Source organism: Delftia sp. S65 (genome assembly GCF_016516495.1).
Taxonomy (GTDB): Bacteria; Pseudomonadota; Gammaproteobacteria; order Burkholderiales; family Burkholderiaceae_C; genus Comamonas; species Comamonas acidovorans.
On sequence record NZ_JACVUR010000021.1, the window covers coordinates 1 to 57,150 of the forward strand.

Sequence of the window (57,150 nt, forward strand, 5' to 3'; positions counted from 1 at the left end):
GAGGGTGGGGTGGGTGTCGTCGTGCATGGCCCGCTCCTCAGCCGCCCGTGGGCGTGCCCTCGATCATGCGGTCCACCATGCGGCGCATGCGCCGGGGGGCCGCATCGATGGCGATCTTGATGGTCTTGCGCGTGGCAAAGCGCTTTTCGTTGCGCTCTATGGCTTCGAGGATGGCCTTGTCCTCGGCGAAGGCGACGCGGAAGTCGGCAGAGAGGGCCGCATTGGTGTCGGCATCGGCCGTGAAGTTCTTGACGTGCAGCCAGTGGTCGATGGAGGTGTTCCGGTCCACGGGCGTCATGAAGTGGCAGGCATAGATCTGCATGCAGTTGTCGCGCCGGCCCTCGGGGGCGCCCGTGCCCGTGGCGGCACTGCCGAAGTCGATGATGGCGATGCTGGGCGCGTGGTAGTGGTAGTAATGCCAGCGGTCCACGTTGCCGCTGAAATTGCCGTACTTGGCGAACAGCGGAATGGCCGGCGCATCGATGATCCAGCGCCAGGTGACGATGCGGCCGTCCAGCTCCTCGTGGTGCACGGGGATGTCCTCGCTGGCCGCGTTGCCCAGCGTGCTCAGGTGCACGAAGCTCACATGGGCCGGGTCGCAGAGGTTGTCGGCCAGGTTCAGGTAGTTGGCCTCTATGCGCAGCGCATCGCCTTCGACGGCGCTCCACGCCGGGTCGTGGTACTGGGGCAGGTCGAACACCGGCACGCTGTCGGCGCGCGAGGGATCGCCCATCCAGATCCAGACCAGGCCCATGTTCTCCTTGACCGGATAGGAGGTCACCACGGCGTTGCCCGGGATCATGTCCTGGCCCGGCACGCGCGTGCAGCGGCCGCTGCAGTCGAAGGTCAGGCCGTGGTAGCCGCATTCGATGGCATCGCCCTTGAGCTTGCCCATGGACAGCGGCAGCAGGCGGTGGGGGCAGGCGTCCTCCATGGCCACGACGGCGCCGGCCTCGGTGCGGTAGAGCACCACGTCGCGTTCGACGATGCGGTGCGCCGACAGCTGGCGGCCCACGTTGCGCGACCAGGTCAGCGGGTACCAGGTATCGAGTACATAGGTTTCCATGGGGACTCTCCTTGTTGAGTGTTCACTCAATTTTGTTTGAGTGAACACTCAATTTCAATATGGCGTTTTTCCCTAGAATGGCCGACGCAACGCCCCCTTCACCTGACGCCGTGCCCATGACCACTGATCCCGAGGAAGTTCCCGCCACCCCGAAGCGCAAGGCTGCGCCCGCCAGGAAAGCCGCTGCGAAGTCGGCCCCTTCCAAGGCCCCTGCCAAGGCGTCTGCGGGGCGCAAGCGGACTGCCAAGACCGGCAAGACGACCAAGGAGGCCATCTTGCTGGCGGCCGAGATCGAGTTCGCCAGAAGTGGCTACGACGGCGCCAGCGTGCAGCGCATCGGCAAGCAGGCCAAGTGCTACGAGAGCCTTCTCTACTACCACTACGGCAGCAAGGACAAGCTGTTCGCCGCCGTGCTGGAGAACGCCTACCGCAAGCTGGTGGAGGCCGAGGCGAAGCTGGTGGTGGACTTCGACGATCCGCGCGCTGCGCTGGAGGCCGTGGTGCGCTTCATGTGGCGCTACTACCAGGAGCACCCGGAGCTGATCTTCCTGCTCAACACCGAAAACCTGCTCAAGGGCAAGCACCTGAAGAAGGCCTCGGGCATACGCGACTTCTTTCCCAACGCCATCACGCTGCTGCGCAAGGCTGTGGAATCGGGAATGGCCCAGGGTCTGTTCCGTCCCGATGTGCACATCGACGATCTCTACATCACGGTCATGGGACTGGGCTACTTCTACCTGTCCAACCGCTACACGCTGAGCGCCTTCTTCGACAAGGAGCTGCTGCAGCAGGCCGAGCTGCAGCGCTGGGGCGACCACATGGTGGAGACGGTGTTGCGCGTGGTGCAGCAGCCACCGGCCCAGCCCCAGCCCAGGACTCAGAAATAGTGGCGCAGGCCCAGGCCCCAGGTCTGGCCGCTGCCGGCGCCCGTGCCCGTGATGCGGTCGTGCAGGCTGTTGAGGTAGATGTCCGTGCGCTTGGACAGTGGGTAGTCATAGCCCACGGCCCAGGTGTTGCGCCTGGCGTCTTCGGCGCCCGAGGTGCGCGCATGGCCATATGAGGCCAGCACGGCGCCCGGGCCTGCGGGAATGGACAGGCCGAACTGGCCGCTGTTCCTGCGGCGGTCCGCGCCGGCCACGGTGTCGGCCAGCCGCTGGTACTGGGCGAACAGCTTGACCATGCCCAGATCGTAGGAGCCGCCCAGCAGCCAGGCGCTCTGGCGGTCAAGGCCGGTGGCGGTAGCGGTGGTGGCGGCATTGGGATAGGCCACGCTCTGGTAGGCGAGGGCGGCGGCGAATGCGCCGCCCGCATAGCTGAGGCTGGCGCCGTACTTGTCCGCATCGCGGCGCTGGGATGCGGGCGTGCCGGCCGGCGGCTCGAACGAATACTGCAGCCGTGCCGTGAATCCGCCCCAGGACGGGCTGGTGTAGAGCAGGCTGTCGCTCCAGCCCGAGTCGCCCCGCAGCGGCGCGGCGGCCGTGCCGTTGGGCCCGAAGCTGTGCAGCACCGCGGGTGAGAACGAAAAGGACCCTGCATACGGGTTGAATGCGATGGTGGCCAGCCAGTAGGGGGTGGTGTTGCGCCCCAGTTGCAGCGTGCCCCAGCCGCCGCTCAGGCCCACATAGGCGCTGCGCGCAAAGAAGGCGTCATTGGCAAAACGCCCTTCGGCGCCGCTGTCCGCGCGGTAGAAGGCCTCCAGTGCAAACACGGCCTTCAATCCAGAACCCAGGTCCTCCGTTCCACGCAAGGCCCAGAAATTCGTCTGCATGCCGCCTGGCGTGAGCACGCCCGTGCCCTTGTCCGCGCCCAGCGGGCGCGAGAACCCCGCGAAGGCATCGATCTGACCGTGCAGCGTGACCTGCGCGCCCGCCGGCAGCGGGGTGATGGCATGGAGCAGGGCAAGTGCCGGGGCGGCCAGGGCAATGGCGTGTCCTGTACTTGATTGCAGTCTGGGCATGGGGTGTCTCCTTGGTTCTGATCACGGATGTCATTCCGCGGGTTCGGGCTTTTGAAGCGTATGCACTTGAATTGAGTCGGGTTCACTACAAAGGAGCACCAAGGCATTGCGTGAGTTGATACCCCTTGTTTCCTTTGTGTACAGGGATTTTTGTGCGCATTGATGGATGATGGCTATCGGGAAACTACTTGATTTGTTTTTGACTATCGTGCGTAGCATTGAGCGTAGGCACTTGAAATTTCCACTGCAGACAGATGTTTCCGCCGGATCCGGCTGCAGTGCGCCAACGCGGCGACGCAGGGCCATGAACGGTGGCAATGGTCAACACAGCAAGGAGCTGAAATGTCAGTTCACAGCAATGCAGGCATTGGCGGTATGCAGGGGCAGGGGGTCCATTTGCGGGAGCAGGAGAAGGAGCAGCGGCAGCTGTACGGGCGCGTGACGTGGCGGCTCGTGCCCTTCTTCTGCCTGTGCTACCTGGCCGCCTATCTGGACCGCATCAACGTGGGGCTGGCCAAGCTGCAGATGCAGCAGGACCTGGGCTTCAGCGAGACGGTCTACGGCCTGGGTGCGGGCCTGTTCTTCGTGGGCTACATCCTCTTCGAGGTGCCCAGCAACCTGGTGCTGGCGCGCATGGGCGCGCGGCTGTGGATCGCGCGGATCATGATCACCTGGGGCCTGATCTCGGGCGCGACCATGTTCGTGAGCACGCCCATGCAGTTCTATGTGCTGCGCTTTCTGCTGGGCGTGGCAGAGGCGGGGTTCTTTCCCGGCGTCATGCTGTACCTGACCTACTGGTATCCCACGCGCATGCGCAGCAAGATCATGGCGCTGTTCCTGATCGGCCTGCCGCTGGCCAGCCTGGTCGGGGCGCCGCTGTCGGGCTGGATCATGACGGCCTTTGCCGGCGTGCGTGGCTATGCGGGCTGGCAGTGGCTGTTCTTCCTGGAGGCGATTCCCTCGGTGGTGCTGGGCCTGCTGGTCTTCGTCTTCCTGCCCAACAGCATCGAGTCGGCCAAATGGCTGTCGCCGCGCGACAAGGGCGTGCTGCGCGCCAACCTCGACAGCGACAGGCTGGCCGAGTCCCACCATTCGCTGTGGGCGGCGCTGTCCAGCGGCCGGGTCTGGCTGCTGGGCATGATCGACCTGAGCCTGATGATGTCCACCTATGCCATCAGCTTCTGGCTGCCCACCATCATCCGCGAGGCCGGGGTCAGGAGCACGGCCGAGATCGGCCTGCTCACGGCCGTTCCCAATGCCTTTGCCATCGCTGCGCTGCTGCTCAACGGCATCAGCTCCGACCGGCGCCGCGAGCGGCGCTGGCACATCGTGCTGCCGGCACTGGCGGGCGCGGCCGCCATGGCGCTGAGCACGCTGTACACCGGCCATGTGTTCGCCACCGTGCTGCTGTTCTCTCTGGCGACGGCGGGCATCATGGCAGCCTTTCCCGTGTTCTGGTGCCTGCCCGCCACGTTCCTGACGGGGCCGGCGGCGGCCGCAGGCATTGCGCTGATCGCCTCCATTGCCAACCTGGGAGGCTTTGCGGCCACCTATTTGCTGGGCTGGCTCAAGGATCTCACGCACTCGTCGAGCGCAGGCCTGCTGCTGTTCGCCGCCTGCCTGGTGGCCGGCAGCCTCTTGACGCTGGCCCTGCCCAAGGCCGTGGTCAACCGCTGAGTGCAGGCTGTGCGCCTGTTCAGCGCATGGTCACGAACTCCTCGGCCGCCGTGGGGTGGATGGCCACGGTGTCGTCGAAGTCGCGCTTGGTGGCGCCCATCTTCAGGGCCACGGCAAAGCCCTGCAGCATCTCGTCCATCCCCAGGCCGATGCCGTGTATGCCCACGATGCGCTCCTCGGGGCCCACGCAGACCAGCTTCATGCGCGCGGGCTGGCGGTGGCGCGTGACCGCCGTGTACATGGCGGTGAAGGCCGATTGGTAGACCTTGACCTGATCGTCGCCAAAGCGCTCGCGTGCCTGCGGCTCGGTCAGGCCCACGGTGCCGATGGGCGGGTGGCTGAAGACCACGGTGGGTACGTTGTCGTAGTCCAGGTGCTCGCCGGTCTTGCCGTTGAACAGGCGCTCGGACAGGCGCCGGCCGGCGGCCACGGCCACGGGCGTGAGTTCGATGCGGCCCGTGATGTCGCCCACGGCGTGGATGCCGGGCACATTGGTGTCCTGGAACTTGTCCACCGCGATGTGGCCGCTGTCCTGCAGCGCCACGCCTGCGGCCTCCAGGTTCAGGCCCGAGGTGTCGGGCCTGCGGCCCACGGCCCAGACCACGCAGTCCACGGTGTGGCTGCTGCCGTCCTGCAGTTGCAGGTCCAGGCTGCCGTCTGCGTTGCGGACCACGGCCTTCGGGGTGGCCTGGCGGTGCACGGCGGGGCCTTCGGCCTCCATGATCTCCATCAGGGTCTGGCTCAGCAGCGGATCGAACCCGCGCAGTGCCGAGTTCTGGCGCAGGAACAGATGGGTCTGCGATCCCAGCGCGTGCAGCACGCCGGCAATCTCCACGGCGATATAGCCGGCACCGACCACGGCCGTGCGCGCAGGCAGGGCCTTGAGGGCGAAGAAGCCGTCCGAGTCGATGCCCAGCTCGGCGCCCGGAATGTCGGGCCGTGCCGGCCGCGTGCCCGTGGCGATGAGGATGTGGTCGGCACTGAGCCGCTGGCCGCCCACCTCCACGGTGCGCGCATCCACGAAGCGGCCAAAGCCCTGGATCAGCTCGACCTTGTTGCGCGCCAGGCCGCTTTCATACGAGGCATGGATGCGGTCGATGTAGGCGCTGCGGCTGTCCAGCAGGCGCTGCCAGTCCAGGCGGTTGACGGTGGCATCCCAGCCGTAGTCGGGGCCGTAGCGGTGCATGGCCTCGCCGATCTGGGCCGCATGCCACATGACCTTCTTGGGCACGCAGCCCACGTTGACGCAGGTGCCGCCGATCTCGCCGGCTTCGATCAGCGCGCAGTGGCGCCCGTGCATGGCGGCGCGGTTGGCCGATGCAATGCCGCCGCTGCCGCCGCCGATGACGATGTAGTCGTAGTGCTTCATGGAGATTCCGTGCTGTGTCTGAGCGGCCCGAATGCCGCAGCCGGCCATCTTGCCCTGTTCGCCGGCCAGGGGCCTGCGGCGGGGGCAATGCCGTGATCTCCAGGCGGCAGGCTCAGCTGCGCTGCGGCTGCAGCGTCTTCGTGTACAGCGCCTTGCCGTCCAGGTCCTTGAGCACCACGGTCAGCGCCTGGCTGCGGGGGTCTATGTCGAGCTGGCCGAAGAACTGGAAGCCTTCGCTGGGCGCCGAGTTGGCGTGGCCCGCGCTTTTCTGGAAAACGACTTCGCCGCCAAAGGTCTTGTCCATCTCGTTGGGGCCGAAGCCGCCCGCGTTCAGCGGGCCGGAGACGAATTCCCAGAACGGGTCGAAGTCCTGGAAGCTGGCGCGCTCGGGGCTGAAATGGTGGGCGGCCGTGTAGTGCACGTCGGCCGTGAGCCAGACCACGTTGTGGATGCCCGCATCCTTGATGCCCTTGAGCAGGCGCGCCATCTCCAGCTCGCGGCCCCGGGGTGCGCCATGCTCGCCATTGGCAACGGCCTCCCACTGGGCGCGGCCCTCGGCATCCTTGCCGTCGGGCACGAAGAGGCTGATGGGCATGTCGCTGGCGATCAGCTTCCAGGTGGCGCGGCTGTGCTTGAGGCCGTCCAGCAGCCACTGCACCTGCGGGCGCCCCAGCATGTCGGTGTCCGGGCCTTCGGCCGCCTGCAGGTTGTGGCTGTTGGGGCCGCGGTGGCTGCGCATGTCGATCACGAAGATGTCGGCCAGCGGGCCCTGGGGCAGGCGGCGGTACAGGCGCTGGTGCATGGCCGCGCCGAAGGGACGCATGGGCGCGTATTCCATGAAGGCGCGCTGGCCGCGCGCCGCCAGCAGCTGCACGTTCTTTTCGGTGTAGCGCGCGTCGTTGGCCACGCTCTTGCTGTCCGAGTAGTTGTTGGTGACCTCGTGGTCGTCCCACTGCCAGATCTGGGCGACCTCGCTGCCCAGGGCGCGCACGTTGGCGTCCATGAGGTTGTAGCGGTGGCGGCCCCGGAATTCGTCCAGCGTCTCGGCCACCTTGGCGACCTCGGGCGTGACCAGGTTCTTCCACAGCGTGCCGTCGCGCAGCTTCATCTGCGCGGCGATGGGGCCGTCGGCATAGATGGTGTCGCCGCTGTGCAGGAACACGTCGGGGTCGGTCCTGCGCATGGCCTCGTAGATGCGCATGCCGCCAAAAGCCTCGTTGATGCCGAAGCCCTGGCCTGCCGTGTCGCCGCTCCACACCAGGCGCAGCGGCCGCGTGGCGGGCATGCCCGCCGCCAGCGGCGTGCGAAAGTGCCCCTGCACGGCGGGCGAGCGCACATTGGCGCTGGCAAAGTCCTCCAGCACCACGCGGTAGAAGATGTCCTGGCCCGCAGGCAGACCCTGCAGGTCGATGCGGCCCGTGCCGTCGCTGCTGTCCATCAGCAGATCAGGCCCGCGCACGCGCGTGGGGTTGGCAAAGCCGGAGGTGGTGGACCATTCGATCCACATGCGCGCATCGCGGCTGGCGCGCGCCCAGACGATGGCGCGGTCAGCCAGCACATCGCCGCTTTGCAGGCCCGAGGGCAGCAGCGGCCGCGCCGCGTCGCGCGTGATGGCGGCGGGTGCGGACTGGGCCCGGAGGATGGAGGGCAGCAGCGAGCCGCCAGCGGCGGACAGCAGAAGATGGCGGCGGAGCATCATGGCGGGGGAGTGGGCGTGGCAAAGCGTTTGGCAGAGCGTTTGGCAGGGCGTTTGGCGACCCAGCCTAGCGCCCACCGATGACCGGGCCGTGACCGTGCGTTGGCCCGGGATGAATTGCAGGCACAGCCGTGCCGCACACGATGGATGGGATGGGCATGGATTCTCTGATCACGGCGGCGGCCCGTGCGCTCGCGGTTGGCGACCCCCTTGGCGCGCTGAACCGGGTGGCGCTGCGCGACGATGCGCCCGCGCTGGCACTGCGTGGCATCGCCATGGCGCAGTTGGGCGATCTGGTACGGGCCAGGGCCTTGCTGCGCAGCGCTGCGCGCGCCTTCGGCGCCCATGAGGCCGTGGCCCGCGCCCGCTGCGTAGTGGCCGAGGCCGAGATTGCACTGGCCCTGCGCGAGCTGGCATGGCCGGCCCGCAGGTTGGTTGCGGCGCGGGCGGTGCTGCAGGCGCATGGCGATCCCGTGAACGCCGCGCATGCAGGCTATCTGGAAATACGCCGTTGCCTGCTGCTGGGCCGCCTGGGCGAGGCCGAGGGTCTGCTGGGTGGACTGCGGCCCGCGCTGCTGCCTGCCGCCTTGCAGGCGTTCCATGCCCTGGCCCTGGCGGGTATCGCCATGCGCCGATTGGACATCCGTGCGGCGCACAGTGCGCTGGCCGATGCCGCGCAGGCGGCCGGCGCCGCCGGCATTGCAGCACTGGCCGCCGAGGTGGGGCAGGCCGCCCAGGCCCTGCACGCGCCTGCTGCGGTGCTGCTGGAGCGGGAGCCGGCCGGACCGCAGGCTCAGAAGCTGCTGTCGCTGGATGAGGCCGGGACCCTGCTGGCCTCGGGCGCGCTGGTGGTGGATGCCTGCCGCCATGCGGTGCGCGCCGGAGCGGTGGCGGTCTCGCTGGCGGGGCGCCCGGTGCTGTTTGCGCTGGCGCGCGCGCTGGGCGAGGCCTGGCCCGGCGATGTCTCACGCGAGGCGCTGGTGGCGCAGGTATTTCGCGCCCGGCAGGCCGATGATTCGTACCGTGCGCGTCTGCGTGTCGAGATTGGCCGCCTGCGCCGCCTGCTGCGGCCGCTGGCCGAAGTTCACGCCACGCCCCTGGGATTTGTGCTGGCGCCCCGGCAGGCCCGGGTGGCCGTGCTGGCACGGCCCTTGGAAGCAGTGCAAGGGACGCTGTGCGGGCCGGTGCTGGCGCTGCTCTCCGATGGCGAGGCCTGGGCCAGTTCGGCGCTGGCCCTGGCACTGGGCGCGAGCCAGCGCAGCGTCCAGAGGGCCCTGGAGGCGCTGGAGCGCGACGCGCTGGCGCAGCCCGTGGGCCGGGGACGCGCCCGCCGTTGGGTGGCCCGGCCTGCGCCGGGATTCACGACGACTTTGTTACTCCCCGCTGTGCTGCCGGCTGGCTAGCATGGGCCGACCAACGCAACCAGGAGTTCCGCATGAAGACAGAAGCTGCAGAAATCATCCGCGAGTACGGTCCCTTTCCCGGCATCGATTGCGTGCACGGGGTGTCCTACGACGGCAGCCAGGTCTGGTTCGCCACCGGCACCCAATTGCAGGCGCTGGACCCCGACAGCGGCCGGATCGTGCGCAGCATCCCTGTGCCGGGCGATGCCGGCACGGCCTTCGATGGCCGGCATCTGTTCCAGATCGCCAATGACCGTATCCAGAAGATCGACCTGTCCACCGGCCATGTGCTGGCCACCATTCCTGCACCCGGGGGCGGCGGCGATGCCGGCGATTCGGGAATGGCCTGGGCCGAGGGCTCGCTGTGGGTGGGTCAGTACCACGGCCGCAAGATCCATCAGATCGACCCCGACACCGGGGCGGTGCTGCGCACCCTGGAGTCCAACCGCTTCGTCACCGGCGTCACCTGGGTGGACGGCCAGTTGTGGCACGGCACCTGGGAAGAGGGCCAGAGCGATCTGCGGCGCCTGGACCCGGACAGCGGTGCCGTGCTGCAGCGGCTGGAGATGCCGGCCGGCACCGGCGTGTCGGGGCTGGAGTCCGACGGCGGCGACCGCTTCTTCTGCGGCGGCGGAGAAAGCGGCCGCATCAGGGCCGTGCGCCGGCCCCGGCAGGCGCAGCAGCCCTGAGGCCTACTTGCCCGCGATCTGTGCCGCGATGGCCTGGCCCACTTCGGTGGTGCTGGCCGTGCCGCCCAGGTCGGGCGTGCGGGGGCCGTTCTTGATGACTTCCTCGATGGCCGAGACGATGGCGTCGTGCGCCGCGCGGCCTGCGCCCTGGCCGTGGGTCAGGAAGTCCAGCATCAGCGCTGCCGACCAGACCATGGCGATGGGGTTGGCGATGTTCTTGCCATAGATGTCGGGCGCCGAGCCGTGCACGGGCTCGAACAGGCTGGGGAAGCTGCGGTCGGGGTTGAGGTTGGCCGAGGGGGCCAGGCCGATGGTGCCCGTGGTGGCCGGGCCCAGGTCGCTCAGGATGTCGCCGAACAGGTTGGTGGCGGCCACCACGTCGAAGCGGCCCGGCTGCAGCACGAAGCGCGCGGTCAGGATGTCGATGTGCTGCTTGTCCAGCGTGACGTCCGGGTAGGCCTTGGCCACGTCCTCTGCGCGCTGGTCCCACCAGGGCATGCTGATGGCGATGCCGTTGCTCTTGGTGGCCAGGGTGACGTGCTTGCGCTCGCGGCTTTGGGCCAGGTCGAAGGCGTACTTGAGCAGGCGCTCGGCACCCTTGCGCGAGTAGACCGATTCCTGGATCACGATTTCGCGGTCCGTGCCCTCGTACATGATGCCGCCCAGCGAGGTGTACTCGCCTTCGGTGTTCTCGCGCACCACGTAGTAGTCGATGTCGCCGGGCTTGCGGCCGGCCAGCGGGCAGGGCACGCCCTCGAACAGGCGCACGGGGCGCAGGTTGATGTACTGGTCGAACTCGCGGCGGAACTTGAGCAGCGAGCCCCACAGCGAGACATGGTCGGGCACGGTGGCGGGCCAGCCCACGGCGCCGAAGAAGATGGCGTCCATGCTGCAGAGCTGCGCCTTCCAGTCGTCGGGCATCATTTTTCCGTGGGCCAGGTAGTAGTCGCAGTGGGCCCAGTCGAAATGGTGGAATTCGAGCTTGATCGCGAAGCGGCTGGCGGCGGCCTCCAGCGTGCGCAGGCCTTCGGGCATGACTTCCTTGCCAATGCCGTCACCGGCGATGACGGCGATCTTGAATGTGTCTTGCATGGTGTCTGTCCTTGGATCGAATGGATGGATATGAAGCGGCGCCGCTGACAGCCTGGCCGCATGCATGGCATTGTTGGCTGCGCCAGGGCTAAATACAATCGGCCAACTGTGGTTCCATTGTTTACAGATCGTGAATAAACAACCGGCTCCCGAAGACCTGCGTGTCTTCACCGTGGTGGCCCGCAAATCCGGCTTTGCCGCTGCGGCCGAGGAATTGGGTGCATCGCCCGCCTATGTGAGCAAGCGCATCCGCCTGCTGGAGCAGGAGTTGGGCGTGAAGCTGCTGCACCGCACCACGCGCCGCGTGGCCGTGACCGAGGAGGGCGAGCGCGTATTCCACTGGGCGCAGCGCATCCTCGACGACATGGACCAGCTGATGCAGGAGGTGGCCATCACGCGCAGCGAGCCGCGCGGCCTGCTGCGCGTGAGCAGCAGCTTCGGCTTCGGGCGGCATGTGATCGCGCCGGCGCTGTCCCGGCTGGTGGAGCGCCATCCGGGGCTGCAGGTGCGGCTGGATGTGTTCGACCGGCTGGTGGATGTGGCGGGGGAGGGCTTCGATCTGGATGTGCGCGTGGGCGACGAGATCGCGCCCCACCTGATTGCACGGCGGCTGGCCGACAACCACCGCGTGCTGTGCGCGGCGCCTGCCTACCTGGCGCGCCGTGGCACGCCGCGCACGCCGGCCGAGCTGTCGGCCCACGACTGCCTGGCCATCAAGGAGCGCGACCAGGCCTTTGGCGTGTGGCGGCTGCGCGCGGGCGCCGCCGAGCAATCGGTGAAGGTCACGGGGCCGCTGTCGGCCAACAACGGCGAGATGGTGGTGCAGTGGGCCGTGGACGGGCGCGGCATTGCGCTGCGCTCGCTATGGGATGTGGGCGCCCATCTGCAGGCCGGGCGCCTGGTGCAGCTGCTGCCCGAATGGCGGCAGGAGGCCAATGTCTGGGCGGTCTATCCGACGCGGCTGCAGCTGTCGGCCAAGGTGCGGGTGTGTGTCGAATTCCTGCAGGAGCACTTTCAGCAGGAATGGGCGGCAGCAGCGTCCTGAAAAGGGCGCGGCTGCCGCAGCAGGCTCAACCTGCCAGGGCGGCCTTGACGGCAGCGGACACCTGGCCCATGTCGGCCTTGCCAGCCAGTTGCGCCTTGACCGCGCCCATGACCTTGCCCATGTCGCCGGGGCCGGAGGCACCCAGCTCGGCCACGATGGCCTTCACGGCGGTGGCCACTTCCTCGGCCGACATGCGTGCGGGCAGGTAGGCGGTCAGCACGGCCATTTCGGCCTTTTCCTTGTCGGCCAGGTCCTGGCGGCCCGCGCCCTCGAAGGCGGCAATGCTGTCCTTGCGCTGCTTGATCAGCTTGTCCACGATGGCGATGATGGCGGCGTCGTCGAGCTCGACGCGCTCATCGACTTCCTTTTGCTTCATCGCGGCCAGCAGCAGGCGGATGGTGCCCAGGCGTTCGCTGTCCTTGGCGCGCATGGCGGTCTTCATGTCTTCGGTGATCTGGGCCTTGAGGCTCATGGCATTTCTCCTGAGGTAGTGGCGTCGGAAAACAAAAACCAAAAAACAAAAACAAAAAACCCGCGCCTGGCGTCCCGAGCGCGGGTTTTGCGGCTGACGAGAGCCGGCTGGTCAAGGGCTGATCAGTACAGCTTCTTGGGCAGCTGCATGCTGCGAACGCGCTTGTAGTGACGCTTGACGGCGGCAGCCTTCTTGCGCTTGCGTTCGGATGTGGGCTTCTCGTAGAACTCGCGAGCGCGCAGGTCGGTCAGCAGGCCGAGCTTTTCGATGGTGCGCTTGAAGCGGCGCAGGGCAACTTCATAGGGCTCGTTTTCTTTTACGCGGATGGTGGTCATTAGCTAGATTTCCAGATATCTGTGCTGACAGCGGGTTCTCGGGAAGATCGGGCCTGAGAGCCATGTTCAGCGGTTGGTCCCCGTCAATAGTTAACTAGTATTGGCCGACGGGGCAATTGCCAGCAAAGCGGGCGATTATACGCGAGACGAAAGCGATCTGACAAATCACGCACAAGGCAAGGCCTGCGCGCAGGCATACCCGCTGGCCCAGGCCCATTGGAAGTTGTATCCGCCCAGCCAGCCGGTGATGTCCACCACTTCGCCGATGCAGTACAGGCCGGGCTGGGTCTTGCATTCCATGGTCTGTTGCGAAAGCGCACGCGTGTCCACGCCGCCCAGCGTCACTTCGGCCTTCTTGTAGCCTTCGGTGCCGGTGGGCACGATCTCCCAGCGCGACAGGCGCTCGGCCAGCTGGTTCAGGGCCTTGTCCGAGGCTTCGGCAATGGGGCGCTGCCAGGCCGCGTCCTGCTGCACCCAGGCATCGGCCAGGCGCGAGGGCAGCCACTGCGCCAGTTCGTTGGCGATGAGCTTGCGCGAGCGCGACTTGGCCTTGAGCAATTCGTCCTGCAGGTCCACCTCGGGGGCGAGGTTGATGCACAGGGGCGTGCCGGGCTTCCAGTAGCTCGAGATCTGCAGCACGGCGGGGCCGGACAGGCCGCGGTGCGTGAACAGCAGGTCTTCCATGAAGGCCATGCGCTCTTTCTTGCTGCCGGTGCTGATCTCGACCGGAAGGGCCAGGCCGGCGAGCTGGGCGTAGGGGGCCCAGGCGTCGCCGTCGAAGGTCAGCGGCACCAGGCCCGGCGTGCGTTCGACCAGGGGCAGGCCGAACTGCTGGGCCAGGCGGTAGCCGAAGTCGGTGGCGCCGATCTTGGGAATGGACAGCCCGCCCGTGGCGATGACCAGGCTGGGCGCCTGCACGGCGCCACGGCTGGTCTGCAGGCGGTACTGGCCATCCGCATGCGCGACGGAATCGACCTTGCAGGGCTGCCAGCGCTGCACGCCGCCGGCCTGGCATTCGGCCAGCAGCATGGCGATGATGTCCTCGGCCGAGCGGTCGGCGAACAGCTGGCCCTTGTGCTTTTCATGGTGGGCAATGCCGTGCCTGTCCATGAGCGCGATGAAGTCGGCCGGCGTGTAGCGCGACAGGGCCGAGCGGCAGAACTGCGGGTTGCCGCCCACGAAGTGCTTGTGCGGCGCACGCACGTCCAGGTCGCGGTTGGTGAAGTTGCAACGGCCGCCGCCCGAGATGCGGATCTTCTCGGCCACCTTCTCCGCGTGGTCCAGGAGCAGCACCGACAGGCCCCGCTGTCCGGCCTGGGCCGCACAGAACAGACCGGCCGCGCCGGCGCCGATGACGATGGCGTCGAAAGAGAGGGAAGAGGTCACAAAAACGTCACTCGGGGGGCAAAAGGGCGCCCATTCTCGCGCACTTGTGCCAGCCCTTCGCGTGCCCTGTGAAACTGGCGTGTCCTGAAGCCAGGGACACCGAGGAAGGGCCGCCCCGCACCGAGGGTGTCGTCCCCCTCTGGGGGAAGGCGCGCAGCGACTCAGGGGGGACCTAAAATCCAGCGATGAATTTCCCATCGCACCAGCTGAGCATGACCGTGCTCATGTCGCCCGACATGGCGAACTTTTCGGGCAACGTCCATGGCGGCGCCGTTCTCAAGCAGCTCGACCAGGTGGCCTATGCCTGCGCCAGCCGCTACGCGGGCCGCTATGTGGTCACGCTGAGCGTGGACCAGGTGATGTTCCTGCAGCCCATCCATGTGGGCGAGCTGGTGACCTTCCTGGCCAGCGTCAACCACACGGGCAAGTCGTCGATGGAAATCGGCATCAAGGTGGTGGCCGAGGACATCCGCACCCAGGTGGTGCGCCATGTCAACAGCTGCTTTTTCACCATGGTGGCGGTGGACGAGAACAAGCAGCCTGCGCCCGTGCCCACGCTGGTGCCGGCCACCGACGAGGAAAAGCGCCGCTGGCAGGCCGCGCTGATCCGCAAGGACCTGCGCCGCGAGCTGGCCCAGCGCTTCGAGCAAAGCCGCGTGACGGCCAGCAGCTCGGTCAAGCCGGGCTGAGCGTGGAGGGTGCGGCCGGTGGCCGATGCCAGGTGCCGGGCGCGCGGCCCTGCAACTCGTCCCGCACCTGCTCGATGACGCGCCTGAGGTCTTCCATGGAGGCCGGCTTGGACAGCACCTCGTCGGCACCGGCCTGCAGGTAGAGCAGGGCCTCGGAGGCCTCGGGACTGGCGGTCAGCGCAATCACGCGGCAGCGGCGCAGCTGGTTTTCGGCTTCCCGCCGACGCAGGCGCCGGATGAACTCGAAGCCGTCCATGATCGGCATGCGGCCGTCGGTGATGATGAGGTCAAAGGACTCGACCAGGCAACGCGCCCAGGCCTCCTGTCCATCGCCGGCCAGCGAGATGCCCTGGCCCAGCGCGGTGAGCTGGCTCTTGAGCAGCTCGCGATTGAACATATAGTCTTCCACGGCCAGGATTCTGAGTTCGGGCTCGGTTGGGACTTCGGGCTTGGGCTCGGTGCCTGTATCGGCCTTTGCACGCAGCTCCAGGGGCGCGGGCATGAGCCGGGGCAATACCTCTTCGGCCGACAGCCTGTCGTCCGGCTCCACCAGGGGCAGGCTCAGCCTGACCGTGAAGCGTGAGCCCCGGCCCGGCACGCTCTCCAGGGTGATGGTCCCACCCATGTGCTCCAGCAGGCGGCGCGTGATGCTCAGGCCCAGGCCGCTGCCGAAGGCCTGGTCCTGATGGGCTCCCGGCACCTGCGAAAAGGGCTTGAACAGCCGGGCCTGGTCCTGCGGCGCAATGCCGATGCCGGTGTCCTCCACCTCCATCTGCAGCAGCAGGCGGTCATGGCGGCGGGTGCCTTGCGCGCGCAGGGTGACGCTGCCGCGTTCGGTGAATTTGATGGCATTGCTCAGCAGGTTGAACAGCACCTGCTTGAGGTGCAGCGGGTCGGCCGTCACGCTGAGGTCCACGCCCTTGCCAACCTGGGTGCGCAGCGACAGCCGCTTGCCGTGCGCCAGGCCCTGCAGCAGCGGGGCCATGTCTTCGATCAGCGGCCGCAGCGCCACGGGCTGGGGCGTGGAGTCGATGTGGCCCGACTCGATGCGGTGCAGGTCCAGCACATTGCCCAGCAGCAGCAGCATGCCCTGTGAGGCCTTGTGGGCCGCGGCCAGCGTATCGCGGTGGGGCAGGCCGAGTTTTTCGCGGTCCTGCGCCAGCTCCAGCAGGCCGATGATGGCGCTCAGCGGCGTGCGTATCTCGTGGCTGGTGGTGGACAGGAACAGGCTTTTGGCCCGGTTGGCGGCCTCGGCGCGCCGCTCGGCACGGCGCGTCCTGCGCATCTGGCGGCTCAGGTAAAAGCCCCAGACCAGGGAGGTGGCCGTGGCCAGCGCCAGCGCTGCCAGCAGCAGCAGCAGGCGCTGGCGGTGCTCGCGCCAAAAGCGCGTGCCGCTGCCGCTATCGCGCGGCGCCCACAGGCGCACGATTTCGGCCATTTCTTCGGGTGAGATGGACAGCTGGGCCTTCTCCAGAATGCTCAGAAGCTCGGGCTCGGCGGCATGCACGGCCAGGCTCACGGGGCGGGTGTAGTCCTCCAGGATGCCGGTGAGCTGCAACTGGTTGCCCAATTGCTGGGCGTTGGCATAGCGCGCTGCGTAGTCGTTGCCGACGAAGGCATCGCTGTCATCGGCCGCCACGCTGGCCAGAGCCTGGGCCAGGTCGGGATACAGCTGCAGCCGTATGCGCGGATGCTCGCGGCGCACCGTGTCTTCCAGGAAGAAGCCAGCCACCATGGCCACGCGCTTGCCCTCCAGTCCCTGCAGGTGGTGTATGCCCTTGTCACGCTGTGTGCCCGCGTTCGCCTCGGGCCGGGCCAGCACCACCACCGCGCTGCGCAGGTAGGGCGGCAGCAGCTTGATATCGGGCGATGCAATCGGCGGCGAGGTGTAGACGGGGGTGAGCAGGGCCTTGCCCGAGCCCAGAATGGCCTCGAGTTCGGTGTAGTTGCGTGCGGTCACGTAGTCGAACTGCAGGCCGGAGCGGTGGCTGATCAGGTCCAGGTAGTCGGGTCCTATGCCCTCGGCCTGGCGGTCGGCATTCAGCTTTCCCAGCGATCCCAGCGAGCTGTTGAGCACCACGGGAATGCGGGGATGGGCATCCAGCCACTGCTTTTCCGAGGGTGTCAGGGCCACGCGGTCGCTTCCCAGCAGCGGACGGCGGCTGCCGCTCCAGCTGTGCAGAATGTCGTCGCCATGCTGCAAGGTGATGGCGGGCAGGGCCTGGTCCAGATAGGCCTTCAACTGCGTATCGTCATGCCGCACCAGCATGCCGAAGCCCCGGCTCTCTATGGGGGCAAAGCCCTGCACGCGCAGGTTGAGCAGGTAGTTGGCCTGGATCAGGTAGTGCACCGTGACCGTGTCGCCGACGAAGCCATCGATCTCGCCCAGGCTCAGCGCCTCCAGCGCGCGGCGGGGTGTTTCATAGGTCAGCAGCTCGCTGAGAGGATAGGCGGCCGCAACCTGGGAGCGCAGCAGCTGGTCGGGCGTCATGGCCAGCCGCGCGCCCCGGCGCTCCGCGTCGAAGGGCGCATGCGAGAGCGACACCAGCACGGGCTGGCTGGGCAGGTAGGGCACGCTCAGGGCCAGGTCGGCGCGTTCGGCCTCCAGCTCGGTGCCCTCGCAGGCCAGATCGATCTCGCCGCGCCGCAGCGCATCGAGCACGGCCACGCGCGATCCATAGGTCTTGAAGCGCACCGGCGCGGGAAACAGCAGGCCCAGGTGGTCGGCCGTGATGCCCTGGAAGCGCTCGCCATCGATCATTTCCAGGGGAGGATGGTCGGGCAGGGAAATGCCCACGGTCAGCGGCCCGCGCGCCTGCAGCCACTGGCGGTGCGCGGGCGTGAGCCAGGGTTTTGCACCGGCCGTGACGCGCGTGGCCAGCACCATTTCGGCGCCTGCAGCCAGGCCGGGCATGAGCAGGGCCATGCCCAGCGCGCAGCCGGCCAGCAGCGGCGACCACGTGCGCCGCCATGCGGACAGCCGTATCTGCGCAGCTGTGGAAGTGAAAGTAAGGCCTGGTGTTTTCATGGAATCCCCCGATGGCGCTACCGCCGCCTGGCGGAGCTGACGGTCTGCCAAAACGGTCTAAACGCCGTTTCGGCAGCCAACAGGGGATTTTTAATGAAAACTAATGACTTTTATGAATCGATAGATTTTTGATTGCAGCAATCTCGCACTCAGGCGGCTGCAACCGCAGCGGTGAGCTGCGTCTGAGGTTCGGCCATTGCCCGTACGCCATGGACCACATCGCCAACGACGATGACGCTGGGGCTGCCCAGGCCCGTGTCGGCAATGCACTCCACCAGCGCGCCCAGCGTGGTCAGCGCGTGGCGCTGTTGTGGCAGGCTGGCGTGCTGGATCACGGCCACGGGCGTGGCTGCGGGCAGGCCATTGAGCAGCTCGGCGCGGATGTGCTCCACGCTGCTCACGCCCATGTAGATCACCAGGGTGAGCCGCGCATCGCGCGCGGTGGTGGCCAGCTGGCGCCAGTCTGTGCCGCTGTCGCCGGGCTTGGCGTGGCCCGTGATGAAGACCACGCCGTGCGCGCGGTCGCGGTGCGTGAGCGGGGCGCCCAGGCTGGTGAGCCCGGCCAGGCCAGCGGTGATGCCGTTGATGACCTGGACCTCGACGCCCGCTTCGCGCAGGTGCTCCACCTCTTCGCCGCCGCGCCCGAAGATGAAGGGGTCGCCGCCCTTCAGGCGCACCACGGTCTCGCCCTCCTGCACGGCGCTCAGCATGAGCTTTTCGATGAAGGCCTGGGGCGTGCTCTTGCAGCCGCCGCGCTTGCCCACGTAGACGATGCGCGCCGTGGGCGCGGCATGGGCCACGATGGCGTCGCTGACCAGGTCATCGACCAGCAGCACGGTGGCAGCCTGTATGGCCTTGAGGGCCTTGATGGTCAGCAGCTCCGGGTCGCCGGGGCCGGCGCCGACCAGGGTGCAGGTGCCGCGCCGGGCGGTGTTCGCGGGGGTGTGGGACGGGGTCGTCATGGCGGGGCTCCGTTTTTTCTGGGGTATTCAGCGAATCTGATCGGCAAGGTGGACGATGTGTTCCACCTGGCGTATGAGCGCGGGCGGCACGGGCAGCCGGCCCGCGAGCACGTCTTCGGTGTAGCGCGCCGTGGTGTCCACGTCGATCTCGGCGGGCAGGCCCGGCACGTCGGAGGCGGTGCCGCTTTGCTGCTCGGCCAGCAACTGGTGGGCGCCTGCCACAAAGCCGTCGTAGCGCGGCAGCCGGCGCGGGTCGGCCGCGACCTCGCCTTCCAGCCCGCGCGAGAGCAGGACATTCATGCCCAATGTCCCGAAGGTGCCGTGCAGCATGGGCAGGTACTCGGGATGGGTGTAGGCCGTCACCAGCAGGCAGGGGCCGTCGCAGGGCGCCAGCAGCTTGACCACGCTGTGGCCCGGGTTGCGCAGGCCGATGACCTCGCGCACGGACAGCAGGCGCGCCAGGGCCGGGTGCAGATGTTCGGTATGGATATGGGCCACCTGGCCGCCGGCCAGGGCCTGGGGAGATGGCAGCGGCGCAATGCCCAGGGCCTGCAGCACATCGCTGGCCAGGATGCGGCGCGCCTCGGTGCGCATGCCGTGCAGCAGCACGGGCAGGCCTTCGCGTGCCAGCAGCAGGGCCAGCAGGGGCGTGAGCACGGGCAGGCGGCGCGCGCCGTTGTAGCTGGGCAGCACGATCACGGGGCGGCCATTGGCCGAGGCGGGAAAACGGGCGACGCGCGCATGCACGGCGTCCAGGAAGCCGCTCATCTCCTCGACGGTCTCGCCCTTGATGCGCATGGCGATGCAAAAGGCCCCGATCTCCAGGTCGCTGACGCCGCCGTCCAGCACCTGGCCGAACAGGTCGGCCGCCTGCGGGCGCTCCAGCGCCTTGGCTCCGCGTGCGCCGCGGCCTATTTCCTTGATGTATTGGCTGATGCCCATGGCGTTGCAATCGTGGGTGGAATCCTGTGGGGGCATATTTTCCCGCAGGTTTCATTACTTTTCGCTATATATGCAAACCCGTTGTTCCATCGCCTCTTTCATGCGGTCTCCTGGCTCTTCGCCAGGGGTATGTGGCGCACCAGGCGCTTGAGCTCCGGCAGGCAGGAGCCGCAATTGGTGCCGCAGCGCAACTGGCCCTGCAGCGCGGCCAGGCGCGCGTCGTCGCTGCCCTCGCAGCGCGCAAGCGCGCCTGCGATGGTGGTCTCGTCCACATCGAAGCAGGTACAGACCTGGCGTGCACGCGGCTGGATGGCCAGCGGCGCCGAGCCCGAGGGCATGAGCAGCAGGCGGCCATAGTCCTGTGCCGGCATCTGGTCCTGCAGCAGGGTGGACAGCCAGCTGCCCGCGCGCGTGTCGCCGGCCAGCAGCAGGGCCTCGACCGTGGTGGACAGGCTGTGGCGGTCCAGCCGCAGCGCGCGGCTGTGCTGGCGGCGGCGGTCGGTGTAGCGCAGGGTGTCGGCGGCATCCAGGCCCAGCAGGGATTCGATCCGTGCGAGGACGGCCTCGCCCGGCGCCTCATGCGCGGCGGCGCGCAGCAGCACGCCGTGCCGGGTCCGGGCGGCGTCCTGCAGCGGGACGGCATTGCCGAAGGGCACGCAGCTGGCAAAGCCGAAGTGCGGCATGAGGGCGGACAACTGCTCGCGCGCGGCCAGCACCCGGTCCTCGGGCAGCCAGGCCATGGCCAGCAGGGTCCAGGGCAGTTCGGCCTTTTGCAGCTTCACGGCCGTGTGCTTGAGTTCGGGCTGCTTGGAGCCGGGGCACAAGGCCGGTGTGGTCAGGGCATTGACGCCGCCCATTGAAGTGCCGCCCAGGTACTCGCCGCCCCAGTGCATGGCCATGAAGAGCTGGGAGGGCGTCAGCGTGTCATCGGGCTGCACCGGCACCAGCAGGGCGCCGCGCCGGCTGCTCATCTGCACCAGGTCGCCCGCGCGCAGGCCGCGCTCGGCCATGTCCCGCGGGTGCATTTGCAGGCAGGGCTCGGCCGCATGGCCGAACAAACGGCCCAGCTGGCCCGTGCGGCTCATGCCGTGCCACTGGTCGCGCAGCCGGCCCGTGGTCAGGCTGAAGGGATAGTGCGAATCGGGCGGTTCGGCCAGCGGCTGCCAGGGCAGCAGGGCAAAGCGTGCGCGGCCATCGGGCGTGGGAAAGCGGCCGTCTTCGTAGAGCCGTGCGCGGCCCTGGGCTGCGCCTTCGGGCAGCGGCCATTGCTGGGGGCCTTGCGCGTCCAGCAGATCCCAGGACAGGCCGGTGATGTCCAGGTCACGCCCGCGCGTGCTCTCGCGGTGCTCGTTCCAGATGGCCTGGGCGCCGGCAGCGGCGTCTTCGGTGTCGTAGGGAAAGAGGCTGGGCCGGCCCGGGCGCAGCCGTGCCTCCATGCGCCGCGCGCAGTCCACGGCAATGCGCCAGTCATGGCGCGCGGCGCCGGGTGCGGCCACGGCGGGGCGCACGCGCGAGATGCGCCTTTCGCTGTTGGTCACCGTGCCGATCTTCTCGCCCCAGGTGGTGGCGGGCAGCAGCAGGTCGGCGTAGGCGCAGGTGGCGGTGGTGGCAAAGGCCTCCTGCACGATGACGAATTCGGCCCGCTGCAGCGCTCGCCGCACCAGGGCCTGGTCGGGCATGCTTTGCGCAGGGTTGGTGCAGGCTATCCACAGCGCGCGGATCTCGCCCTCGGCGGCGGCCTCGAACATCTCCACGGCGGTCTTGCCGGGGCGGGGCGGCACGGCGTCCACGCCCCACAGTGCGGCCACTTCGGCGCGGTGGGCCGGGTTGGCCAGGTCGCGGTGGGCCGACAGCAGATTGGCCAGCCCGCCCACCTCGCGCCCGCCCATGGCATTGGGCTGGCCCGTGAGCGAGAACGGCCCCGCGCCCGCGCGCCCGATCTGGCCCGTGGCCAGGTGCAGGCCGATCAGCGCGGCGTTCTTGGCCGTGCCGTTGCTGCTCTGGTTCAGGCCCTGGCAGTACAGGCTCAGCGTGGCGCCACGGGCGGCGCCGTCGCGTGAATCCCCGCCCAGCGCAAACCATTGCGCGGCCTGGAACAGATCGTGCCGGGGCAGGCCGCAGAGCTCGCCCACGCGCTCGGGCGTGGCCTCCCGCACCAGGGCCTGAAGGTCGGCAAAGCCGCTGGTGTGGCGTGCGATGTAGGCCTGGTCCAGCCAGCCTTCCAGTTCCATGATGTGCAGCATGCCGTGGAACAGCAGGGTGTCGCTGCCCGGGCGCAGCGGCAGGAAGAGGTCGGCCATGCCGGCCGTGTCGGTGCGGCGCGGGTCGGCCACGATGATCTTCATCTGCGGCCGCGCGGCACGCGCCTGCTCGATGCGCCGCGTGAGCACGGGATGCGCCCAGGCCGCGTTGCTGCCCGCGATGAAAAGGCAGTCCGCATGGTCCACATCCTCGTAGCAGGCCGGTGGCGCGTCGGCGCCCAGCGTGAGCTTGTAGCCGGCCACGGCGCTGCTCATGCAAAGGCGCGAATTGGTGTCGATGTTGTTGGTGCCGATCAGGCCCTTGGCCAGCTTGTTGAAGACGTAGTAGTCCTCGGTCAGCAACTGGCCGCTCACATACAGGCCCACGGCGTCGGGGCCGTGCTCCTGCACGATGGAGGCCAGCCTGCCGGCGGCCAGGTCCAGTGCGGCATCCCAGCCCACATCCTGGGGCGCCGCGCCGCGCGTGGCACGCAGCGCGGGCTGCAGCAGCCGCGTCTGCTGTGCCAGGGCGGGCGAGGCCGTCAGGTGCAGGGTGCTGCCCTTGGTGCACAGGCGGCCGTGGTTGGCGGGGTGCGCCGGATCGCCGCGCACGCCCGTGATGCGCGCACCATCGCTTTCGATGAGGACGCCGCAGCCTACGCCGCAATAGGGGCAGGTGGATCGGGTTTCTTGCATGGTGGGCCTGGGGTGGATGAGGGAAGGGCAGGGCACGGGGGCGGGCGCCGTCACGGGCCGCTGGCCGGGTCGGCCTGGCTGGCCTGGCTGGCTTGACTTTCGCCGAACATGAGGCGGTCGCGCAGTTCCTGCACTGCCACGCCATCGCGCAACAGGCGGAAGTACCAGCCACCGTCCTCGGTGTCGCCATACAGGCAGGCGCCGACCAGCCTGTCACCGCGCAGCACAAGCTTGCGGTACACGCCCGCGCCGGGGTCGCTGAGCACGATTTCCTCCGTGCCCTCGTCGCCGCGGAAGTCGCCCGCGCTGAACAGATGGATGCCCGTGACCTTGAGCTTGGCCGAGGTCTGCGAGCCCGGATAGCGGCCGATGCCCATCTCCGCCAGGTGGTTGGCCAGCACCTTGCCCTGCTCGAACAGCGGCGCCACCAGCCCGTAGGCCACGCCCCGGTGCGCCGCGCACTCGCCCACGGCGTAGATGCGCGGGTCGGTCACGGTCTGCAGCGTGTCGCTGACCACGATGCCGCGCTGCACGTGCAGGTGCATCTGCTCGGCCAGCGTGGTCTCGGGCCGGATGCCCACGGCCATGACCACCAGCGAGGCCGGTGCCTCGCGCCCGTCCTGCAGGTGCACGCAGGCCACGCGGCCCTGGCCGTCGCCCGTCAGCGCCCGGGTCTGGGCCTGCATCAGAAAGCGCATGCCGCGCTCGGCCAGCGAGGCCTGCAGCAAGGCGGCGGCGGTCTCGTCCAGCTGGCGGTCCAGCAGGCGCTCGCCCGAATGCACCACGGTAACGTCCATGCCGCGCTTCATGAGTCCGTTGGCGGCCTCCAGGCCCAGCAGGCCGCCGCCGATGACCACGGCATGGCGGTGGCTGGCGGCCGCCGCGATCATGGCCTGGGTGTCGGCAATGTCGCGGTAGCCCAGCACGCCTTCCAGCTCGCGCCCGGGCACGGGCAGCATGAAGGGGCGCGAGCCCGTGGCCAGGATCAGCCGGTCGTACTCGGCGCTCACCGGCTGTCCGGCCGCGTCCACGGCGTGCACCACGCGGCGCGCGCGGTCGACTGCGTGCACGCGGCAGCCCGCATGCAGGGTGATGCCGTGCTGCGCATACCAGGACCAGTCGTTGAGGATGATCTCGTCCAGCTGCTGCTCGCCCGCCAGCACGGGCGACAGCATGATGCGGTTGTAGTTGGGGTGGGGCTCGGCCCCGAATACCGTGATCTCGTAGAGGTCGGGCGCGATCTTGAGCAGCTCCTCCAGCGTGCGCACGCCGGCCATGCCGTTGCCCACCATCACCAGCCTGGATTTTTTCATCGTGCCCCCGTTGCGGTTCGGAAAACAAAAAAGGCGTCCCCACGCTGCGCGGCCGATGGCTGCGCGCGGGGTGACGCCTTTGTCCCGGGCCGTGGCACGTCGTTGCGCCTGGCCCTGCGGCCCTGCATGGCCACGCCCTGGATTTAGCAAGCTGCGTGCCAGGCCTGCTGCCCTGTGGCGACTGATCGCCCGGGGACGCGAGTCCGCGCGGCCGTGCCAGGCTGGTGCGCCGCATGCATCAAAGCGGTGCGCGTGCTATCGATACGGTCCTATCAGATGTCTGAATCCAATGGAGGTTTTGTTTTTATTTGTTTCAAATGTGGCGATTCGGGGTAAAAACTGTGAACTCCGGCCAGCGGTTCGCTGGGCCGGATGGGGCACGCAGGATTTTTCTTCTTCAAGGGAGGATGCCTATGAGAGTGAATCTGCCGGTCAGTACGCGCGAGTACTCGTTTCCCAAGGGCCAGACCCTGGTCTCCACCACGGACCTGAAGGGCCGCATCCTCTACTGCAACCCGATGTTCATCGAGGTCAGCGGCTACGAGCGCGAAGACCTGCTGGGCCAGCCCCACAACATGATCCGCCACCCCGACATGCCGGAGGAAGCCTTCCGCGACATGTGGGAGACCATCTCGGCGGGCCTGCCCTGGTCCGCCCCCGTGAAGAACCGGCGCAAGAACGGCGACTTCTACTGGGTCATGGCCAATGTCACCCCGCTGATGGATGGCGACCGGCCCTCGGGCTACATGTCCGTGCGCACCGAGGCCACGCGCGAGCAGACCGATGCGGCCGAACGCCTCTACGCCACCATGCGCGCCGAGAAGGACGCCGGGCGCCGGGTCCACGTGCTGCGTGCCGGCCACCTGTTGCGCAACAATCTGCGCGGCCGCCTGGCCAACGCATTGAGCCTGGGCCTGGCCGGCAAGCTGGTGCTGATCTTCTTCATGGTGGTGGCGGCGGCCTTTGGCGCGGCGCTGGCCGGTGGGCATACGCTGGACGCATGGTCTGCGCTGGCCTGGCTGGCGGTCTGCATCTTCACGGGCCTGGCCGGGGCCTGGGCCTACCGGCTGACCGTGGCGCCGCTGGCGCAGATGGTGCTGCTGGCCAACCGCCTGGCGGCCGGCGACCTGACGCAGACCATACGCATCACGCGCAAGGACGTGGTGGGCGATCTGCAGAAGGCGCTGAGCCAGCTCAACGTGAACCTGCTGTCCATCGTGCGCGATGCGCGCGAGGAAAGCGACAAGATGCAGATCTCCAGCCGGGAAATCGCGCAGGGCAACCATGACCTGTCCGCGCGCACCGAAACCCAGGCGGGCAACCTGCAGCAGACGGCGGCCTCCATGGAGGAGATCACGGGCACCGTCAAACACACGGCCGACTCGGCCCGCCAGGCCACGGACCTGGCCGCCCAGGCCAGCGAGGTGGCCGAACGCAGCAGCGGCGCCGTCGATGGCGTGGCCGCCACCATGAAGCAGATCCAGGCCGCGTCGGGGCGCATCGGAGAGATCACGCAGCTCATCGACTCCATCGCCTTCCAGACCAATATCCTGGCGCTGAACGCTGCCGTGGAGGCCGCGCGCGCAGGCGACCAGGGCCGGGGCTTTGCGGTCGTGGCGGCCGAGGTGCGCAGCCTCTCGCAGCGCACGCTGGCGGCGGCCAAGGAGATCCGCGAGCTCATCGACGACTCCGCCGCCAAGGTGCTGGACGGCAACCAGAGGACCGAGGTGGCGCAGAAGACCATGATCGAATCGCTGGATCTGGTGCGGCGCGTGAGCCTGCTGATCGGCGAGATCCACAGCGCCTCCAGCGAGCAGCTCAGCGGCATCTCGCAGGTCAACGCGGCCGTGGCGCATCTGGACAGCATCACGCAGCAGAATGCGGCCCTGGTCGAGCAGAACGCGGCATCCGCCATGGCCTTGCAGGCCCAGGCGCAGACCGTGTCGGAAACCGTGCAGGTGTTCCGGCTGGACGCCACGGGCCGCTCGCCTGCCGCAGCGGGCGATGCCGTGGCCCTGCGCCGGTCCATGAAGGCCCAGGCACAGAGCCAGTCACGCAGCCAGGTGCAGAGCCCGCCACAGATGCGGCAGGCGCGCGCGCAGCCGCAGAGGGTGCTGACCACGACCTGATCCCTGCGGGTTCCTGCGGCCGCTGGAAAACATCGTTGACACTTGGACGTGGCACCGTCATGTGCGCTGCGCAGGCTTGCGCATACCATGTGGTTTTGTGTTGACCGGGCGACCGGATGAAGGAACGACCATGAACTCCAGCTCTTCCCTGGCCGCCGAACTGATGGCCCAACTGCAGGGCGCGCCCATGCAGCAGATGGCGGACCAGATCGGCGCCAGCCCCGCCCAGACCGAAAGCGCCGTGGGCGCGGCCCTACCCGTGCTGCTGGCCTCGCTGGGCCGCAATGCGGCCGATCCGCAGGGCGCGGCCAATCTCTTCGGCGCGCTGCAGCGCGACCATGGCGCGGCCAGCGGCGGCGGCGCCGGTGGCCTGGACCTCGGCGGCCTGCTGGGCTCGCTGCTGGGCGGCGGCGCAGGCGCGGGCGGCAATGCAGGTGGCGGGCTCGATGGCGCGGCCATCCTCGGCCACATCCTGGGTGGCAACCAGCAGCGCGCGCAGGACGGACTGGGCCAGGCCACGGGCCTGGGCAGCGGCGGCGCGGCCCAGCTGCTGCAGCTGCTGGCCCCCATCGTCATGTCCTTTCTTGCACAGCGCGTGAGCGCAGGCGGCATGGATGCCGGCGGCCTGGGCCAGGTGCTGGGCCGCGAGCATGCGCAGGCGCAGCAGCAGGGCGGCCTGGGTGATGGTTTGCTGGGCAGCCTGCTCGATCAGGATGGCGACGGCCAGGTAGGTCTCAGCGATCTGATGAAGATTGGTGGCAGCCTGCTGGGCGGCCGCCGCTGAAATGATGCAACACCCCCTGAGCCGCTTCGCGGCTTCCCCCTCTCTCGCTTCGCGGGAGGGGAACGACGCCGTCGGCTAGGCGCCCCCGCCGCGAGGCGGCTCTTGCTCGGCGTCCCTCGCTTAGTTAGCGCCAGTCGTATGCGCTGCAGGCGGCTCTATTGCAGGACCAACGGATAGGTTGGGATCAGGGGAACGGGCAGGGCCGGTGCGTGTGCATACACGCGCTGGCCCTGTTGCTTTTTGGGCGCAGTTCGGATGACACTAGAACCGAATTGGCGAACGACTGAAAGGCACCCATGACAGCAGTTGCAGACATTCTCAAGTCCAAGGCCAGCGGCGCGGTGTACAGCATCGCGCCTACCGATTCCGTGCTCGATGCGCTGCGGCTCATGGCCGACAAGGGCATTGGCGCCCTGCTCGTGATGGAGGGCAGCGAGATCGCCGGCATCGTCACCGAGCGCGACTACGCGCGCAAGATCGCGCTGCTGGGGCGCACCTCGGGCGCCACCCTGGTGCGCGACGTGATGACGCGCGACGTGCTCTTCGTCGGCCCCACCCAGACCACGCAGGAATGCATGGCGGTGATGACCGAGAACCGGCTGCGCCACCTGCCCGTGGTGGACGAGGGCGGCAAGCTGCTGGGCCTGATCTCCATCGGAGACCTGGTCAAGGACATCATCTCCGAGCAGAAGTTCATCATCGAGCAGCTGGAGCACTACATCTCGGGCCGGCACTGAACCGGGGCTCGGCCGGCCCGCTCTGTGCAGGCCCTGGAAGGCGGCAGGACCGGCGAAGGTTCAGGCCGCCTTTTCCACATGCCCCTGGCGTGTGTACAGGAAGTCGATCACCGCCTTGCGGCACTCGCGGTAGCGGTCGTCCTCGGCAAGTGCCACGCGGTTGCGCGGCCGGGCGATGCCGACTTCCAGCACCTCGCCGATGGTGGCTGCCGGGCCGTTGGTCATCATCACGATCTTGTCGGACAGCAGCACGGCCTCGTCCACATCGTGGGTGACCATGACCACGGTGCTTTGTGTGCGCGCCACGATCTCCAGCAGCTCGTCCTGCAGCTTGGCGCGCGTGAGCGCATCGAGCGCGCCGAAGGGCTCGTCCATCAGCAGCACCTGCGGCTCCATCGACAGCGCGCGCGCAATGCCCACGCGCTGCTTCATGCCGCCCGATATTTCGCCGGGCCGCTTGTGCGCGGCATGGGCCAGGCCCACCAGCTCCAGCGCGGCCAGGGTGCGTGCCTTGAGCTGGGCGCGGCTTTCCGTGCGGCCATAGACGCGCTCCACGGCCAGGTGGATGTTGCCCTCGCAGGTCAGCCAGGGCAGCAGAGAGTGGTTCTGGAAGACCACGGCGCGCTCGGGCCCGGGGCCCTTGATCTCCTTGTTGGCGCACAGCAGCACGCCCGTGGTGGGCGTGGTCAGGCCCGCGATCAGGTTCAGCAGGGTGGACTTGCCGCAGCCCGAGTGGCCGATCAGCGAGACGAACTCGCCCCGCGCAATGGTCAGGTCGATATTGCGCAGCGCCGGAAACAGGCCCTTGGCGGTCTTGAAGCTCTGCTCCACGCCCTGGACCTCGATGAACTTGGACGATGCATTCATGCCTTCACCTCTTCGAACGTAAATGCCGTTGCCAGCTTGACCAGGGCCATCTCCAGCAGCAGGCCCACGATGCCGATCACGAAGATCGCGATGATGATGTTCTTGACGTTGAGGTTGTTCCACTCGTCCCAGACCCAGAAACCGATGCCCACGCCGCCGGTGAGCATCTCGGCCGCGACGATGACCAGCCAGGCCGTGCCCACGGCCAGGCGCACGCCGGTCAGCATGTAGGGCAGCACGGCGGGGAACAGGATGGTGGTGGCGATCTTCCATTCGCTGAGGTTGAGCACGCGCGCCACGTTCATGTAGTCCTGGGGCACGCGCTGCACGCCCACGGCGGTGTTGATGAGCATGGGCCAGATCGAGCAGATGAAGATGGTCCAGATGGCCGCCGGGTTGGCGCCCTTGAAGACCAGCAGGCCGATGGGCAGCCAGGCCAGCGGCGACACCGGGCGCAGCAGGCTGATCAGCGGGTTGAACATGCGCGACAGAAAGTTGAAGCGCCCGATCACGAAGCCGGCCGGAATGCCGACCAGCGCCGCCAGGCCAAAGCCCACGGCCACGCGCTGCAGCGAGGCCAGCACGTTCCAGCCCACGCCCTGGTCATTGGGGCCGTTGCGGTAGAACGGGTCGCTGAAAATCTCCACCGCCTGCTGCCAGGTCGCCAGGGGCCCCGGAATGCTCTGGCCCGAGCCTGCAGCCACCAGGGACCACACGCCCACCAGCAAACCCAAGCCGCACAGCGGCGGCAGCACGGCCAGCCAGAAGGCACGCGAGAGCGCTGCCCAGTCGCGCGGGGCGGCGGGTGCCCGGGCCTGGGTGGCCGGCGCGGCTGGAGCGGCGGGCCCTGAGACCTGCGCGGAGATCGGTGTGGAAGCGGCTGCCGGCGCGGCAGCGGATTCGGCCGGGAAGTGGAAGACGGCGCTGACCATGGTGTGTTCCTCTGTGGGGTGGGGCTTCAAAGGGGATCTCTCAGGCCTTGATGGCAAAGCTGTCCGCGTACTTGCGCGGGTCCTTGCCGTCCCAGACCGTGCCATCCATGAGCTTGCTGCTGCGCATCTCCGCCTTGGGCAGCGGGGCCTTGGCGGCGGTGGCGGCCTGCTGGTAGATGTCCAGGCGGTTGATGGAGCGGGCCACGCCCAGGTAGTCGGGGTGGTCCTTGAGCAGGCCCCAGCGCTTGTGCTGGGTCAGGAACCACATGCCGTCGGACAGGTAGGGGTAGCCCACGCTGCCGTCGCCGTAGAACTTCATGTGGTTGGGATCGTCCCAGGTCTTGCCCATGCCGTCCTGGTAGCGGCCCAGGATGCGCTGGTTGATGGCGTCCACGCCCGTGTTCACATAGGCCTTGCCGGCGATGGTCTCGGCCATGCGGGTCTTGTTGGCCAGGCTCTCGTCGATCCAGCGGCTGGCCTCGATGATGGCCGCCGTCACGGCGCGTGCCGTGTTGGGGTTCTGGCGTGCGAACTCGGCCGTGGTGCCCAGCACCTTTTCGGGGTGGTCCTGCCAGATGGACTGGGTGGTGGCGGCCGTGACGCCGATGCCGTCCATGATGGCGCGGTGGTTCCAGGGCTCGCCCACGCAAAAGCCGTCCATGTTGCCCACGCGCATATTGGCCACCATCTGCGGCGGCGGCACGGTGATGACCTTGGCATCCTTGAGCGGGTGGATGCCGTTGGCCGCCAGCCAGTAGTACAGCCACATGGCATGCGTGCCCGTGGGAAAGGTCTGGGCAAAGGTGTATTCGCGCTTTTCGCTGGCCATCAGCTTGGCCAGGCCCGCGCCATTGACGGCACCCTTGTCGGCCAGTTTCTTCGACAGAGATATGGCCTGGCCGTTGTGGTTGAGCGTCATCAGCACGGCCATGTCCTTCTTGGCGCCGCCCACGCCCAGGTGCACGCCGTAGACCAGGCCGTAGAGCACGTGGGCAAAGTCCAGCTCGCCGTTGACCAGCTTGTCGCGCACGCTGGCCCAGCTCGCTTCCTTGGAGGGAATGATCTTGACGCCGTACTTCTGATCGATCCCCAGCACCGAGGCCATGACCACGCTGGCGCAGTCGGTCAGCGGGATGAAGCCGATGCGCACCTCTTTCTTCTCTGGCGCATCCGAGCCGGCCGCCCAGGCGCCATGGTGGCCCAGCTGGGTGTAGAGCGCCGCACCGCCTGCCAGCGTGCCGGCCTGGCGCAGAAAGTCGCGCCGGGGCAGGGCCGGGCCGGCGGTGAGAGGGCCTGTGGTGGGCTTGGGGCTTGACGCCATGGCGGAACTCCTTCGATCGTCGGGAATGGAACACTTGCAAACGGGCCCTGCTCCAAGCAAAACGGCGTCCTCTCCAGCCGCGCTGCGCGGGGAGAGTGACGCCGTTGTCCTGGGGCCTTGAATCAAGACCGGGGTCCCGGCCGCCTTTGGCCGGGAGTTGCCAGAGTCAATGCAGAAAGCGTGCCAGGCCGTGTTCACAGGGGGCCATGCCGTCCATCGGCCTTGCAATCCTCGCCGGGCCACCTTCTGGTGCGTTCCATGGCACCAAGTCGGTGCTGCACTGCAGCATGGCTCGCACCGGCCCGGCGTTCAAGGCGCAGGTGGCAGGAGATCGGCCATGGAAAGCACGGCCTGCGCCACATCGGCCAGGCGGCGGTTCTGGTTCATGGCGGTCTGGCGCAGCAGCTTGTGGGCCTCGCCTTCGCTGAGCTGGCGCCGCGCCATCAGCAGGCCCTTGGCGCGTTCCAGCAGCTTGCGCTCCGTGAGCGTGGCGCGCACGGTCTCCAGCTCGGCCTGCATGGCCTGCAGGCGCTGCGACTGGTCCTGCACCAGGTCCATCACGGAACGGTCCAATTGCGGCCCCAGCCGTGCGGCCGGCGGCTGCAGCTCGCCCGGCGCCAGCGTGGCCGAGACCGGCGTGGTCGCCAAGGCCTGCGGCGCCTGCAGCAGCGTCTGCAGGGCGGTGCGGGCATCGGCAATGCGGTGCTGGCATTGCTGCTGCAGCTCGGCCGTCAGGCGGGCCTCGACGGTCTGCAGCGCGTCCATGCGCTGCGAGCAGCTGTCGAACCAGGGCTCGGCCATCTCCACGGACAAAGGCGCGCCCGCCGTGGCCGTGCAGCCCACGCGGCGCAGCCGCTCGATCACGGCCAGCGTGGCGTCGGCCGCGCTGCTTTCTTGCCACAGGGCCAGGGAATGGGGCGGCGCGAACTCCGCAAAGACCTGAAAGCAGCGCTCCTGCGAGGCGATCAGGTGCAGCCAGTGCTGCTGGCGCGGCGCATCGCTCACGCCCGCGCCGAACGCAGCCACGCCCGTGGCGCGCTCCTGGCCCGCGAACTCCTTGCCCTGCATGAAGTTGAACAAGGCCACCAGCAGGCGCGAGATGCCGGGCTCGGGTGCGCTGTCCGCCGCCTCGAAGACCACGGCCAGCAGTCCGGCCACCAGATCGATATAGAGGGCCGTGGCCGCCTCCGGCGACAGCGTGCGGCTGGCGACGCGCTCGCGCAGCGCGGGCAAGGCGTCCAGGCACTGCAGCACATGGGCGATGCGGCTGAACAGCCGCGCGCCGTGGCCGGGGTGGCCGGTGAGTCCCGCACCACCGGGCTGCATGTCCACCCGCTCGAAGCCGTCGCGCGCCGCAGCGGCCATGCGGTCGCACTCGGCCATCTGCGCCAGCCTGGCCGGGCCGCCGCGCGCGCCTGCGCTGGCCAGAAACACGTTGGACAGGCCGCGCTCCTTTTGCAGCGCATGGATGAGGCGGCTGAGCAGATCCACCAGGGCGCTGGTGCGCTGCAGTTGCTCCAGCTCGCCGATTTCGCACTGCCGCGCGGCCACAAGAAAGTTGAGAGCGGTTTTCATGGGGGGCTTGGTCCTGTCTGCCTGCCTTGATGCAGTTTGCCTTCGTGCAAGGGGCCTGGATGCAATTCCCATGCCGGGGGCGTCGCGCGGTGCTTGCATGGGCACGGGATCGATGATTTGATAGAATTTTTTTAATGATTTGAAATTTTCGATACACAAACTGACGTGTAAGCGTGTCGAATGTTTGCAAAGCGAATGGGGCGGTTTTCCAAGAAAAGCCCCGTTCATCCGGCGCACATGGCAACGCAGACCACGGCATTGGGCTGCGCAATGCGGCAGTGAGGCTGAATCGGCATGAGTTTGAAATATCACGAGAAGATCGGTTTTTCCCCATGCATTCGCTGTTCATGACCGATGGGGTGTCCCGGCGGATACCTGCGCGCTGGCGCGGCCCGGCATTTGCGTGCTGGCTGGCTTCGCTGCTGCCCTGCATGGCGCAGGGTCAGGTGCTTGCGGCTGCCCCGGATGGCGTCGCGTCGGCGCAATTGGCCGATGAGGGCGTCTGGTTCGCTGGATGGCATGCCCTCGGCCCGTGGGGTGCCGGTGTGTTCGTGGCCTTCCTGCTGGTGTGCTCGGTGCTCTACATCCGCATGCGCTGCAAGGCGCAGCGCCTGACGCAGTCGCTCAAGCAGAGCAATGAGAAATTGCTGCGCGCCAATGTGAAGCTCAAGCGCATCGCCTTCCGGGACCCGTTGACCGGTACGGCCAACCGGGCGCTGTTCGAATACCGGCTGGGCCGCACGATTGCGCGCGCCGACAGCTCGGTGGAGCAGCCGGGGCCCTGCGGCCCGGTGCGCGTGGGCCTGCTGTACATCGACCTGGATGGATTCAAGCCCATCAACGATGTGGAAGGCCATGCCGCCGGTGATGCGCTGCTGTGCCAGGTGGCCGTGCGCCTGGGCCATATGACGCGCAAATCGGACACGCTGGCGCGCGTGGGTGGCGACGAGTTCGTGCTGCTGCTGGGCTGCCTGGCTTCGGTGGACGACGCCGTGGCCATGGCAGGCCGCGTGCAGAAGGCCTTGAGCCAGCCGTTCGACCTGCCAGGAAAGGCGGTCTCCATCAGTAGCTCCATCGGCGTGGCCATCTATCCCGACCATGGCAAGAAGGAAAAGCTCATGGCGGCGGCCGATGCCGCCATGTACACGGCCAAGCGTGCCGGCGGGAACACCTACGCCATCTTCAAGGAAAGCATGCGCCAGGGCGTGGCCGCGCAGTTCGACCTGCAGCAGGCCCTGCGCCGCGCCGTGGCCAGCCAGCAGCTGGTGCTGTTCTATCAGCCCAAGATCGATACCCGCACGGGCCGCATCCGCAGCGTGGAGGCGCTGGCGCGCTGGAACCACCCGCAGTTCGGCCTGATCAGTCCCCGCGTGTTCATCCCGCTGGCCGAGCGCTTCGGCCTGATCAGCGAGATCGGCGACTGGGTCATCGACGAGGCCTGCCGCCAGACCGCGCAATGGGCGCGCGAGCGGCGCTTCATGCGGGTGTCCATCAATATCTCGGGCTACCAGCTCTTTCAGACGCGGCTGGCGCAGTTCATCGCCGAGGCGATCGCAAGGCACCACATCCGGCCCGAGCAACTGGTCTTCGAGATCACCGAGTCCGTGGCCATGGAGGACGACAAGACCACCATGGCCGTGATTGCCGAACTCACGGGCATGGGCGTGCAGATCTCCATCGACGACTTCGGCACCGGTTACTCCAGCCTGGCCCTGCTGCGCCAGCTGTGCGCCGACGAGGTGAAGATCGACCGCAGCTTTGTGCGCGACGTGGCCCTCAAGAGCGATGCGCGGGCGGTGGTCGATGCCATCGTGCGCCTGGCCCATGCGCTGGAGCTGCGCGTGGTGGCCGAAGGCGTGACCAACCAGCAGCAGCGCGAAGTGCTGCAGGCGCTGGGCTGCGACGAGCTGCAGGGCTTTTACTTTGCCCGCCCCATGGATGCCCAGGCACTGATCGCCAGCGAAATCTGGACCTCCGACGGCTTCGAGCCCGTGCGGTTCTCGCGCTCTTCCTACATAGACAACCTGTAGCGGAGCGCCGGCCGTGCAACTGCCCGCCTGCCAGGGGCCATTGATGCCTGTGGCCGTGCGCCGCGCCCGCAGGTTCTACACTTCAGCCCCATGAGTTTGCTGATTCTGGGGATCGAATCCTCCTGCGATGAAACCGGCGTGGCCCTGGTCGAGGCCCCCGATGGCACGGGCGTGCCCACGCTGCTGTCCCATGCGCTGCACAGCCAGATCGACATGCACCGCGCCTACGGCGGCGTGGTGCCCGAGCTGGCCAGCCGCGACCACATCCGCCGCGTGCTGCCGCTGACCGAAAACGTGCTGGGCGAGTCCGGCCGCTCGCTGGACCAGGTCGATGTGATCGCCTTCACGCGCGGCCCCGGCCTGGCCGGCGCGCTGCTGGTGGGCGCGGGCGTGGCCTGCGCCATGGCTGCGGCATTGAACAAGCCCGTGCTGGGCGTGCACCACCTGGAAGGCCATCTGCTGTCGCCCTTCCTGAGCGCCGATCCCCCCGAATTCCCCTTCGTGGCCCTGCTGGTCTCGGGCGGCCACACGCAGCTGATGCGCGTGGACGGCGTGGGCAGCTACGCCATCCTGGGCGAGACCATCGATGACGCGGCCGGCGAGGCCTTCGACAAATCGGCCAAGCTCATGGGCCTGCCCTATCCGGGCGGTCCCGTGCTCTCGCGCCTGGCCGAAGGCGGCGATGCCCAGGCCTTCAAGCTGCCCCGGCCGCTGCTGCATTCGGGCGACCTGGACTTCTCCTTCGCCGGCCTGAAGACGGCCGTGCTGACCCAGGCGAAGAAGCTGGGCGATGACCTGGAGGCGCGCAAGGCCGACCTGGCCGCCAGCACGCAGGCCGCCATCGTCGAGGTGCTGGTCAAGAAGACCCTGGCCGCGCTGCAGCAGACCGGCATGAAGCGCGTGGTCGTGGCCGGCGGCGTGGGTGCCAACCGGCTGCTGCGCTCGCAGCTGGATGCGGCCTGCGCCCAGCGCAAGCTGCGCGTGCACTACCCCGAGCTGCACCTGTGCACCGACAACGGCGCCATGATCGCCATGGCCGCCGCCATGCGCCTGCAGGCGGGCCGGGAAGTGGCCAACAGGCACTACGCCTTCGACGTCAAGCCGCGCTGGCCGCTCGATTCGCTGGCCTGATTCTTCGGCCGCCTCTGCCTTCCCCATCGCCGCGCTGTGCGGCGGGGCACCTGTGATGCGCAGCCTGCGCACAAAAAAAGCCCGGCATGTGCCGGGCTTTGAAAACGGGCTGTCACCTTGCTAAGAGGAGGGAAGAAAGGATTGGTTGACAGCCCGGGTGCACAAACTCGATGACCGGATTTACTGGATGCTCAGCGTGGTGGCCTTGCTCTGCGGCTCCAGGCGGGCCAGGGACAGCGTGAGCACGCCGTTTTCCAGCTTTGCGCTGCTGGCGGCAGTGTCGATCTCATGGTCCAGCTCCCAGGCGCGCTGCACCTGGCGGGGCGCACCCTCGACGCTGGACAGACGGACCACGGCGCCTTCGATGCTCAGCTGCAGCTGCTCGCGGGACAGGCCGGGCACATCCAGCTGCAGCGTCGTGGCCTTTTCATCGCGCTGCACCTGCACCGACGAGGGGGAGGGGGCGGCGTTGCCCAGGGTGCCTTGCAGGAAGCGCTGCAGGGCCAGATCGGCGGCTTGGGGGTTGAAGGCGTTGCGGCGGAGAACAGGCGAGAAGATCATGGTGAAGTGGCTCCTATAAACTGCGCGGCTTCATCGAAGTTGTCGCCGCATGGAGCGTAGTTGAGCGGCGTTGAACGCATTTCAAGAGGGAAAAAGCCATGAATAAATTGCGCCGCAAGGTCTTGAAAAGCGGTGCCATGGCGCTATTTGCTGCGCCCGCGCTGGCGGCCCTGGCCGCAAACGAACGCGGACAGCCCGTGCCCCCGCCGCTTGGCGAGCCCATACGGCTGGCACTGATCGAAAGCCTGTCCGGCCCCTTTGCCAACACGGGCGAGGCCGTGTTCCGCAACCTGCTGTGGGCCACCGAGCGCGTGAATGCGCGCGGCGGTGTGCCACTGCCGGCCGCGCAGGGCGGCGCCCGGCCCCTGGCCATCGAACGCCATGACAGCAAGGGCCAGAACGAGGAGGCGCTGTCCGCGCTGCGCGCAGCCATCGACGGCGGTGCGCGCGTGGTCATGCAGGGCAATTCTTCGGCCGTGGCCGCCGTGCTGGTCGATGCCATTGCCAAGCACAACGAGCGTGATCCTGCTCGGCGCGTGCTGTACCTGAACTACTCGGCCGTCGATCCCGCGCTCACCAACGAGCGCTGCAGCTTCTGGCACTTTCGCTTCGACGCCCATGCCGACATGCGCATGGCCGCGCTGATGCAGGTGCTGCGCGAGGACGCGGCCGTGCGCAGCGCCTACCTGATCGGGCAGGACTACAGCTTTGGCCAGGCCGTGCTGCGCGAGGCACGGCGCCAGCTGGCCGCGCAGCGGCCCGATGTGGCCATCGTGGGCGACGAGCTGCACCCCGTGGGCCGCGTCAAGGACTTTGCGCCCTATGCCGCCAAGATCAAGGCCAGCGGCGCCCAGGCCGTGATCACGGGCAACTGGGGCAACGATCTGATGCTGCTGGTCAAGGCCGCGCGGGAGGCGGGTTTTGACGGCCGCTTCTACACCTTCTACGGCAATGCGCTGGGCGCGCCAGCCGCTTTAGGCGAGGCCGGCGTGGGCAAGGTGCTGGCCGTGGCCGACTGGCTGCCCAACGTGCCGGGCCCCGACAGCCAGGCCTTCTACAAGTCATTCCGCGAGCGCTTTCCCAGGCCTGCCGATGACTATGTGCACATGCGCATGCAGCTGATGATCGAGGCCCTGGCCCAGTCCATGGCGCGTGCGGGCAGCACCGACACGGTGGCCGTGGCGCAGGCGCTGGAAGGCGCCGAGGTGGTGCTGGCCGGGCGCAAGGGCCGCATGCGCGCGGCCGACCACCAGTTCCAGCAGGCGCTGGTGGTCGGCGTCATGGACAGGCAGGGCGCGCCCGGCGTGCCCTTCGATGTGGAGGGCTCGGGCTACGGCTTCCGCGTGGTGCGAGAGATCGAGGCGGCGCGTGCCGAGCAGCCTGCGATGTGCCGCATGCGCCGTCCCTGACCGCCTCGACGGTTTGGATGGCCCGGATCAGCGGCCCATGGCCGCAGCGACTTCCTGGCCCAGTTCGATCACGGACAGCGCGTAGTAGCTGGACCAGTTGTAGCGCGTGATGGCATAGAAGTTCTCCGTGCCCGCGATGTACAGCGGCTGGCCCTGCGCGCCGTTTTCCAGCTTGACCAGGGCCAGCGGCCCTTGATGCGCCGCGCCGCTGCCCGGCAGTTGCACGCCGCGCGCAGCCATCTCGTCGGCCGTGAACTGGGGCAGGATGTCGGGCGCCAGCAGGGCGGCCAGGTCGGCGCCCTGGGCCTGCATGATCACAGGGTAGTGGGTGGGCATGCCGCTTTTCCAGCCATGCGCGACAAAGTAGTTGGCCACCGAGCCGATGGCGTCGGCCGCGCTGCCGAACAGGTCGATGCGGTCGTCGCCGTCGAAGTCCACCGCCCACTTCACCCAGCTGCTGGGCATGAACTGGCCCATGCCCATGGCGCCCGCGTAGCTGCCGCGCAGCGAGAACGGGTCCGTTGCGGCGCGGTGCGTGAAGCGCAGGAACTGCTCCAGCTCGCCGCGGAAGTACTCGGTGCGTGCCTGCGCGCGGGGGTGGGCTGCGGGGAAGTCGAAGCTCAGCGTGGCCAGGGCGTCGATCACGCGGAAGTTGCCCATCTGCTGGCCGTAGATGGTCTCCACGCCGATGATGCCGACGATGATTTCGGCCGGCACGCCGTACTGCTTTTCGGCACGCGCCAGCGCGGCGGCATTGGCCTGCCAAAAGCGGGTTCCGGCGCGTATGCGCACGGGCTCGACAAAGCGGCTGCGGTAGACGCCCCAGTTCTTGGCCGTGCCCTGGGCAGCCGGCGTCATCAGGCGGGGAACCTGGGGCAGAAAGCGCGCCTGGGCGATGGTGTCGCGCACCCAGTCCACCGGCAGGTCGTGGCGCATCGCAATGTCGGCAGCCATCTGCATGGCATCAGGCCGTTCGCCGTAGGGCGTGCTGCCTTGCACGGTCCTGGCCACGGCGGCAGCAGCGGCCGTGCGCTTTTTCGTGGAAGGTTTGGCCGTGGACTTGGCGGCAGTCTTGGCTGCGCCGGTCTGGGCGGGCGCCGGCTTGCTGGCCAGCGCGCCGCAGGGCAGGGCGGCGGCCGCAAGCAGCAGCAGGGCGGAGGGGATCAGTCGTTGCTTGGTCATGGTGTGCTTGTCGTGGGGCCGGCAGCGGCGGCTTGTGGCCGTGGCTGCGGAGTGCGTGGCCAGTCCAGCGCCCGCCATTGGCGTCGCAGGGCGGGCAGGCCGGGGGTATCGGGTGCGGAATTGGGTGCGGACTGGGGTGCGGATCGGGGGACGGATTGGGGGGCGCGTGCGTAGCGCTGGCGCTCCATGTCCAAAAGCCAGTCGTGCAGGGCCTTGGCGGCCGTGGCGTCGTCCTGGCCCCAGCGGTCCATGACCTGGGCTGCCAGCGCGCGCGGGGGCAGGCTGGCATCGGCATCCAGGCCGATGCGGCGCAGCCGGGCGCGGGTCTTGTCCATCAGGCGCAGCCATTCATCGCGGCTGTTGCGCTGGGCGCGGGCCATCCAGGCCAGCCAGGCCAGAGCGGCCACGCCGGCCAGCGCGCCCAGCAGGCGCAGCATGTCCACCCACGATGGCGACTGCACGCCCAGGTTCTTGAGCAGGTCCAGTTGGCGGCTTTGCGTGTAGTTCAGCACCCACTGGTTCCAGCCGTTGTTGACGGCCTCCCACACGGCGCGCATCTGCTGCAGCATGCCCACGCCCACGAAGTTGCCCACGGCGCCCGCAATGGCACCCTGGGGCGCGCGCAGGCGCTGGAACTCGCCCACGCGCGACGGGGCCACGGCGCCGGTGGGGTCGATGCGCACCCAGCCCTCGTCCTCCAGCCAGACCTCGGTCCAGGCGTGGGCGTCGGCGTTGCGCACGGTCCAGTAGCCATCGACAGGGTTGCGCTCGCCGCCCTGGTAGCCGGTGACGATGCGGGCAGGCACGCCCATGCCGCGCATCAGCACGGCGAAGGCCGAGGCGATGTGCTCGCAGAATCCCTCTTTGCTGTCGAACCAGAAATCATCGGCCGTGTGCACGCTGTCCACCACGCCGGGCTCCAGCGTGTAGGTGTAGCCGCCCGTGCGCAGGCGCGCCAGCGCGGCCTGTACCCAGGCGCGGGGCGGGGCGTCGGCCAGTTGCGGGTCGGCGCGCATCTGGCGGGCCAGCTCCAGCGTGCGCGGGTTGCTGCCTTCGGGCAGCTGGGTGTAGCGGCGCAGGGCGCGCGTGGGCTGCCGCGGCCCGTAGCTGAACTGCACATGGCTTTGGGCGCTGATGCGCACCACGTCGGTGATGGGGCGCCAGGTCAGCCATTGCAGCTGGGGCGTCATGCGGGCGCTGCCCATGCCCGGGGGCAACTCGGGAGCCCTGGCCGCGGCGTCCAGCAGGGGCAGCCAGGGGCGGCGGCTGGGCTCGATGGTCATCTGGTAGCTCACGCCCTCGCCGGAGACGCGCAACTGCGCGTCCTCCAGAACGGCCTCCGTGTCCATCTGCCATTCCTGCCCGTCAAAGCGCGACAGAACGGGCCCCCGGAAATACAGGGTGTTGGCAGGCGGAGGAGCACCATCGGGCGTATCGAAACGCAGGCGCAGGGCCACGTTTTCGTCCAGCACCAGCGAGGCCATGGAGCCCACGCGCATGTTTTCCGACAGGCCGCTGCGGCCGGCCAGGTCGTTGCTAGGCACACCCCACAGCGGCGCCATGCGCGGGAAGAACAGGAACAGCGCCACCATGACCGGCGTACCCCACAGCGCCAGCAGGGCTGCCGTGCGCAGCGCCTGCGTCAGCGGCGGGCGGCCGGCGGTCATGTGGGCATTGACCAGGGCCGTGAGCAGGCCCAGCAGGCCCAGCACCATGGCCAGGGCCAGCAGCAGGGATTGCGAGTAGAAGAAGTTGGCCAGCAGCGCGAAGAAGCCCAGGAAGAACACCACCATGGCATCGCGCCGGGCGCGCAGCTCCAGCGTCTTGAGCGCCAGCAGCAGCACGATCAGGGTCACGCCCGCATCGCGCCCGATAAAGGTGCCGTGCGAGACCCAGGTGGCGCCCACGGCCAGCAGCAGCAGTCCACCCAGCACCCAGCGGCCGGGCAGGGGCTGGCCGCGCCAGGCCAGCAGGCCGCGCCACAGCAGCAGGCCGGCCACGAAGACCATGGTCCACCAGGGCGTGTGGGCGGCCTGGGGCATCAGCACCCAGGCGACCACGGCCAGCAGGAACAGGGTGTCGCGCGCATCGCGCGGCAGGGCGGCCAGGCGCTGGCGCCAGGGGGCCGCGGGCTGCGCAATGGCTTGGAAGGAGGAGGGCATGGACGTGCGATTCATGGGCAGGCCGCCAGGGCTTCCAGGCAGAGCGTGGCGTGGGCCGCGCCCTGGTCGGGTGCGATCTCGCGGCCGTCGGGCAGGCGCAGGCCCCAGGTCAGGTCCTGCTGGCGCGCGACCAGCACCCAGGCGGTCAGGCGGCTGAGGCGGGCCTCGGGGTCGGCCAGGCCGGTGGCCTTGGCGTCCAGCCACAGGCGGTGCTGCTGGGACAGCGGGCGGTCGCGGCTCACCAGCTGGTCACTGCCCGTGGCAAAGGCCTGGGCAGCCTTTTTCCAGACCACCAGCTTGAGCGCATCACCGCGCCGGTAGGCACGCACACCATCGAACTCGTCGCCGTGGCGCGTGGAGGCCGCGCTGCGTCCGCCGGCATCGGCACTGGCCGCAGGCAGGGGCGGGGGATTGTGTTCGGGCGCCGGGTAGATCCAGGCCTGGGTCTGCGCGCGCCACAGCGCCCAGACGCGGAAGGTGCCCAGCGGGTAGCGTGTGGCCGCCGTGATCGTGGGCAGCGATTGCAGGCCCCGGCGCAGTGGCGTGAAAGCCAGTTGCGCCGTGGTGCTGCCCTGTGCCGGGACATCGATCCAGGTCCAGTCGGTGGCCGCTGCATCGCCCTGCACGGCCAGGCCTATGCCCCAACGCGTGCTGCGGCGCGTGTTGTGCAGCACCACGTCGAAGCGGCAGGGCCGGCCGGCAAAGCTGCCGGCCGGCGGCTGCAGGTGCAGCGCCAGGCCGCGCAGATTGCCGTGGCCGACCACCATGCCCGCTGCCGCGCTGCCGGCCAGCAGGAACGTCAGCAGATAACCCAGGTTGAGCTGGTAGTTGATGGCGGCCACCAGCAGCACGCACAGCGTCAGCGCCAGGGCCCAGCCTGCACGCGACGGCATGATGTAGACATTGCGCTGTGTCAGCTTCAGGCTGTCCGTGCGTGGCAGGCGGGCATGCCACCACTGGCGCACGCGCCGCGCGGGAGACCAGCGCTGGCGCAGCGATGCCCCCGGCTGGGGGGCGCCGGGCGAAGACGCGGGGGCGGCCGGCATCAGCGCAGCGCCACGGCGTCCAGCATGGCGCGCACCTGCTCCACGGCGCCCCGGCCGGAGGAGCCTATGGGCACCAGGCGGTGGGCCGCCGTCTGCGGCAGGATGGCCTGCACATCGTCGGGCGCCACGTAGTCGCGCCCTTCCATCAGAGCCACGGCCCGGGCCGCGCGCAGCAGCGCAATGCCCGCGCGAGGCGACAGGCCCTGCACGAACCACTGGCCCGAGCGCGTGGCTTCCAGCAGGTCCTGCACATAGTCGAGCAGGGCATCGCTGGCATGCACCTGGAGCACGGCAGCCTGCAGGTCCTGCAGCTCCTGCGTGGTCAGCAGCGGTGCCAGCGCGTCGGCCTGGGCGCGCCGGCCATTGCCGGACAGCAGGGATCGCTCGGCCGCGCGGTCGGGATAGCCCAGGCTGATGCGCATCAGAAAGCGGTCCAGCTGGCTTTCGGGCAGCGGGAAGGTGCCCAGCTGTTCCTGCGGGTTCTGGGTAGCGATCACGAAGAAGGGCTCGGGCAGGCGGTGCGTGCGGCCCTCGGCCGAGACCTGTCGTTCCTCCATGGCTTCGAGCAGTGCGCTCTGCGTCTTGGGGCTGGCGCGGTTGATCTCGTCGGCCAGCAGCACCTGGGCGAAAACGGGGCCCGGGTGGAAGACAAAGGTCTCGCTGGCGCGCTCGTAGATGGACACGCCGGTGAGGTCGCTGGGCATGAGGTCGGCCGTGAACTGCACGCGCGAGAACTGCAGCCCGAAGCTGTGTGCCAGCGCATGCGCCAGCGTGGTCTTGCCCACGCCGGGAACGTCTTCCAGCAGCAGGTGTCCCCCGGCCAGCAGGCAGGCCACACTGTCGCGGACCTGAGCCGGTTTCCCTACAACCACCGTGTTAAGCTGATCCAGAAGCGCCTTGATCTTGTGTGTTGCTTGCATGGCGCGACGTTATCCTAAAAAAAACATCGCGGAGACATCACTGTGGGCAAGACGGGTTATTTCACCCATAGGGAGTGCTGGCGGCATGAGATGGGGCCGGGGCACCCGGAATGCCCGGCCCGGCTCGACGCCATCGAGGACCGGCTGCTGGTGACCGGCGTGGCCGATGCGCTGGAGCGGCACGAGGCCCCCCAGGCCTCGCTGGCCGACATCGAACTGGCCCATGACCGCATGCATGTGGCCGCGCTGCAGGGCCTGACACAGCGCCTGGTCGAGGAGCAGCAGGCCGGCGGCCCCGCGTACTCCCAGATCGACACCGACACCTCCATCAACAGCCATACCTTCTCGGCCGCCCTGCATGCGGCCGGCGCCGCGCTGGCGGCCACCGATGCGGTGATGGCCGGCGAGCTGGAGAACGCCTTCTGCGCCGTGCGCCCTCCGGGCCACCACGCCACGCGCCACCAGGCCATGGGCTTTTGCTTCTTCAACAACGTGGCCGTGGGCGTGAAGTACGCGCTCAGCCGCCACCACCTCAAGCGCGTGGCCGTGATCGATTTCGACGTGCACCACGGTAACGGCACGGAGGACATCCTCTCCGGCGACGACCGCGTGCTCATGTGCGGCATCTTCCAGCATCCGTTCTACCCCTTCAGCGGCGACCAGCATCCAGCCGCCAACATGGTCAACGTGCCGGTGGCCGCCTATACCAAGGGCATGGACATCCGCGAGATCGTCGAGATGATGTGGATTCCGCGCCTGGAGGCCTTCAAGCCCGAGCTGATCTTCATCAGCGCCGGCTTCGACGCCCACCGCGAGGACGACATGGGCCAGCTGGGCATGACTGAGCAGGACTTCACCTGGATCACCTCGCGCATCAAGGACATCGCGCGGCGCTTTTCCAAGGGGCGCATCGTCTCCTGCCTGGAAGGCGGCTATGTGATGGGGCCGCTTGCGCGCAGCGTGGAAGCGCACGTGCGCGTGCTGGCCGACCTCTGAACCGGATCTGGAGCACCATGAACGCGAGCACCCCTCCTTCTGAAGCCAGCCCCCTGCTCGACGTGCAGCGCGACGCGCGCGGCGTCGTGCGCCTCACGCTCAACGACCCGCAGCGCTTCAATGCCCTGGGCGAGCAGATGCTCACGCAGCTGCAGCAGGCGCTGGACGACGTGGCGCGCGACGAGTCCGTGCGCGTGGTCGTGCTGGCTGCGGCCGGCAAGGCCTTTTGCGCGGGGCACAACCTCAAGGACATGGCGGCCCATCCGCAGCTGGACTACTACCAGAAGCTGTTCGCCCAGTGCAGCCGCATGATGCTGTCCATCCACCGGCTGCCCGTTCCCGTGATCGCGCGCGTGCACGGCATTGCCACGGCGGCAGGCTGCCAGCTCGTGGCCCAGTGCGATCTGGCCGTTGCTGCGCAGGCGGCACGCTTTGCCACCAGCGGCATCCACTATGGCCTGTTCTGCGCCACCCCCAGCGTGCCGCTGGTGCGCAACGTGCCGGCCAAGCAGGCCATGGAGATGCTGCTCACGGGCGACTTCATCGACGCCCAGCAGGCGCTGGAGCAGGGCCTGGTCAACCGCGTGGTGGCCGAGGAGGCGCTGGACGATGCCGTCGAGCACTTCGTGCAGTCCATCGTCAGCAAGCCCCGTGCGGCCGTGGCCATGGGCAAGGCCCTGGTCTACCGGCAGCGCGAGATGGGCATCGAGGCGGCCTACCAATTGGCCGGCCAGACCATGGCCGCCAACATGATGGATGCCGACGCCCAGGAGGGCGCCCAGGCCTTCGCCGCCAAGCGCGAACCGGCCTGGAAGACGGGTCGCTGACCGACCTGCAAGTAGGTCCCGGTCCGGTCGGCCTGTCCTGGATCTGCGCGATGATGGCGGCCTGCGCCCTTGCGGCGGAACGGCCCTGACCCATGGACATCTTCGACAAGCTCATCAACGACTTCCAAAGCTCCAGCGCCTGGCTGGAGTTCTCCGTGCTCATCGCCTGCCTGCTGCTGGCCTACGGCGCCATGCGCGGCCTGCATGCGCGCTACGGCCATCTGAACGATGGAAAGCCCTCCGTATGGATAGGCCGCCATGCGCTCGATGGCGCCCTGTTCCCGCTGCTGGCGCTGGTGCTGGTCTTCACCAGCCAGGAGATCCTGGCGCGGTTTTCCACGGTGTTCTGGTTGCGCGTGGCCGTGTCGCTGCTGGTGTCCCTGTCGGTGATCCGCTTCGTGGCGCGGGTGCTCAGCCGGACCTTCCCCCACTCCACCGTGGTGCGCCTGATCGAGCGCATCTTCTCCTGGCTGGCCTGGGGCGCGGCCGTGCTGCACAGCATCGGCCTGCTGCCGCAGGTCATGGAGGAGCTGGAGGCCCTGCAGTTCAACATCGGCAAGACGCCGGTCAGCCTGCTCAACCTGATCGAGGGCACGCTGTCGGCGGGCCTGATGATGGTGGCCGTGCTGTGGGTGGCAACGCTGTTCGAGCAGAAGGTCATCAACCAGTGGGTCAGCGACCTGTCCATGCGAAAGGTGGCCATGAACATCACGCGCAGCGTGCTGATCCTGGTGGGCCTGCTGGTGTCGCTGTCCATGGTGGGCGTGGACCTGACGGCGCTGTCCGTCATGGGTGGCGCCATCGGCGTGGGCCTGGGTTTCGGCATGCAGAAGATCGCCTCCAACTACGTCAGCGGCTTTCTGGTGCTGATCGAGCGCGCGCTGCGCATCGGCGACAACGTGCGCGTGGATGGCTTCGAGGGCCGCATCACCGACATCCGCACGCGCTACACCATCATCCGCGCGCTCAACGGCCGCGAATCCATCGTGCCCAACGAGACGCTGATCACCCAGCGTGTGGAGAACCTCACCGGATTCGACGTCAAGTTCGGCCTGTCCACCAACATCGTCGTGGGCATGGACAGCGATGTGGAGCAGGTGCGCGGCATCCTGCTCGATGCCGCAGCCGCGCAGCCGCGCGTGCTCAAGACGCCCGCGCCTTCGGTGGCACTGGTCGACTTTGTCGAGCAGGGTCTGCAGTTCAGTCTCAGCTACTACATCAACGACCCGCAAAATGGCCAGGGCAATGTGCGCTCCGAGGTGAACCTCGCCGTGCTGCGCGGCCTGCGTGCCGCGGGCGTGAGCCTGCCGGTCCCCAAGCAGGTGGTGCAGATCACCGAACGCGGGGGCGTGGTGGCTCAGGCAGCAGAGAAAAGCAGCTAGGATTATTCCTAGGTGCATACCCTGAGTTCAGGCTGTTCCCCCGCAGGAAATCTCAAGGGTCGTGCTTAAAATGGCACGATCGTTCTTTTTTGTGAGCGCGCATGCGGCCCTCGGCCGTCAGGGAAACCTGCCGCAGCTGCTGCAGCGCCGCATACAATGATTTCGGTTTACGTAAACGTCAATCTATCAATCAATCAGGAGCCGCTGCAATGAAGGTTTTGGTCCCGGTCAAGCGCGTGGTGGACTACAACGTGAAGGTCCGCGTGAAGTCGGACGGCACGGGCGTGGACATCGCCAACGTCAAGATGAGCATGAACCCCTTTGACGAAATCGCCGTCGAAGAAGCCGTTCGCCTCAAGGAAAAGGGCGTGGCCACCGAAGTCATCGCCGTCTCCTGCGGCGTGGCCCAGTGCCAGGAAACCCTGCGCACGGCCATGGCCATCGGTGCCGACCGCGGCATCCTGGTGGAGACCACCGAGGAGCTGCAGCCCCTGGCCGTCGCCAAGCTGCTCAAGGCCCTGGTGGACAAGGAGCAGCCCGGCCTCATCATCCTGGGCAAGCAGGCCATCGACGACGATGCCAACCAGACCGGCCAGATGCTGGCGGCCCTGGCCGACCTGCCGCAAGCCACCTTCGCCTCCAAGGTCGAAGTCGCTGGCGACAAGGTCAACGTGACCCGTGAAGTGGACGGCGGCCTGGAAACCCTGGCCCTGAGCCTGCCGGCCGTCATCACCACCGACCTGCGCCTGAACGAGCCGCGCTACGTCACGCTGCCCAACATCATGAAGGCCAAGAAAAAGCAGCTGGACACGGTCAAGCCTGAAGAGCTGGGCGTGGATGTGGCCCCGCGCCTGAAGACGCTCAAGGTGGCCGAGCCCGCCAAGCGCGGTGCTGGCGTGAAGGTGCCCGATGTGGCGACCCTGGTCAGCAAGCTCAAGAACGAAGCCAAAGTGATCTAAGGAAGACAGCGACATGACATCCCTCGTTATTGCAGAACACGACAACGCTTCCATCAAGAGCGCCACGCTCAACACCGTCACTGCGGCCCTGGCCTGCGGCGGCGACGTGCATGTGCTGGTGGCGGGCGAGAATGCCGGCGCCGCTGCGCAGGCTGCGGCCCAGATCGCTGGCGTGTCCAAGGTCATCCACGCCGATGGCGCCAGCCTCAAGGACGGCCTGGCCGAGAACATCGCAGCGCAAGTGCTGGCGATTGCTTCGAACTACAGCCACATCCTGTTCCCCGCCACCGCCAGCGGCAAGAACGCCGCGCCGCGCGTGGCAGCCAAGCTGGACGTGGCCCAGATCAGCGACATCACCAAGGTGGACAGCGCCGACACCTTCGAGCGTCCTATCTACGCCGGCAACGCCATTGCCACGGTGCAAAGCGGCGACAAGATCAAGGTCATCACCGTGCGCGGCACGGGCTTTGACGCAGCGGCCACTACGGGCGGCAGCGCCCAGGTGGAGCAGCTGGCAGCCGCTGGCGACAACGGCAAGAGCAGCTTCGTGGGCCGCGAGGTCACCAAGAACGACCGCCCGGAACTGACGGCCGCCAAGATCATCGTCTCCGGCGGCCGCGCGCTGGGCAGCAGCGAGAAGTTCCAGGAAGTCATCACACCCCTGGCCGACAAGCTGGGCGCCGCCATCGGCGCTTCGCGCGCAGCGGTGGACGCAGGCTATGCGCCCAATGACCTGCAGGTCGGCCAGACCGGCAAGATCGTGGCGCCGCAGCTGTACATCGCCCTGGGCATCTCGGGCGCCATCCAGCATTTGGCCGGCATGAAGGACTCCAAGGTGATCGTGGCGATCAACAAGGACCCTGAGGCACCGATCTTCTCGGTGGCCGACTACGGCCTGGAGGCCGACCTGTTCCAGGCCGTGCCGGAACTGGTGCAGGCGCTGTAAGCGGCTGAAGCTGAAAAATGAGGGGCACAGGCCCCTCTTTTTCCGTCATGGATTCCGGGATGGTCCGCTGGTCACGGCGCGCACCACCGACTACAACAACGGACTTGGCCGCCAGCCGGTGCTGGCGATGGCATGAACCGAGAGGGAGATTGAAATGAAGATGATGCGCTTGCGCCTGGCCCGCACGGCCGTGGCCTTTGTCTGTGGCGCCATGGCGCTGGCCGCCGAGGCCAATGCCTGGGTGGTGGGGCAGGTGGCACCCATGTCGGGAGCCGGTGCGACGCAGGGCCGTGCCTATGCCCAGGGCATGCGCCTGTACTTCGACCAGATCAACAAGGCCGGCGGCGTGCAGGGGCAGCCCGTGCAACTGGTCACGGTGGACGATGTGGGCCACCCCGAGGAAACCGTGGACAAGACCCGCAAGCTGCTGGACGAGTCCAAGCCCGTGGTGCTGGCCGGCTACTTCGGCAACCGCAACATGGCGGCGCTGCTGGACAGCAAGCTGCTCGACCAGTCGCAGATCTCCCTCGTGGGTTACCAGAGCACGGACACGCGGGTGCTGAGCAATCCCCAGATCTTCAGCACGCGCGCCAACCTGCCCGAGGAAATGGCCAAGATCGCCTCGCACCTGGCCACCGTGGGCATCACGCGCCTGGCCCTGCTGCATGACGAACGCCCGGATGCCAAGGCCGTGGCGGAACTCGTGGACAAGGCGATTGCGCCTTCCAAGGCCAAGCTGGTGGTCAGCGCCTCGCTGAGCACGGGCAAGGGTGCCATGGACAAGGCCGTTTCCCAGTTGCAAAAGGCCCAGCCTTCGGCGCAGGCCGTGATGGTGGTGGCCTCCAGCCCCGTGACCTCGGCCTTCGTCGAGGCGTACCGCATGGCGGGTGGCACGGCCCAGATCTACGCGACGTCCGAAGCCGATATCGAGCAACTGGCCAAGCGCCTGCCCGTGGAGTTCATGAGCGGCCTGTCCATTGCCCAGGTCGTGCCCAGTCCCTACAAGGTGACCATGCGCCTGAACAAGGAGTTCAGGGACGCGGCCACCGCTGCCGGCAAGTCGCTGACCGTGCCGGTCAGCTACGCCATGATGGAAGGCTATGTGAACGCCCGCGTCATCGTGGAGGCCATGCGCCGCACCCAGCCGCTGACGCGCGACAAGCTGGCCGCTTCGCTGCGCGGCCTGGACGCCTTCGATCTGGGCGGCTACTGGGTTACCTATCGTCCGGGCTCGCAGGCGGGCTCGAAATTCGTGGATTTGTCCATCGTCAACGCATCGGGCCGCGTCACGCAATAACGCTGCAATGCAGTAGTGCCGTGGCGGCGTGCCCGCTGTCCCAGGTCGCCGCGCGCTGCGCGCCGGCGGTCCAGGCTCTGTTCAGGAAGGTTCAACAATGACTTACTCGGCTCCCCTCAAAGACATGCTGTTCGCCATGGAGCATCTGGCGCAGATCGACCAGGTGGCGCAGTTGCCCGGTTTCGAGGAGGCTGGCCTGGAGACGGCCCAGGCCGTGCTGGAGGAATGCGCCAAGCTGTGCGAAGGCGTGGTGGCACCGCTGAACCTGCCGGGCGACGTGGCGCCTTCCAGCCTCAAGGACGGCGTGGTCACCACCACGGCGGGCTTCAAGCAGGCCTTTCGCCAGTACGCCGAAGGCGGCTGGCAGGGCCTGCAGCATCCGCAGGATTTTGGTGGCCAGGGCCTGCCCAAGACGATTGGCGCGGCCTGTGTGGAAATGCTCAACAGCGCCAACCTGAGCTTTGCTTTGTGCCCGCTGCTGACCGATGGCGCCATCGAGGCCCTGCTGACGGCGGGCAGCGATGAGCTCAAGGCCACCTATCTCGAAAAGCTGGTGACCGGCGAGTGGACCGGCACCATGAACCTGACCGAGCCCCAGGCCGGCTCCGACCTGGCCCTGGTGCGCACCAAGGCCGATCCGCAGCCCGATGGCAGCTACAAGGTCTTCGGCACCAAGATCTTCATCACCTATGGCGAGCACGACATGGCCGAGAACATCGTCCATCTGGTGCTGGCCCGCGTGGCCGGGGCGCCCGAGGGCGTCAAGGGCATCAGCCTGTTCGTGGTGCCCAAGTTCCTGGTCAACAAGGATGGCTCGCTGGGCGCGCGCAACGATGTGCACTGCGTGAGCATCGAGCACAAGATGGGGATCAAGGCCTCGCCCACGGCCGTGCTGCAGTACGGCGACAACGGGGGCGCCATCGGCTATCTGGTTGGCGAGGAAAACCGCGGCCTCGAATATATGTTCATCATGATGAACGCGGCCCGCTACGCCGTGGGCGTGCAGGGCATTGCCGTGGCCGAGCGCGCCTACCAGCATGCCGTGGCCTATGCCCGCGAGCGCGTGCAAAGCCGTCCCGTGGACGGCAGCGTCAAGGCCAGCGCCACCATCATCCACCACCCCGATGTGCGCCGCATGCTCATGACCATGCGCGCCTACACCGAGGGCTGCCGCGCCATGGCGGCCACGGCCGCCGCGGCCTACGACGCATCCCATCACCATGCCGACGCCCAGGTGCGCGAGGCCAATGCGGCCTTCTATGAATTCATGGTGCCCCTGGTCAAGGGCTACAGCACCGAGATGAGTCTGGAAGTCACCAGCCTGGGCGTGCAGGTGCACGGCGGCATGGGCTTCATCGAGGAGACGGGCGCCGCCCAGTACTACCGCGACGCCAAGATCCTGACCATCTACGAAGGCACGACCGCCATCCAGGCCAATGACCTGGTGGGCCGCAAGACGGCGCGCGATGGCGGCCAGACCGCGCTGGCCATTGCGGGCCAGATCGAGAAGACCGAGGCCGAGCTGGCCGCCAGCGGCACGCCCGAGGCACTGGCCGTGGCCCGCCAACTGGCCGCTGCGCGCCAGGCCTTCGTGGAGGCGGTGCACTTCGTCTCGGGCCAGGCCAAGGCCGAGCCCAATGCCGTGTACGCCGGCAGCGTTCCCTACCTGATGCTGGCGGGCAACCTCGTCGCAGGCTGGCAGATGGGCCGCGCCCTGCTGGTGGCCGAGCAGCTGTTGCACAAGGGACAGGACGAGGCCTTCATGCGCGCGAAGATTGCGACGGCGCGCTTTTATGCCGAGCACATCCTCGTCAAGGCGGCGGGCCTGCGCGATGCCATCGTGCACGGCGGCGACAGCGTGATGGCACTGCCCATGGACGCCTTCTGACCCGGCGCTTGCGCACGGCACAACGCAGACAAAGATACCGAGAACCAACGGAGACAACGCATGTCCAAGCTTCCCCCGGCGCTGAAGAAACTGGCCCTGCCAGTGATCGGCTCGCCGCTGTTCATCATCAGCAACCCCAAGCTCGTGATCGCCCAGTGCCAGGCCGGCATCGTGGGTTCCATGCCCGCGCTCAACGCGCGCCCGGCCGAGCAGCTCGAAGACTGGCTGGCCGAGATCACCGAGACCCTGGCCGCCTGGGACAAGGCCCATCCGGACCGGCCCTCGGCGCCGTTCGCCATCAACCAGATCGTGCACAAGAGCAATGACCGGCTCGAGCACGACATGCAGATGTGCGCCAAGTACAAGGTGCCCATCGTCATCACCAGCCTGGGTGCGCGCGAGGACGTGAACCAGGCCGTGCACAGCTGGGGCGGCGTGGTGCTGCACGACATCATCAACAACAAGTTCGCGCACAAGGCCATCGAAAAGGGGGCCGACGGCCTGATCGCCGTGGCGGCGGGCGCGGGCGGCCATGCGGGCGTCAAGAGCCCGTTCGCGCTGATCCAGGAGATCCGCGAATGGTTCGACGGCCCCGTGGCGCTGTCGGGCTCCATCGCCTCGGGCGGTGCCATCCTCGCGGCCCAGGCCATGGGAGCGGACTTCGCCTATATCGGCTCGGCCTTCATTGCCACGCATGAAGCGCGTGCGCACGACGCCTACAAGCAGGCCATCGTGGACGGCACCTCCGACGACATCGTCTACAGCAACCTGTTCACGGGCGTGCACGGCAACTACCTGGCGCCGTCCATCCGTGCGGCAGGCCTGGACCCCGACAACCTGCCCGAGTCGGACCCCAGCAAGATGAACTTCGGCGGCGACGCCAAGAAGGCCTGGAAGGACATCTGGGGCTGCGGCCAGGGCATTGGCGCCATCCGCGAAGTCACGGGTGCGGGCGAGCTGGTCGAGCGTCTCAAGCGCGAATACAACCAGGCGCGCGACCGCCTGCTGTCCACCCCCTAAGGTAGGGGAGCCCAGGACGGGCTCTTCTCCTACCCTGCCAGACGGCGCCTTCGGGCGCCGTTTTCTTTGGGTATTACCCACGCTGTGCGGGTCCGGTTCTCGAAGTTGTTTGCGCAAAACCCCTTGCGCACGCTTGACTGCTTCACTCGGCTTCCCCCTACGAGCGACTTGCCTGGAGCAAGTTTGTTTAGAATTCTTTGCGTAATTTCAGTAAATACTGAAATTACAGAATAAATGAACAAACCTTGTACCCCGTCATTGCCTGAGTTCCACCAGCTGGCGCGTCGTCCGATGGCGGGTACGGGGCGCCTGGTGCTGGCCTCGCTGCTGTGGCTGCCCCAGGCGCTGCTGCTGGCGCTGGCCGTGCAGTCCATGGCCGATGGCGCAGGCAGGGAGCCGCTGTGGCCACAGTGGCAGCTTGCGGCCGGCGTGGCACTGCTGGGCGGGTTGCGCGCCTGGTGCGATGCCAGCGGCACACGCCGCGCCAATCTGCAGGCGCGCAGCCTGGTGAGTGCGCTGCGAATGCAGGTGCTGCGCACGCTGGCGGGCACCTCTCCGCTGGACCGCCAGCGCGCGGCCTCGGGCCAGGCGGCCAGCGCCATGGCCGAGCAGGCCGAGGCCATCGTGCCCTGGCTGTCGCGCTACCAGACCGCCATGTGGCGCGTGCGCACCGTGCCGCTGGTGATTGCGCTGGCCGTGGCCAGCCAGAGCTGGGTGGTGGCGCTGATCCTGGTGGTGGCCGCGCCGCTGATCCCGCTGTTCATGGCCATCGTCGGCTGGCGCGCCAAGGCGGCCAGCCAGGCGCAGATGGTGGAGCTGGGCGGCATGAACGCCTTCCTGCTCGACCGGCTGCGCGGCCTGTCCACCCTGCGCGCCCTGGGCGCGGTGGATGCCACGGCGCAGCGGCTGCGCGCCAATGCCGAATCCCTGCGCGAACGCAGCATGCGCGTGCTGCGCATCGCCTTTCTGTCCTCTGCGGTGCTGGAACTGTTCTCGGCCCTGGGCGTGGCCATGGTGGCCGTCTACGTGGGCTTTCACCTGCTGGGCCATCTGCCCTTTGGCAGCTGGGGCCAGACACTGAGCCTGGGCCAGGCGCTGTTCGTGCTGCTGCTGGCGCCCAGCTTCTTCGATCCCCTGCGTGAGCTGTCTGCCGTCTGGCACGACCGTGCCAGCGGCGAGGCCGCCCTGCAGGCCCTGGGCGAGCTGGGCCGCGATGCGCAGCCGCTGCCCGGCGCACTGGCTGCGCCCGGCAGGGCGGCCGGCCAGGCCTGCGCCCTGCACCTGGAGCAGGTGCGGCCCCAGGCGCCAGGCGGCGTGGTCACGCTGCCGGCGCTCACGGTGGACGTGCGGCCTGGCGAGCATGTGGCGCTGTGGAGCCCCAGCGGCAGCGGCAAGTCGCTGCTGCTGGCGCAGATTGCAGGCCTGCTGCCGGTGGCCGAGCCTGGGCGCATCCATATCGATGGCCAGCTGCTCAACGGCGAATCGGCCGGCCGGCTGCGCGCGCGCATGGCCTGGATGGGGCAGAGCCCGCATGTGTTCGCCGGCTCGGTGGCCGAAAACCTCCGGCTGGGCCGCGCGGGATTCACCTTCGGCGAACTGCGCCAGGCCCTGCGGCTGGCCGGGCTGGGCAAGCTGGCCGAGACCCGGGCCGGCGCCACGCTGGGCGAGGGCGGAGCCGGCCTGTCGGGCGGCGAAATCGTGCGCCTGGCACTGGCGCGCCTGGCCTTGTCGCGCGATGCAGGCCTGCTGCTGGTCGATGAACCCACGGCCCACCTGGACCCGGCCACGGCCGCCCAGGTCACCGATGCCCTGCTGCAGCTGGCACGCGGGCGCACGCTGATCGTCGCCACCCACGATGCCGAACTGGCCGCCGCCATGCACCGCGTGGTGGAGCTGGCGGGCCATGCCGCCCCACAGGAGCTGGCCGCATGAAGCCCCGCTCCACCCTCTGGCCCATGCTTGCCGCCCTGGCGCGCATGGCGCCCCGGCGCCTGTGGCTGGGTGGCGCGCTGCTGGCCCTGCTCACGGTGCTCATGGGCATGGCGCTGCTGGGCCTGTCGGGCTGGTTCATCACGGCCACGGCGCTGGCCGGGCTGCTGCCGGCCACGGCCATCGTCTTCGATGTGTTCATGCCCTCGGCCGGCATCCGCCTGCTGGCCCTGGGCCGCACGGGCACGCGCTATGCCGAACGGCTGGTCACCCATGACGCCACCCTGGCCGTGCTGGCCGCCCTGCGCGAGCGGCTGCTGCGCAGCTGGGCCACGCCCGCCGCCGCCCTGAGCCTGCGCCTGCGGCCCGCGCGCCTGCTGCAGCGGCTGACGGCCGACGTGGATGCGCTGGACAGCCTGTACCTGCGCCTGTTCGTGCCCTTGCTGGCCGCCACGGGTGCCACGCTGATGGCCGCCCTGGCGCTGGGCCTGATGCGCTGGTGGCTGGGCATGGCCTTGGCTGCGTGGCTGCTGGCCACCGGCCTGGGCAGTGCCCTGTGGCTGGCGCGCAGTGCGCGCCGGCCCGCCGTGCGCCGCGCGCTGGCGCTGGAGTCCCTGCGCGCCCGCACGGCCGACTTGGTGGCCGGGCAGGCGGAGCTGGCCATGGCCGGCACCCTGGCCGCGCATTGCGAACGCATTGCCGCCCTGGACGCCCGCGTGGCCGAGGCCGACGCCGAGCTCCACGGCTTGGAGGCCCGAACCTCCTTCGTGCAAGGCCTGTGCGGCGCCCTGGCCCTGGCCGGTGTGCTGCTGGGCGTAGGCTGGCTGGCCGAGGCCGGCCTGCTGGGCGCGCCCGTGGCCGCGCTGGCCCTGTTGCTGGCGCTGACGGCCATGGAGCCCTTTGCCGCGTTGCGCCGTGGCGCGCTGGAGGCCGGCCGCAGCTGGCTGGCCGCGCGCCGGCTGGCGCCTGCCCTGCGCGGCGGCGCTGCGCAAGGCGCCTGCGAACCGGCTGCGCCCGGGCAGGGCTTGGCGGTTGAGCTGGAGCAGGTCGTGGCACCCCGTGCCGCCGTGCTGGCCCAGGACATCCGTATCGCCGAAGGCGAACGTGTCGCCCTGCTGGGCGCCAGCGGCGCGGGCAAGACCACGCTGCTGTCCCTGATGGCCGGCGAGCTCCAGCCGCTGGCCGGCGCCGTGCGTGCCCGGCGCTGCACCTGGATGACGCAGCGCACCGAACTGTTCGAGGACAGCCTGCGCGACAACCTTTTGCTGGCTTGCCCCGAGGCCGCCGAGGACACGCTGTGGGCGGCGCTGGAAGTCGCCGGGCTGGCCGGCGATGTGCGCGCCATGGCGCAGGGTCTGGACACGCGGCTGGGCGAGGGCGGGCTGGGCCTGTCCGGCGGCCAGGCACGGCGCCTGGCGCTGGCGCGGCTGCTGCTGAGCCCCGCGCGCTGCTGGCTGCTGGACGAAGTGACCGAGGGCCTGGATGCACGCACGGCCGCCGACCTGCTGGTGCGGCTGGACAGTGCAGCCCGGGGCCGCACCCTGGTGCTGGCCACCCACAAGCTGCGGGAGGCGCAACTGGCCGACCGGCTGCTGTGGGTGGAGCAGGGCCGCGTGGTGTCCGAGGCGCTGCGCGGCACACCGCCGTTCGAGGCGGCCCTGGCGCGCCTGCGGCAGGACGGCTGATCAAGGATTTCACCAAGTACCCCGAGAGAAAGGATCTCACCATGGACCTCGACATCGTCGATCTATCGCGGCTGCAGTTCGCGGTAACGGCGCTCTACCACTTCCTGTTCGTGCCGCTGACCATCGGCCTGGCCGTGATCATCGCCATCATGGAGACCGTCTACGTGATGACGGGCCGCACCATCTGGCGCGACATGACGAAGTTCTGGGGCACGTTGTTCGGCATCAACTTCGCCATGGGCGTGGCCACGGGCATCGTGATGGAGTTCCAGTTCGGCATGAACTGGAGCTACTACAGCCACTACGTGGGCGACATCTTCGGCGCACCGCTGGCCATCGAGGGGCTGATGGCCTTCTTCCTGGAGGCCACCTTCGTGGGCCTGTTCTTCTTCGGCTGGGATCGCCTGAGCAAGGTCGGCCATCTGGTGACCACCTGGTGCGTGGCCCTGGGCTCGAACTTCTCGGCGCTGTGGATCCTGATCGCCAACGGCTGGATGCAAAACCCCGTGGGCGCGGCGTTCAACCCGCAGACCATGCGCATGGAGGTCACCGACTTCTTTGCCGTGCTGACCAACCCCGTGGCCCAGGCCAAGTTCGTGCACACGGTCTCGGCCGGCTACGTGACGGCGGCCATCTTCGTGCTGGGCGTCTCGGCCTGGTATTTGCTCAAGGGCCGGCACATCCAGCTGGCGCGCCGCTCCATGACGGTGGCCACCTCGTTCGGCCTGGCCGCCGCGCTGTCGGTGGTGGTGCTGGGCGATGAAAGCGGCTATCTATCCTCGGAGCACCAGAAGATGAAGCTGGCCGCCATCGAGGCCATGTGGGACACCGAGCCCGCACCGGCCGCCTTCACGGCCTTCGGCTTCCCCGACAAGGCCGCACGGGAGACGCACTACGCCGTGCACATTCCCTGGGTCATGGGCCTGATCGGCACGCGCTCGCTGACCACCGAGATCCCCGGCATCAACGACCTGGTCCAGCGCACCGAGCAGTACATCCGCAACGGCATCGAGGCCTATGGCGCGCTGGAGGCCATCCGCGCCGCCGGCCCCACGAGCCAGGTGCCGGCCGACGCCAAGGCCGTCTTCGAGGACAAGGGCGGGCAACTGGGCTACGCGCTGCTGCTCAAGCGCTACGTGGACGACCCGCGCCAGGCCACGGACGCGCAGATCGCCCAGGCCGCCTGGGACACCGTGCCGGCCGTGGGGCCGCTGTTCTGGGCCTTCCGCATCATGGTGGGGCTGGGCATGTTCTTCATCGCGCTCACGGCCGCCTTCTTCTGGCTGTCGGTGCGGCGCAGGCTGGACGCCCATCCGTGGATGCTCAAGCTGGCCGTGATCGCCATTCCCTTGCCCTGGATCGCGGCCGAGTGCGGCTG

45 protein-coding genes (1 of these 45 only partly in view) are annotated in these 57,150 nt (G+C 68.3%); 23 read left to right on the forward strand and 22 right to left on the reverse strand.

What is annotated here, in order from left to right:
* Positions 1-37: 37 nt before the first annotated feature.
* A complete protein-coding gene (locus IAE24_RS17190; protein ID WP_199961230.1) occupies positions 38-1,066 on the reverse strand; it encodes an aromatic ring-hydroxylating dioxygenase subunit alpha in 1,029 nt (342 codons plus the stop codon).
* A 116-nt stretch (positions 1,067-1,182) separates the two neighbouring features.
* Here IAE24_RS17190 and IAE24_RS17195 point away from each other — a divergent pair, with 116 nt between their 5' ends.
* Positions 1,183-1,953, forward strand: a complete 771-nt coding sequence (locus IAE24_RS17195; protein WP_199961231.1) for a TetR/AcrR family transcriptional regulator — start codon at positions 1,183-1,185, stop codon at positions 1,951-1,953.
* On the opposite strand, the gene IAE24_RS17200 is transcribed toward IAE24_RS17195, so the two are convergent.
* Positions 1,944-3,023, reverse strand: coding sequence for a porin (locus IAE24_RS17200; RefSeq protein ID WP_199961232.1), 1,080 nt, complete (start codon positions 3,021-3,023; stop codon positions 1,944-1,946). The two genes, IAE24_RS17195 and IAE24_RS17200, sit on opposite strands and share 10 nt — an antisense overlap.
* A 342-nt stretch (positions 3,024-3,365) precedes the next feature.
* On the opposite strand from IAE24_RS17200, the gene IAE24_RS17205 reads away from it, so the two are divergent.
* Positions 3,366-4,700, forward strand: a complete 1,335-nt coding sequence (locus tag IAE24_RS17205; RefSeq protein ID WP_404827607.1) for an MFS transporter — start codon at positions 3,366-3,368, stop codon at positions 4,698-4,700.
* A gap of 19 nt (positions 4,701-4,719) precedes the next feature.
* Here the strand turns inward: IAE24_RS17205 and gorA are convergent, their stop codons facing one another.
* Together gorA and IAE24_RS17215 are read right to left on the reverse strand one after the other, a co-directional pair.
* A complete protein-coding gene (gene gorA, locus IAE24_RS17210) occupies positions 4,720-6,069 on the reverse strand; it encodes a glutathione-disulfide reductase (RefSeq protein WP_071954757.1) in 1,350 nt (449 codons plus the stop codon).
* Between the two features lie 112 nt (positions 6,070-6,181).
* Positions 6,182-7,768 (reverse strand): alkaline phosphatase D family protein, encoded by a 1,587-nt coding sequence (locus tag IAE24_RS17215; RefSeq protein WP_199961233.1) that lies wholly within the window; start codon positions 7,766-7,768, stop codon positions 6,182-6,184.
* 155 nt (positions 7,769-7,923) lie between these two features.
* Here IAE24_RS17215 and IAE24_RS17220 point away from each other — a divergent pair, with 155 nt between their 5' ends.
* On the forward strand, positions 7,924-9,168 hold the full coding sequence (locus tag IAE24_RS17220) for a helix-turn-helix domain-containing protein (protein WP_199961234.1): 1,245 nt from the start codon (positions 7,924-7,926) through the stop codon (positions 9,166-9,168).
* 32 nt (positions 9,169-9,200) lie between these two features.
* Positions 9,201-9,857 (forward strand): Vgb family protein, encoded by a 657-nt coding sequence (locus IAE24_RS17225; protein ID WP_063326791.1) that lies wholly within the window; start codon positions 9,201-9,203, stop codon positions 9,855-9,857.
* Positions 9,858-9,860: 3 nt separating this feature from the next.
* Here the strand turns inward: IAE24_RS17225 and IAE24_RS17230 are convergent, their stop codons facing one another.
* Positions 9,861-10,949, reverse strand: coding sequence for a tartrate dehydrogenase (locus IAE24_RS17230; protein ID WP_199961235.1), 1,089 nt, complete (start codon positions 10,947-10,949; stop codon positions 9,861-9,863).
* A gap of 130 nt (positions 10,950-11,079) precedes the next feature.
* On the opposite strand from IAE24_RS17230, the gene IAE24_RS17235 reads away from it, so the two are divergent.
* Positions 11,080-11,994: a LysR substrate-binding domain-containing protein gene (locus IAE24_RS17235; protein WP_170962064.1), complete on the forward strand. Its 915-nt coding sequence runs from the start codon at positions 11,080-11,082 to the stop codon at positions 11,992-11,994.
* 25 nt (positions 11,995-12,019) lie between these two features.
* Here IAE24_RS17235 and IAE24_RS17240 read toward each other — a convergent pair whose 3' ends face one another.
* From IAE24_RS17240 to IAE24_RS17250, 3 genes are all read right to left on the reverse strand, one after another.
* Positions 12,020-12,466 (reverse strand): GatB/YqeY domain-containing protein, encoded by a 447-nt coding sequence (locus tag IAE24_RS17240; RefSeq protein ID WP_199961236.1) that lies wholly within the window; start codon positions 12,464-12,466, stop codon positions 12,020-12,022.
* 122 nt (positions 12,467-12,588) lie between these two features.
* Positions 12,589-12,801, reverse strand: a complete 213-nt coding sequence (rpsU, locus tag IAE24_RS17245) for a 30S ribosomal protein S21 (protein WP_012204283.1) — start codon at positions 12,799-12,801, stop codon at positions 12,589-12,591.
* A 165-nt stretch (positions 12,802-12,966) separates the two neighbouring features.
* On the reverse strand, positions 12,967-14,187 hold the full coding sequence (locus IAE24_RS17250) for an NAD(P)/FAD-dependent oxidoreductase (protein ID WP_123692343.1): 1,221 nt from the start codon (positions 14,185-14,187) through the stop codon (positions 12,967-12,969).
* Between the two features lie 185 nt (positions 14,188-14,372).
* On the opposite strand from IAE24_RS17250, the gene IAE24_RS17255 reads away from it, so the two are divergent.
* Positions 14,373-14,876, forward strand: a complete 504-nt coding sequence (locus IAE24_RS17255; protein ID WP_013803479.1) for an acyl-CoA thioesterase — start codon at positions 14,373-14,375, stop codon at positions 14,874-14,876.
* On the opposite strand, the gene IAE24_RS17260 is transcribed toward IAE24_RS17255, so the two are convergent.
* The 5 genes from IAE24_RS17260 to IAE24_RS17280 all read right to left on the reverse strand — a co-directional run bounded on the left by IAE24_RS17260 (position 14,863) and on the right by IAE24_RS17280 (position 24,057).
* On the reverse strand, positions 14,863-17,802 hold the full coding sequence (locus tag IAE24_RS17260) for an ATP-binding protein (RefSeq protein ID WP_199961266.1): 2,940 nt from the start codon (positions 17,800-17,802) through the stop codon (positions 14,863-14,865). The two genes, IAE24_RS17255 and IAE24_RS17260, sit on opposite strands and share 14 nt — an antisense overlap.
* Positions 17,803-18,053: 251 nt before the next feature.
* Positions 18,054-18,866, reverse strand: coding sequence for a uroporphyrinogen-III C-methyltransferase (gene cobA / locus IAE24_RS17265; RefSeq protein ID WP_199961237.1), 813 nt, complete (start codon positions 18,864-18,866; stop codon positions 18,054-18,056).
* A 27-nt stretch (positions 18,867-18,893) separates the two neighbouring features.
* A complete protein-coding gene (ybiB, locus tag IAE24_RS17270) occupies positions 18,894-19,808 on the reverse strand; it encodes a DNA-binding protein YbiB (RefSeq protein WP_013803476.1) in 915 nt (304 codons plus the stop codon).
* Positions 19,809-19,906: 98 nt separating this feature from the next.
* Positions 19,907-22,744 carry a nitrate reductase gene (locus IAE24_RS17275; RefSeq protein ID WP_199961238.1) on the reverse strand — a complete coding sequence of 946 codons (2,838 nt, stop codon included), beginning with the start codon at positions 22,742-22,744 and terminating at the stop codon, positions 19,907-19,909.
* Positions 22,745-22,794: 50 nt separating this feature from the next.
* Complete coding sequence (locus IAE24_RS17280) at positions 22,795-24,057, reverse strand: NAD(P)/FAD-dependent oxidoreductase (RefSeq protein WP_199961239.1); 1,263 nt, start codon at positions 24,055-24,057, stop codon at positions 22,795-22,797.
* A gap of 413 nt (positions 24,058-24,470) precedes the next feature.
* Between IAE24_RS17280 and IAE24_RS17285 the strand changes: the two genes are divergently transcribed.
* The 3 genes from IAE24_RS17285 to IAE24_RS17295 all read left to right on the forward strand — a co-directional run bounded on the left by IAE24_RS17285 (position 24,471) and on the right by IAE24_RS17295 (position 27,707).
* Entirely contained in the window at positions 24,471-26,186 is a 1,716-nt protein-coding gene (locus IAE24_RS17285; protein ID WP_199961240.1) for a methyl-accepting chemotaxis protein, read from the forward strand.
* A 130-nt stretch (positions 26,187-26,316) separates the two neighbouring features.
* Positions 26,317-26,970: a DUF937 domain-containing protein gene (locus IAE24_RS17290; RefSeq protein ID WP_199961241.1), complete on the forward strand. Its 654-nt coding sequence runs from the start codon at positions 26,317-26,319 to the stop codon at positions 26,968-26,970.
* 296 nt (positions 26,971-27,266) lie between these two features.
* Positions 27,267-27,707, forward strand: a complete 441-nt coding sequence (locus IAE24_RS17295) for a CBS domain-containing protein (protein WP_012204294.1) — start codon at positions 27,267-27,269, stop codon at positions 27,705-27,707.
* A 60-nt stretch (positions 27,708-27,767) separates the two neighbouring features.
* Here the strand turns inward: IAE24_RS17295 and IAE24_RS17300 are convergent, their stop codons facing one another.
* From IAE24_RS17300 to IAE24_RS17315, 4 genes are all read right to left on the reverse strand, one after another.
* Positions 27,768-28,574, reverse strand: a complete 807-nt coding sequence (locus IAE24_RS17300; RefSeq protein ID WP_013803472.1) for an ABC transporter ATP-binding protein — start codon at positions 28,572-28,574, stop codon at positions 27,768-27,770.
* Positions 28,571-29,506, reverse strand: a complete 936-nt coding sequence (gene ntrB, locus IAE24_RS17305; RefSeq protein ID WP_063326783.1) for a nitrate ABC transporter permease — start codon at positions 29,504-29,506, stop codon at positions 28,571-28,573. The genes IAE24_RS17300 and ntrB overlap by 4 nt, the downstream gene beginning before the upstream one ends.
* A 40-nt stretch (positions 29,507-29,546) precedes the next feature.
* Positions 29,547-30,827, reverse strand: coding sequence for a CmpA/NrtA family ABC transporter substrate-binding protein (locus IAE24_RS17310; RefSeq protein ID WP_012204297.1), 1,281 nt, complete (start codon positions 30,825-30,827; stop codon positions 29,547-29,549).
* 309 nt (positions 30,828-31,136) lie between these two features.
* Positions 31,137-32,402, reverse strand: a complete 1,266-nt coding sequence (locus IAE24_RS17315) for a nitrate regulatory protein (RefSeq protein WP_199961242.1) — start codon at positions 32,400-32,402, stop codon at positions 31,137-31,139.
* A gap of 332 nt (positions 32,403-32,734) precedes the next feature.
* On the opposite strand from IAE24_RS17315, the gene IAE24_RS17320 reads away from it, so the two are divergent.
* Entirely contained in the window at positions 32,735-34,432 is a 1,698-nt protein-coding gene (locus IAE24_RS17320) for a putative bifunctional diguanylate cyclase/phosphodiesterase (RefSeq protein ID WP_199961243.1), read from the forward strand.
* A 90-nt stretch (positions 34,433-34,522) separates the two neighbouring features.
* On the forward strand, positions 34,523-35,563 hold the full coding sequence (gene tsaD / locus IAE24_RS17325; RefSeq protein WP_199961244.1) for a tRNA (adenosine(37)-N6)-threonylcarbamoyltransferase complex transferase subunit TsaD: 1,041 nt from the start codon (positions 34,523-34,525) through the stop codon (positions 35,561-35,563).
* A 180-nt stretch (positions 35,564-35,743) separates the two neighbouring features.
* On the opposite strand, the gene IAE24_RS17330 is transcribed toward tsaD, so the two are convergent.
* Positions 35,744-36,124 (reverse strand): Hsp20/alpha crystallin family protein, encoded by a 381-nt coding sequence (locus tag IAE24_RS17330; RefSeq protein ID WP_012204301.1) that lies wholly within the window; start codon positions 36,122-36,124, stop codon positions 35,744-35,746.
* 98 nt (positions 36,125-36,222) lie between these two features.
* On the opposite strand from IAE24_RS17330, the gene IAE24_RS17335 reads away from it, so the two are divergent.
* Positions 36,223-37,533: a branched-chain amino acid ABC transporter substrate-binding protein gene (locus tag IAE24_RS17335; protein ID WP_199961245.1), complete on the forward strand. Its 1,311-nt coding sequence runs from the start codon at positions 36,223-36,225 to the stop codon at positions 37,531-37,533.
* Positions 37,534-37,560: 27 nt separating this feature from the next.
* Here the strand turns inward: IAE24_RS17335 and mltB are convergent, their stop codons facing one another.
* From mltB to IAE24_RS17355, 4 genes are read right to left on the reverse strand one after another with little or no spacing between them, the layout of a single operon-like run.
* Positions 37,561-38,715, reverse strand: a complete 1,155-nt coding sequence (gene mltB / locus IAE24_RS17340) for a lytic murein transglycosylase B (protein WP_200016379.1) — start codon at positions 38,713-38,715, stop codon at positions 37,561-37,563.
* Positions 38,712-40,892, reverse strand: coding sequence for a transglutaminase family protein (locus IAE24_RS17345; RefSeq protein ID WP_199961246.1), 2,181 nt, complete (start codon positions 40,890-40,892; stop codon positions 38,712-38,714). Before IAE24_RS17345 ends, mltB begins: the two co-directional genes overlap by 4 nt.
* Positions 40,889-41,923 (reverse strand): DUF58 domain-containing protein, encoded by a 1,035-nt coding sequence (locus tag IAE24_RS17350; RefSeq protein ID WP_043823852.1) that lies wholly within the window; start codon positions 41,921-41,923, stop codon positions 40,889-40,891. The genes IAE24_RS17345 and IAE24_RS17350 overlap by 4 nt, the downstream gene beginning before the upstream one ends.
* A complete protein-coding gene (locus IAE24_RS17355; RefSeq protein ID WP_013803463.1) occupies positions 41,923-42,843 on the reverse strand; it encodes an AAA family ATPase in 921 nt (306 codons plus the stop codon). The genes IAE24_RS17350 and IAE24_RS17355 overlap by 1 nt, the downstream gene beginning before the upstream one ends.
* 42 nt (positions 42,844-42,885) lie before the next feature.
* On the opposite strand from IAE24_RS17355, the gene IAE24_RS17360 reads away from it, so the two are divergent.
* The 11 genes from IAE24_RS17360 to IAE24_RS17410 all read left to right on the forward strand — a co-directional run.
* Complete coding sequence (locus IAE24_RS17360; protein WP_325100544.1) at positions 42,886-43,839, forward strand: histone deacetylase family protein; 954 nt, start codon at positions 42,886-42,888, stop codon at positions 43,837-43,839.
* A 17-nt stretch (positions 43,840-43,856) separates the two neighbouring features.
* A complete protein-coding gene (locus tag IAE24_RS17365; RefSeq protein WP_199961247.1) occupies positions 43,857-44,666 on the forward strand; it encodes an enoyl-CoA hydratase in 810 nt (269 codons plus the stop codon).
* A 92-nt stretch (positions 44,667-44,758) separates the two neighbouring features.
* On the forward strand, positions 44,759-46,048 hold the full coding sequence (locus IAE24_RS17370) for a mechanosensitive ion channel family protein (RefSeq protein WP_013803461.1): 1,290 nt from the start codon (positions 44,759-44,761) through the stop codon (positions 46,046-46,048).
* A gap of 209 nt (positions 46,049-46,257) precedes the next feature.
* Complete coding sequence (locus IAE24_RS17375; protein ID WP_012204310.1) at positions 46,258-47,007, forward strand: electron transfer flavoprotein subunit beta/FixA family protein; 750 nt, start codon at positions 46,258-46,260, stop codon at positions 47,005-47,007.
* A gap of 13 nt (positions 47,008-47,020) precedes the next feature.
* A complete protein-coding gene (locus IAE24_RS17380; RefSeq protein ID WP_012204311.1) occupies positions 47,021-47,953 on the forward strand; it encodes an electron transfer flavoprotein subunit alpha/FixB family protein in 933 nt (310 codons plus the stop codon).
* A gap of 154 nt (positions 47,954-48,107) precedes the next feature.
* Positions 48,108-49,250: an ABC transporter substrate-binding protein gene (locus IAE24_RS17385; protein ID WP_013803458.1), complete on the forward strand. Its 1,143-nt coding sequence runs from the start codon at positions 48,108-48,110 to the stop codon at positions 49,248-49,250.
* Between the two features lie 97 nt (positions 49,251-49,347).
* Entirely contained in the window at positions 49,348-51,138 is a 1,791-nt protein-coding gene (locus IAE24_RS17390; protein ID WP_013803457.1) for an acyl-CoA dehydrogenase, read from the forward strand.
* 60 nt (positions 51,139-51,198) lie between these two features.
* The gene (locus tag IAE24_RS17395) at positions 51,199-52,158 is read left to right on the forward strand and encodes an NAD(P)H-dependent flavin oxidoreductase (RefSeq protein ID WP_012204314.1); all 960 of its coding nucleotides are present in this window, start codon (positions 51,199-51,201) and stop codon (positions 52,156-52,158) included.
* 291 nt (positions 52,159-52,449) lie between these two features.
* On the forward strand, positions 52,450-54,090 hold the full coding sequence (cydD, locus tag IAE24_RS17400; RefSeq protein WP_199961268.1) for a thiol reductant ABC exporter subunit CydD: 1,641 nt from the start codon (positions 52,450-52,452) through the stop codon (positions 54,088-54,090).
* On the forward strand, positions 54,087-55,772 hold the full coding sequence (locus IAE24_RS17405; protein WP_199961248.1) for an amino acid ABC transporter ATP-binding/permease protein: 1,686 nt from the start codon (positions 54,087-54,089) through the stop codon (positions 55,770-55,772). Before cydD ends, IAE24_RS17405 begins: the two co-directional genes overlap by 4 nt.
* Before the next feature lie 41 nt (positions 55,773-55,813).
* Positions 55,814-57,150, forward strand: the 5' portion of a protein-coding gene (locus IAE24_RS17410; protein WP_199961249.1) for a cytochrome ubiquinol oxidase subunit I. It continues 250 nt past the right edge of the window; 1,337 of the gene's 1,587 nt are visible here — the first part of the coding sequence; the start codon lies at positions 55,814-55,816; the stop codon falls past the right edge of the window.

What these genes read in the sequence shown, in the direction of transcription:
- IAE24_RS17375 (WP_012204310.1), top strand. Translation starts at nt 46,258, where the DNA reads ATGAAGGTTTTGGTCCCGGTCAAGCGCGTGGTGGACTACAACGTGAAG.
- IAE24_RS17335 (WP_199961245.1), top strand. Translation starts at nt 36,223, where the DNA reads ATGAATAAATTGCGCCGCAAGGTCTTGAAAAGCGGTGCCATGGCGCTA.
- IAE24_RS17300 (WP_013803472.1), bottom strand. Translation starts at nt 28,574, where the DNA reads ATGAATGCATCGTCCAAGTTCATCGAGGTCCAGGGCGTGGAGCAGAGC.
- IAE24_RS17295 (WP_012204294.1), top strand. Translation starts at nt 27,267, where the DNA reads ATGACAGCAGTTGCAGACATTCTCAAGTCCAAGGCCAGCGGCGCGGTG.
- IAE24_RS17200 (WP_199961232.1), bottom strand. Translation starts at nt 3,023, where the DNA reads ATGCCCAGACTGCAATCAAGTACAGGACACGCCATTGCCCTGGCCGCC.
- IAE24_RS17205 (WP_404827607.1), top strand. Translation starts at nt 3,366, where the DNA reads ATGTCAGTTCACAGCAATGCAGGCATTGGCGGTATGCAGGGGCAGGGG.
- IAE24_RS17320 (WP_199961243.1), top strand. Translation starts at nt 32,735, where the DNA reads ATGCATTCGCTGTTCATGACCGATGGGGTGTCCCGGCGGATACCTGCG.
- ybiB (WP_013803476.1), bottom strand. Translation starts at nt 19,808, where the DNA reads ATGGGCATCAGCCAATACATCAAGGAAATAGGCCGCGGCGCACGCGGA.
- IAE24_RS17290 (WP_199961241.1), top strand. Translation starts at nt 26,317, where the DNA reads ATGAACTCCAGCTCTTCCCTGGCCGCCGAACTGATGGCCCAACTGCAG.
- IAE24_RS17255 (WP_013803479.1), top strand. Translation starts at nt 14,373, where the DNA reads ATGAATTTCCCATCGCACCAGCTGAGCATGACCGTGCTCATGTCGCCC.
- tsaD (WP_199961244.1), top strand. Translation starts at nt 34,523, where the DNA reads ATGAGTTTGCTGATTCTGGGGATCGAATCCTCCTGCGATGAAACCGGC.
- mltB (WP_200016379.1), bottom strand. Translation starts at nt 38,715, where the DNA reads ATGACCAAGCAACGACTGATCCCCTCCGCCCTGCTGCTGCTTGCGGCC.
- cobA (WP_199961237.1), bottom strand. Translation starts at nt 18,866, where the DNA reads ATGACGACCCCGTCCCACACCCCCGCGAACACCGCCCGGCGCGGCACC.
- IAE24_RS17390 (WP_013803457.1), top strand. Translation starts at nt 49,348, where the DNA reads ATGACTTACTCGGCTCCCCTCAAAGACATGCTGTTCGCCATGGAGCAT.
- IAE24_RS17240 (WP_199961236.1), bottom strand. Translation starts at nt 12,466, where the DNA reads ATGAGCCTCAAGGCCCAGATCACCGAAGACATGAAGACCGCCATGCGC.
- IAE24_RS17385 (WP_013803458.1), top strand. Translation starts at nt 48,108, where the DNA reads ATGAAGATGATGCGCTTGCGCCTGGCCCGCACGGCCGTGGCCTTTGTC.
- IAE24_RS17380 (WP_012204311.1), top strand. Translation starts at nt 47,021, where the DNA reads ATGACATCCCTCGTTATTGCAGAACACGACAACGCTTCCATCAAGAGC.
- IAE24_RS17365 (WP_199961247.1), top strand. Translation starts at nt 43,857, where the DNA reads ATGAACGCGAGCACCCCTCCTTCTGAAGCCAGCCCCCTGCTCGACGTG.
- IAE24_RS17215 (WP_199961233.1), bottom strand. Translation starts at nt 7,768, where the DNA reads ATGATGCTCCGCCGCCATCTTCTGCTGTCCGCCGCTGGCGGCTCGCTG.
- IAE24_RS17220 (WP_199961234.1), top strand. Translation starts at nt 7,924, where the DNA reads ATGGATTCTCTGATCACGGCGGCGGCCCGTGCGCTCGCGGTTGGCGAC.
- IAE24_RS17285 (WP_199961240.1), top strand. Translation starts at nt 24,471, where the DNA reads ATGAGAGTGAATCTGCCGGTCAGTACGCGCGAGTACTCGTTTCCCAAG.
- cydD (WP_199961268.1), top strand. Translation starts at nt 52,450, where the DNA reads ATGGCGGGTACGGGGCGCCTGGTGCTGGCCTCGCTGCTGTGGCTGCCC.
- IAE24_RS17345 (WP_199961246.1), bottom strand. Translation starts at nt 40,892, where the DNA reads ATGAATCGCACGTCCATGCCCTCCTCCTTCCAAGCCATTGCGCAGCCC.
- IAE24_RS17280 (WP_199961239.1), bottom strand. Translation starts at nt 24,057, where the DNA reads ATGAAAAAATCCAGGCTGGTGATGGTGGGCAACGGCATGGCCGGCGTG.
- IAE24_RS17275 (WP_199961238.1), bottom strand. Translation starts at nt 22,744, where the DNA reads ATGCAAGAAACCCGATCCACCTGCCCCTATTGCGGCGTAGGCTGCGGC.
- IAE24_RS17395 (WP_012204314.1), top strand. Translation starts at nt 51,199, where the DNA reads ATGTCCAAGCTTCCCCCGGCGCTGAAGAAACTGGCCCTGCCAGTGATC.
- IAE24_RS17355 (WP_013803463.1), bottom strand. Translation starts at nt 42,843, where the DNA reads ATGCAAGCAACACACAAGATCAAGGCGCTTCTGGATCAGCTTAACACG.
- IAE24_RS17310 (WP_012204297.1), bottom strand. Translation starts at nt 30,827, where the DNA reads ATGGCGTCAAGCCCCAAGCCCACCACAGGCCCTCTCACCGCCGGCCCG.
- IAE24_RS17230 (WP_199961235.1), bottom strand. Translation starts at nt 10,949, where the DNA reads ATGCAAGACACATTCAAGATCGCCGTCATCGCCGGTGACGGCATTGGC.
- IAE24_RS17225 (WP_063326791.1), top strand. Translation starts at nt 9,201, where the DNA reads ATGAAGACAGAAGCTGCAGAAATCATCCGCGAGTACGGTCCCTTTCCC.
- IAE24_RS17195 (WP_199961231.1), top strand. Translation starts at nt 1,183, where the DNA reads ATGACCACTGATCCCGAGGAAGTTCCCGCCACCCCGAAGCGCAAGGCT.
- IAE24_RS17260 (WP_199961266.1), bottom strand. Translation starts at nt 17,802, where the DNA reads ATGGCCCTGCTCATGCCCGGCCTGGCTGCAGGCGCCGAAATGGTGCTG.
- IAE24_RS17330 (WP_012204301.1), bottom strand. Translation starts at nt 36,124, where the DNA reads ATGATCTTCTCGCCTGTTCTCCGCCGCAACGCCTTCAACCCCCAAGCC.
- IAE24_RS17190 (WP_199961230.1), bottom strand. Translation starts at nt 1,066, where the DNA reads ATGGAAACCTATGTACTCGATACCTGGTACCCGCTGACCTGGTCGCGC.
- IAE24_RS17350 (WP_043823852.1), bottom strand. Translation starts at nt 41,923, where the DNA reads ATGCCGGCCGCCCCCGCGTCTTCGCCCGGCGCCCCCCAGCCGGGGGCA.
- rpsU (WP_012204283.1), bottom strand. Translation starts at nt 12,801, where the DNA reads ATGACCACCATCCGCGTAAAAGAAAACGAGCCCTATGAAGTTGCCCTG.
- IAE24_RS17405 (WP_199961248.1), top strand. Translation starts at nt 54,087, where the DNA reads ATGAAGCCCCGCTCCACCCTCTGGCCCATGCTTGCCGCCCTGGCGCGC.
- gorA (WP_071954757.1), bottom strand. Translation starts at nt 6,069, where the DNA reads ATGAAGCACTACGACTACATCGTCATCGGCGGCGGCAGCGGCGGCATT.
- IAE24_RS17370 (WP_013803461.1), top strand. Translation starts at nt 44,759, where the DNA reads ATGGACATCTTCGACAAGCTCATCAACGACTTCCAAAGCTCCAGCGCC.
- IAE24_RS17315 (WP_199961242.1), bottom strand. Translation starts at nt 32,402, where the DNA reads ATGAAAACCGCTCTCAACTTTCTTGTGGCCGCGCGGCAGTGCGAAATC.
- ntrB (WP_063326783.1), bottom strand. Translation starts at nt 29,506, where the DNA reads ATGGTCAGCGCCGTCTTCCACTTCCCGGCCGAATCCGCTGCCGCGCCG.